Source organism: Corynebacterium sp. HMSC073B01 (assembly GCF_001838255.1).
Taxonomy (GTDB): Bacteria; Actinomycetota; Actinomycetes; order Mycobacteriales; family Mycobacteriaceae; genus Corynebacterium; species Corynebacterium jeikeium_D.
In genome coordinates, this window is record NZ_KV836153.1 from 57,672 (window position 1) to 115,342 (window position 57,671).

At 59.7% G+C, this 57,671-nt stretch carries 47 protein-coding genes (2 of these 47 cut by a window edge); 10 read left to right on the top strand and 37 right to left on the bottom strand.

The genetic code is table 11. The features are described from left to right. The 4 genes from HMPREF2849_RS04980 to gndA all read right to left on the bottom strand — a co-directional run. Positions 1-1,061, bottom strand: the 5' portion of a protein-coding gene (locus HMPREF2849_RS04980; RefSeq protein WP_070862674.1) for a hemolysin family protein. 325 nt of this gene lie to the left of the window's left edge; 1,061 of the gene's 1,386 nt are visible here — the first part of the coding sequence; the start codon lies at positions 1,059-1,061; the stop codon falls past the left edge of the window. 3 nt (positions 1,062-1,064) lie between these two features. Further along, positions 1,065-2,294, bottom strand: a complete 1,230-nt coding sequence (locus HMPREF2849_RS04985; RefSeq protein WP_246822109.1) for a DEAD/DEAH box helicase — start codon at positions 2,292-2,294, stop codon at positions 1,065-1,067. 185 nt (positions 2,295-2,479) lie between these two features. After that, the gene (locus HMPREF2849_RS04990) at positions 2,480-4,093 is read right to left on the bottom strand and encodes a bifunctional hydroxymethylpyrimidine kinase/phosphomethylpyrimidine kinase (protein WP_070437427.1); all 1,614 of its coding nucleotides are present in this window, start codon (positions 4,091-4,093) and stop codon (positions 2,480-2,482) included. A 47-nt stretch (positions 4,094-4,140) separates the two neighbouring features. Continuing rightward, entirely contained in the window at positions 4,141-5,592 is a 1,452-nt protein-coding gene (gndA, locus tag HMPREF2849_RS04995) for an NADP-dependent phosphogluconate dehydrogenase (protein WP_016422828.1), read from the bottom strand. Positions 5,593-5,697: 105 nt separating this feature from the next. Here gndA and HMPREF2849_RS05000 point away from each other — a divergent pair, with 105 nt between their 5' ends. Beyond that, entirely contained in the window at positions 5,698-6,261 is a 564-nt protein-coding gene (locus tag HMPREF2849_RS05000; RefSeq protein WP_236659468.1) for a PaaI family thioesterase, read from the top strand. A gap of 92 nt (positions 6,262-6,353) precedes the next feature. Here HMPREF2849_RS05000 and HMPREF2849_RS05005 read toward each other — a convergent pair whose 3' ends face one another. After that, positions 6,354-7,775: an NAD(P)/FAD-dependent oxidoreductase gene (locus HMPREF2849_RS05005; RefSeq protein ID WP_016422826.1), complete on the bottom strand. Its 1,422-nt coding sequence runs from the start codon at positions 7,773-7,775 to the stop codon at positions 6,354-6,356. Positions 7,776-7,962: 187 nt separating this feature from the next. Here HMPREF2849_RS05005 and HMPREF2849_RS05010 point away from each other — a divergent pair, with 187 nt between their 5' ends. Together HMPREF2849_RS05010 and HMPREF2849_RS05015 are read left to right on the top strand one after the other, a co-directional pair. Continuing rightward, the gene (locus HMPREF2849_RS05010; RefSeq protein WP_070862676.1) at positions 7,963-9,417 is read left to right on the top strand and encodes a class I SAM-dependent methyltransferase; all 1,455 of its coding nucleotides are present in this window, start codon (positions 7,963-7,965) and stop codon (positions 9,415-9,417) included. A gap of 117 nt (positions 9,418-9,534) precedes the next feature. Then, on the top strand, positions 9,535-11,244 hold the full coding sequence (locus HMPREF2849_RS05015; protein WP_070862677.1) for an FAD-binding dehydrogenase: 1,710 nt from the start codon (positions 9,535-9,537) through the stop codon (positions 11,242-11,244). Positions 11,245-11,282: 38 nt separating this feature from the next. On the opposite strand, the gene HMPREF2849_RS05020 is transcribed toward HMPREF2849_RS05015, so the two are convergent. Continuing rightward, the gene (locus HMPREF2849_RS05020) at positions 11,283-11,567 is read right to left on the bottom strand and encodes an Lrp/AsnC family transcriptional regulator (protein ID WP_005511316.1); all 285 of its coding nucleotides are present in this window, start codon (positions 11,565-11,567) and stop codon (positions 11,283-11,285) included. Between the two features lie 174 nt (positions 11,568-11,741). Between HMPREF2849_RS05020 and tpx the strand changes: the two genes are divergently transcribed. After that, positions 11,742-12,239: a thiol peroxidase gene (gene tpx / locus HMPREF2849_RS05025; RefSeq protein ID WP_016422822.1), complete on the top strand. Its 498-nt coding sequence runs from the start codon at positions 11,742-11,744 to the stop codon at positions 12,237-12,239. A gap of 64 nt (positions 12,240-12,303) precedes the next feature. Here tpx and HMPREF2849_RS05030 read toward each other — a convergent pair whose 3' ends face one another. From HMPREF2849_RS05030 to HMPREF2849_RS05050, 5 genes are all read right to left on the bottom strand, one after another. Further along, positions 12,304-13,341 carry a hemolysin family protein gene (locus tag HMPREF2849_RS05030; protein WP_070604610.1) on the bottom strand — a complete coding sequence of 346 codons (1,038 nt, stop codon included), beginning with the start codon at positions 13,339-13,341 and terminating at the stop codon, positions 12,304-12,306. Between the two features lie 3 nt (positions 13,342-13,344). Then, complete coding sequence (locus HMPREF2849_RS05035) at positions 13,345-14,781, bottom strand: hemolysin family protein (RefSeq protein WP_070862678.1); 1,437 nt, start codon at positions 14,779-14,781, stop codon at positions 13,345-13,347. 509 nt (positions 14,782-15,290) lie between these two features. Further along, positions 15,291-15,509: a hypothetical protein gene (locus HMPREF2849_RS05040; protein WP_016422819.1), complete on the bottom strand. Its 219-nt coding sequence runs from the start codon at positions 15,507-15,509 to the stop codon at positions 15,291-15,293. A 190-nt stretch (positions 15,510-15,699) separates the two neighbouring features. Beyond that, a complete protein-coding gene (locus HMPREF2849_RS05045; protein WP_070862679.1) occupies positions 15,700-16,410 on the bottom strand; it encodes a YceI family protein in 711 nt (236 codons plus the stop codon). Positions 16,411-16,427: 17 nt separating this feature from the next. After that, complete coding sequence (locus HMPREF2849_RS05050) at positions 16,428-16,820, bottom strand: hypothetical protein (RefSeq protein WP_241486342.1); 393 nt, start codon at positions 16,818-16,820, stop codon at positions 16,428-16,430. 81 nt (positions 16,821-16,901) lie between these two features. Between HMPREF2849_RS05050 and HMPREF2849_RS05055 the strand changes: the two genes are divergently transcribed. Continuing rightward, positions 16,902-17,291: an RNA polymerase-binding protein RbpA gene (locus HMPREF2849_RS05055; RefSeq protein ID WP_070862680.1), complete on the top strand. Its 390-nt coding sequence runs from the start codon at positions 16,902-16,904 to the stop codon at positions 17,289-17,291. A 322-nt stretch (positions 17,292-17,613) separates the two neighbouring features. Here the strand turns inward: HMPREF2849_RS05055 and HMPREF2849_RS05060 are convergent, their stop codons facing one another. From HMPREF2849_RS05060 to HMPREF2849_RS05080, 5 genes are all read right to left on the bottom strand, one after another. Beyond that, entirely contained in the window at positions 17,614-18,429 is an 816-nt protein-coding gene (locus HMPREF2849_RS05060) for a polyprenol monophosphomannose synthase (protein WP_070862681.1), read from the bottom strand. A 12-nt stretch (positions 18,430-18,441) separates the two neighbouring features. After that, positions 18,442-20,130, bottom strand: coding sequence for an apolipoprotein N-acyltransferase (gene lnt, locus HMPREF2849_RS05065; RefSeq protein WP_070862682.1), 1,689 nt, complete (start codon positions 20,128-20,130; stop codon positions 18,442-18,444). A 38-nt stretch (positions 20,131-20,168) separates the two neighbouring features. Then, complete coding sequence (locus HMPREF2849_RS05070) at positions 20,169-20,789, bottom strand: FxsA family protein (RefSeq protein ID WP_016422814.1); 621 nt, start codon at positions 20,787-20,789, stop codon at positions 20,169-20,171. A 76-nt stretch (positions 20,790-20,865) separates the two neighbouring features. Continuing rightward, the gene (gene cobN, locus HMPREF2849_RS05075) at positions 20,866-24,516 is read right to left on the bottom strand and encodes a cobaltochelatase subunit CobN (protein WP_070862683.1); all 3,651 of its coding nucleotides are present in this window, start codon (positions 24,514-24,516) and stop codon (positions 20,866-20,868) included. Positions 24,517-24,689: 173 nt separating this feature from the next. After that, positions 24,690-26,252, bottom strand: a complete 1,563-nt coding sequence (locus HMPREF2849_RS05080) for a lipase family protein (protein ID WP_049170527.1) — start codon at positions 26,250-26,252, stop codon at positions 24,690-24,692. 251 nt (positions 26,253-26,503) lie between these two features. Between HMPREF2849_RS05080 and cobG the strand changes: the two genes are divergently transcribed. Genes cobG through cobJ form a run of 3 tightly spaced genes read left to right on the top strand, consistent with a single transcriptional unit; the run spans position 26,504 to position 29,955 of the window. Continuing rightward, on the top strand, positions 26,504-27,679 hold the full coding sequence (cobG, locus tag HMPREF2849_RS05085) for a precorrin-3B synthase (protein ID WP_070862684.1): 1,176 nt from the start codon (positions 26,504-26,506) through the stop codon (positions 27,677-27,679). Between the two features lie 11 nt (positions 27,680-27,690). Next, on the top strand, positions 27,691-28,341 hold the full coding sequence (locus HMPREF2849_RS05090; RefSeq protein ID WP_070862685.1) for a precorrin-8X methylmutase: 651 nt from the start codon (positions 27,691-27,693) through the stop codon (positions 28,339-28,341). A gap of 3 nt (positions 28,342-28,344) precedes the next feature. Then, the gene (gene cobJ / locus HMPREF2849_RS05095) at positions 28,345-29,955 is read left to right on the top strand and encodes a precorrin-3B C(17)-methyltransferase (RefSeq protein WP_070862686.1); all 1,611 of its coding nucleotides are present in this window, start codon (positions 28,345-28,347) and stop codon (positions 29,953-29,955) included. A gap of 3 nt (positions 29,956-29,958) precedes the next feature. Here cobJ and HMPREF2849_RS05100 read toward each other — a convergent pair whose 3' ends face one another. From HMPREF2849_RS05100 to HMPREF2849_RS05170, 15 genes are all read right to left on the bottom strand, one after another. Next, the gene (locus HMPREF2849_RS05100; protein ID WP_070862687.1) at positions 29,959-30,699 is read right to left on the bottom strand and encodes a cobalt-precorrin-6A reductase; all 741 of its coding nucleotides are present in this window, start codon (positions 30,697-30,699) and stop codon (positions 29,959-29,961) included. Beyond that, complete coding sequence (cobM, locus tag HMPREF2849_RS05105; RefSeq protein WP_048734069.1) at positions 30,687-31,460, bottom strand: precorrin-4 C(11)-methyltransferase; 774 nt, start codon at positions 31,458-31,460, stop codon at positions 30,687-30,689. Before cobM ends, HMPREF2849_RS05100 begins: the two co-directional genes overlap by 13 nt. 46 nt (positions 31,461-31,506) lie before the next feature. Further along, positions 31,507-32,733 carry a bifunctional cobalt-precorrin-7 (C(5))-methyltransferase/cobalt-precorrin-6B (C(15))-methyltransferase gene (locus tag HMPREF2849_RS05110; RefSeq protein ID WP_070429699.1) on the bottom strand — a complete coding sequence of 409 codons (1,227 nt, stop codon included), beginning with the start codon at positions 32,731-32,733 and terminating at the stop codon, positions 31,507-31,509. Further along, positions 32,730-33,494, bottom strand: a complete 765-nt coding sequence (locus tag HMPREF2849_RS05115; protein ID WP_070602640.1) for an SDR family NAD(P)-dependent oxidoreductase — start codon at positions 33,492-33,494, stop codon at positions 32,730-32,732. The genes HMPREF2849_RS05110 and HMPREF2849_RS05115 overlap by 4 nt, the downstream gene beginning before the upstream one ends. Positions 33,495-33,526: 32 nt before the next feature. Next, complete coding sequence (locus HMPREF2849_RS05120) at positions 33,527-34,642, bottom strand: M24 family metallopeptidase (RefSeq protein ID WP_069359532.1); 1,116 nt, start codon at positions 34,640-34,642, stop codon at positions 33,527-33,529. Between the two features lie 89 nt (positions 34,643-34,731). Beyond that, the gene (locus HMPREF2849_RS05125; RefSeq protein WP_070862688.1) at positions 34,732-37,518 is read right to left on the bottom strand and encodes a DEAD/DEAH box helicase; all 2,787 of its coding nucleotides are present in this window, start codon (positions 37,516-37,518) and stop codon (positions 34,732-34,734) included. Between the two features lie 24 nt (positions 37,519-37,542). After that, a complete protein-coding gene (tatC, locus tag HMPREF2849_RS05130) occupies positions 37,543-38,769 on the bottom strand; it encodes a twin-arginine translocase subunit TatC (protein WP_070862689.1) in 1,227 nt (408 codons plus the stop codon). 18 nt (positions 38,770-38,787) lie between these two features. Beyond that, complete coding sequence (gene tatA, locus HMPREF2849_RS05135) at positions 38,788-39,156, bottom strand: Sec-independent protein translocase subunit TatA (protein ID WP_070862690.1); 369 nt, start codon at positions 39,154-39,156, stop codon at positions 38,788-38,790. 74 nt (positions 39,157-39,230) lie between these two features. After that, positions 39,231-40,262: a helix-turn-helix transcriptional regulator gene (locus HMPREF2849_RS05140; protein ID WP_070862691.1), complete on the bottom strand. Its 1,032-nt coding sequence runs from the start codon at positions 40,260-40,262 to the stop codon at positions 39,231-39,233. Beyond that, positions 40,262-41,290, bottom strand: coding sequence for a helix-turn-helix transcriptional regulator (locus tag HMPREF2849_RS05145; protein ID WP_070862692.1), 1,029 nt, complete (start codon positions 41,288-41,290; stop codon positions 40,262-40,264). The genes HMPREF2849_RS05140 and HMPREF2849_RS05145 overlap by 1 nt, the downstream gene beginning before the upstream one ends. Positions 41,291-41,333: 43 nt before the next feature. Continuing rightward, a complete protein-coding gene (gene pafA / locus HMPREF2849_RS05150) occupies positions 41,334-42,794 on the bottom strand; it encodes a Pup--protein ligase (RefSeq protein ID WP_070862699.1) in 1,461 nt (486 codons plus the stop codon). Positions 42,795-42,863: 69 nt separating this feature from the next. Continuing rightward, positions 42,864-43,058, bottom strand: a complete 195-nt coding sequence (locus HMPREF2849_RS05155) for a ubiquitin-like protein Pup (RefSeq protein WP_005510795.1) — start codon at positions 43,056-43,058, stop codon at positions 42,864-42,866. A gap of 61 nt (positions 43,059-43,119) precedes the next feature. Next, entirely contained in the window at positions 43,120-44,697 is a 1,578-nt protein-coding gene (dop, locus tag HMPREF2849_RS05160; protein ID WP_049170549.1) for a depupylase/deamidase Dop, read from the bottom strand. Next, a complete protein-coding gene (gene arc, locus HMPREF2849_RS05165; protein WP_126108030.1) occupies positions 44,690-46,267 on the bottom strand; it encodes a proteasome ATPase in 1,578 nt (525 codons plus the stop codon). The genes dop and arc overlap by 8 nt, the downstream gene beginning before the upstream one ends. Before the next feature lie 109 nt (positions 46,268-46,376). Then, positions 46,377-47,219: a tRNA (adenine-N1)-methyltransferase gene (locus tag HMPREF2849_RS05170; protein WP_049170556.1), complete on the bottom strand. Its 843-nt coding sequence runs from the start codon at positions 47,217-47,219 to the stop codon at positions 46,377-46,379. A gap of 85 nt (positions 47,220-47,304) precedes the next feature. Between HMPREF2849_RS05170 and HMPREF2849_RS05175 the strand changes: the two genes are divergently transcribed. Then, the gene (locus HMPREF2849_RS05175; RefSeq protein ID WP_049170646.1) at positions 47,305-48,192 is read left to right on the top strand and encodes a RecB family exonuclease; all 888 of its coding nucleotides are present in this window, start codon (positions 47,305-47,307) and stop codon (positions 48,190-48,192) included. 178 nt (positions 48,193-48,370) lie between these two features. On the opposite strand, the gene HMPREF2849_RS05180 is transcribed toward HMPREF2849_RS05175, so the two are convergent. The 5 genes from HMPREF2849_RS05180 to HMPREF2849_RS05200 all read right to left on the bottom strand — a co-directional run bounded on the left by HMPREF2849_RS05180 (position 48,371) and on the right by HMPREF2849_RS05200 (position 53,260). Further along, on the bottom strand, positions 48,371-49,684 hold the full coding sequence (locus HMPREF2849_RS05180; RefSeq protein WP_070706045.1) for an anaerobic C4-dicarboxylate transporter: 1,314 nt from the start codon (positions 49,682-49,684) through the stop codon (positions 48,371-48,373). Positions 49,685-49,723: 39 nt separating this feature from the next. Continuing rightward, complete coding sequence (aspA, locus tag HMPREF2849_RS05185) at positions 49,724-51,172, bottom strand: aspartate ammonia-lyase (RefSeq protein ID WP_070862693.1); 1,449 nt, start codon at positions 51,170-51,172, stop codon at positions 49,724-49,726. A 258-nt stretch (positions 51,173-51,430) separates the two neighbouring features. Then, the gene (gene hisG / locus HMPREF2849_RS05190; RefSeq protein ID WP_016422792.1) at positions 51,431-52,276 is read right to left on the bottom strand and encodes an ATP phosphoribosyltransferase; all 846 of its coding nucleotides are present in this window, start codon (positions 52,274-52,276) and stop codon (positions 51,431-51,433) included. Between the two features lie 14 nt (positions 52,277-52,290). Further along, a complete protein-coding gene (locus HMPREF2849_RS05195) occupies positions 52,291-52,554 on the bottom strand; it encodes a phosphoribosyl-ATP diphosphatase (protein ID WP_005510825.1) in 264 nt (87 codons plus the stop codon). Between the two features lie 22 nt (positions 52,555-52,576). Then, positions 52,577-53,260, bottom strand: a complete 684-nt coding sequence (locus HMPREF2849_RS05200; protein ID WP_080971467.1) for an HAD family hydrolase — start codon at positions 53,258-53,260, stop codon at positions 52,577-52,579. A 155-nt stretch (positions 53,261-53,415) separates the two neighbouring features. Here HMPREF2849_RS05200 and HMPREF2849_RS05205 point away from each other — a divergent pair, with 155 nt between their 5' ends. Then, the gene (locus HMPREF2849_RS05205) at positions 53,416-54,321 is read left to right on the top strand and encodes a thioesterase family protein (RefSeq protein WP_016422790.1); all 906 of its coding nucleotides are present in this window, start codon (positions 53,416-53,418) and stop codon (positions 54,319-54,321) included. A gap of 7 nt (positions 54,322-54,328) precedes the next feature. Here the strand turns inward: HMPREF2849_RS05205 and metH are convergent, their stop codons facing one another. Next, positions 54,329-57,671, bottom strand: partial view of a methionine synthase gene (gene metH, locus HMPREF2849_RS05210; protein ID WP_070429709.1) — the 3' portion only. It continues 317 nt past the right edge of the window; 3,343 of the gene's 3,660 nt are visible here — the last part of the coding sequence; the start codon falls outside the window, past its right edge; it ends in the stop codon at positions 54,329-54,331.

The window sequence follows — 57,671 nt, forward strand, 5'->3', positions numbered from 1 at the left end:
TCGGACTCCTTGTCGTCGTACTCATCCCAGACCTCGCCAAGAATTTCCTCGACGACATCCTCGATGGTGACAATGCCGGCGATGCCGCCGTACTCGTCCGCGACCAGCGCAATCTGCGAACCGGCCGAACGCACGGCCTCCAGCACGGCATCGCCGTCCAGCGACTGCGGCAGCGTCGGCACAGGCCGTGCAATCTCCCGCATGGTGGTGGTTGAACGCTTCGCCGCAGGCACCGCAAATGCGTCCTTGACGTGGACAACACCGACAGTGGCATCGAGGTCTCCGTCAGTAATGGGGAAGCGGGAATGCCCCGATTCGATAGCGACAGCCAGCAGGTCCAGCGCCGTGTCATCGACATCGAGGGAGGTAATCGTCGACCGCGGCGTCATTAGGTCCTCCGCCGTCGTTTCGCCAAAGCGTAACGACGACTCGAGCACAGCGGCCTTCGACTCATCCAATGCCCCCTGCTCCGCAGAATTGCGCACCAGTGCTTCCAGCTCCTGCGGGGAACGCGCCGAAGCCAACTCATCCGCCGGTTCAATACCGAGCTTGCGCACCAGCCAGTTCGCCGTAGCATTCAGCGAATGGATGAAGTAATGGAACACCCAGTTAAACGCCATCACCGGACGAGCCGTAACTCGCGCTACTGCCAACGGCTCTGTAATGGCGACATTCTTTGGCACCAACTCGCCATAGACCATCGACAACATCGTGGCCACAATGAGCGCAAGAATCAGTGCGGTCGGTCCCGCTGCAGACTCGCTGAGCCCCATCCAATGCAACATCGGCGTGAAGTACTGCGCCAGCACCGGTTCCGCGAGGAAACCAATTGCCAGCGTGGTCAACGTAATGCCCAGCTGTGCACCGGAGAGATGGAAGGATAGTCGATTATGTGCCTTGTGAACGGCCTCAGCAGGCGCATCCGCTGAACGGGCGCGGTCGGCGTCAATCGTAGACCGCTCCAGTCCCGTCAGCGCGAATTCAAACGCCACAAAGAGGCCGGTGCCAGCGGTTAGCGCGATAAAGCCGACAACCGCGACAATATTGAGAACAATATCCACTGATTATCTCTTCTTCTTTTTCCCTCGCTTGGGGCGGTGTACGCGACCGCCAGCACGATTCTTTCCGCTTGCCGACGGACCGCCGCGCCCGCGGTAACCGGCACCACTAGCACCGCCTGTCGATTGGCTCTGATCTTGACGAGCCCGGCGCGGACGTCGTGCGCCCAGTTCCTTGACAAATCGCGGCAGTCCCGGAGCTGCGCGCAGCTCTTCGGCTTCAACGCCGGCCCCTGCCAGCAGTTCGCGGGCCTGATCAACCTGGCGGTCACGCACAATCATCGCTACCGTGCCGGAAGCACCTGCACGAGCCGTGCGACCCGAGCGGTGAATATACGTCGCGGAATCCCTTGGCGGATCCGCGTGCACAACCAAGTCAAGAGCATCGATATCAATGCCACGAGCGGCCACATCCGTGGTGACGAGGACATTGATTTCACCGTCGGCAAAGGCCTTGAGGACTGCGCGACGAGTTGCCTGGCCGCGATCGCCGTGGAGGAAACCTAACTTGATGTCGTAGAACTGTAGAAACTTAGCCAGCTGCACGACACGCGCCTTAGAGTTGGCGAAAATGACGCACTGATCCTTGCGGGAGGCAATCCAGGCGACCACTTCGTCTGCCTCAGCGTTGTCCTCCACCCGAAGTAACAGATGCCGCATATTGCGCATGGTCAACCGGGAGGCAGTGACCTTGTGCTTCGCAACTTCAGTGCTACTTGCGCGACGATCGCGGATAAGCCCCGCGGCGTCGTCGTTAATCGTGGCGGAAAAGACCATGCGCTGTGCCGACTTCGGGCACGCACGGACCAGGCCCAGAACATCGGGCAGAAAGCCCATGTCAGCGAGCATGTCCGCTTCGTCTACGACTACGGCATGAACCTGCTCAAGGCTGAGGAGACCGCGGCGGCGCAAATCGTGTGCGCGCCCCGGAGTGACCACAGCAATATCGACTGGTGCCGCGAGCAGAGTCTGCTGCTTGGCCACGGAATCACCGCCGACCAAGCTCAAGACACGCAGACCTGCAGCGGCACCGATGTCAGCGAGGACATCAGCAATCTGATCTGCGAGTTCGCGCGTCGGCGAAATAATGAGCGCGCGCGGGTAACCGGGAAGCGCTGGAGAGGCGTTATTGAGTAACGCGACCAGCGGAATGCCGAATGCGAGCGTTTTGCCCGAGCCTGTAGGGGCCTGCGCAAGAACGTCCTTGCCAGCGAAAGCATCTGGCAAAGTCGCCACCTGCACGGCAGTAGGCGAAGTTATGTGCTGGGCACGCAGAATACTCACAATCGCTTCCGGCGTGCCCAACTGTCTGAAATCACTGGACTCAGCAGGAGGGGGCATGTTTGTTAGAATACCGCTATCCCCGGACTGCCATGCAATAGGCACGTCCGGTGAGCTTGAAAACTACCGTCCCATGAGATTTACCAACCGCGACCCGGTTGCGCATAGGCCTCGCGCTCAAGAATGGCGGCTCGACGGAAGATGTTGCGGATGGATTTGAGCTCCGCATCGCTGGCCGTGGACATATTCTCTTCAAGGACCTCGAGAGCCTGCTGAACACTGTCAACATACTCGGGGTCGGAATACACCTCCACCCAGTTCGCGATCGCGGAATCCCCATCAACCAGCGATTTTCCTTGCAGAGTCAGCTCGGTTGCAATCCACATTTCGGCGACGATACTGGTTACGGCGACCCGATATGGGTTGAAAGCGCTACAGGAAGAATGCACGTCCAGCAAAAGCTGCGTGATGGTTGTCGGCTCGATGTCCTCGAGCGCCGAAGAAGTCTCTTCCAGCGCGTTATTGCTCAATTCCAACGCACGCACCAGGGCTTCCTGTGCGAGTGACGACCACAGAACCTGTTCCTTAGCGCAGGGTGCTTTGGTTGCCAGATGCGACAGGACTGGGAAAACTTGGTGCAAGTACCAGGCCTCTTGCGCTACGAAGAAGTTGGTTTCGTCCGAGGAAAGGTCGCCGCGGAGCATCGTGGGGACGCTGAACATTCCGCCAATCTCGGCAACGATGTCCTCGATGTCCCGCCACAGCTGGGAAGTAAAGGGGCCCGCCGGCGCAATCTGGAGTGAGTGGCCGAAGAAAGATTCCAGCTCCTTCGGCGTCTGCTCAGTATCAGTGCCTTCGATGGCCGCCGGGTAAAAACTAGAGTTCAGATGCACTGGTTGCATTCGGCGAAGCGCGACCTTTTCCAGGCGACGAGCCCTGTGGCCGTGGTCAATGGGGCCGTGCCCCTGGCCGACGTTGAGGTTATCCGCGAAACGAATGGACTCGCTGAGCCAGCGCGTAGTCCAGCGCAGGGCATCATTAATCGCAGAGCCCCCACCAATCCGTGTGGCAAGAGCTGCGGACAGCGAACAACCCGTGCCATGGGTGTTCTCAGTGTGAATGCGGGGAGAAGAGCTGAAGAAAACCTGGCCATCGGGGAAGGCCACGGCATTGCCGGCTTCCTCATCACTTAAGTGACCAGTCTTTGCAATCACGATGACATCGTTCTTGCTCGCGAACTCCAGCGCCTGCTCAATCAGCTCAGTGAAGTCGCTGGCCTCCGGGGCGTCGGCAAGCAATGCCAGTTCGGGAACATTCGGCGTGATGACGGTGGCTTCCGCGACCAAGTCACGCATTGCGTCCATGGCATCTTCGTCAAGCAGACGGTCGCCAGAGGTGGCGACCATAACCGGATCGAGAACAACCACGGCTGGCTTGGTCTCCCGAACCCAGTTGGTGACGGCCTGCGTGAGTTCGCGTGAACCCAACATGCCAATCTTCACCGCGTCGATGGTGACATCCTCAGTTACAGCAGCCAGCTGCTCGACGAGGAAGTCAACAGGTGGGGTGTGGACGGCACGAACGCCCACGGTGTTCTGAGATACCAAAGCGGTGACCACGCCCATACCATAACCACCGGCGGCGGCGATTGATTTTAAATCGGCATGGAGCCCAGCGCCACCTGTTGGGTCTGTGCCGGCGATGGAAAGAACTCGTGGCACAAAATCAGGCTTTGCCTTCTTGGGAAATGGCATCTCAGACCCCTTTTAACTTCAAGAGCGTGAAGCGACAGACTTCAAGACTACGCTTCAACCTCGGAGCGGTCGCCAGACCAGAGGGTGTGGAAAGCACCCTCGCGGTCAACACGCTGGTAAGTGTGCGCACCGAAGTAGTCACGCTGCCCCTGAACCAGTGCTGCCGGCAGACGCTCCGCACGCAGGCCGTCGTAGTAAGCCAGCGAAGAGGAGAACACCGGAGCCGGGATACCCATCTGTGCTGCAGTGACGACAACGTCGCGCCACGCGTCGAGGCACTCGGTGACCTGGTCACGGAAGTACTCGTCGAGTACCAGCGCCGGCAGCTCCGGATTGCGGTCGTACGCTTCCTTGATGCGGTTCAGGAACTGTGCGCGGATGATGCAGCCACCACGCCAGATGGTCGCCAGCGCACCGCGGTCAATCTCCCAGCCGTACTCCTTGGCACCAGCGTTAATCTCATCAAAGCCCTGCGAGTAGGCAATGATCTTGGAAGCGTAGAGCGCCTTACGGACGCGCTCCACAAAAGCATCGCGATCTTCCGGTGCCTTAGCCAGGCTTCCCGACGGCAGGTTGCGGGCAGCCTCACGCTGAGCAAGGGAAGACGACAGGGCGCGAGCGAACACGGCCTCGCCAATACCAGTTACTGGAATGCCCAAGTCCAAAGCGGCCTTGACCGTCCAACGGCCGGTGCCCTTCTGACCAGCAGCATCAACGATGACATCCACCAGCGGCTTGCCTGTCTTCTCATCGACCTGAGAGAGAACCTCAGCGGTAATCTCGACCAGGTAGGAGTCCAGGTCGCCCTTATTCCACTCGCGGAAGATATCTGCAATCTCGGCAGGGGTGAGGCCAGCGGCCTCACGCAGCAGGTGGTAGGCCTCGCCAATGACCTGCATATCCGCGTACTCGATGCCGTTGTGGACCATCTTTACAAAGTGGCCAGCGCCATCGGAGGAAATGTGAGTACAGCACGGAACGCCATCAACGTGAGCGGAGATGGACTCCAGCAGCGGGCCGAGGGACTCGTAGGACTCCTTCGTTCCACCCGGCATAATGGATGGGCCAGTCAGAGCACCTTCTTCACCACCGGAAATACCAGTGCCAACGTAGTGCAGGCCACGGGCGCGAATAGCCTTCTCGCGACGGATGGTGTCCGTGTAAAGAGAGTTACCGCCATCAATGATGATGTCGCCGGGCTCCATCACGTCGGCAAGCTGATCGATGACCGCATCAGTAGCGGCACCTGCCTGAACCATGATCAGAGCGCGACGCGGGCGCTCCAGCGAAGCGACGAACTCTTCAATGGTCTCGGACGGGATGAATGAGCCTTCATCACCGTGTTCAGCGATGAGGGTGCGAGTTTTCTCCGGGCTGCGGTTGTACACGGCAACGGTGTGTCCCTTGTGGGCGAAGTTGCGTGCGATATTCGAGCCCATGACGGCGAGCCCGACGACACCAATTTGTGCGAGTTCATTGTTATCGGTCATGCCCACCATCTTAAAGCCTGGCCGGGGTTCGTTGTATCTGGGACTCAGAAATTGTTACTGCTTTTAACGTTGAAACTGCCACGAGTGATGGCGTGCGCTGGCACAATGTTTGGCATGACTGACGAGACTATTGCGAATAATGGCAGTTCACAGGACTCTAACTCTGCAGCTTCCGCCGCCGAGCAGGCGAAGAGGAAGGCGCTGCGCGATTATATGACACTGGCGACGAAGGCTAGCCAGGAAGCGCTGAGCGATGAGGAGCTGGCTGTTTTTAACAGCACCTTGGGCGATAACGGAATCGGCGGTCTAGATACCTTGCTGGGCACGAAGTTTGTCCATGTCGGGCCGGAGCGAATTCAGATGGAGCTCGAGGTCGGGCCCGACCACCTGCAACCGTGGGGCCTAGCCAATGGCGGTGTTTATTGCTCGCTAGGTGAGACTGCTGGCTCTATTGCTGGTTTCGTTGCCTGCGGTGCGAAGAAGCCGGTCGTCGGTGTGAACAACAACACCGATTTTTACCGCTCCGCCCGAGCTGGCGAGGTAATCGTTACCACGGCGGAGCCAGAGTACCTGGGGCGCACCATGCAACTGTGGCGTATTGAGCACACCCGCAAGGCAGATGAAAAACTGCTGGCCCGCACCAACCTACGAATTGCGGTACTCGACAAGCCGCTGTAGCAAATCGTTATAGGTGGTAACGGGCCTGGTAGGAAGCTCGCAGGTGGCTTGTCGTGATTAGCTGTTTTCTAATCTGGCCACCTGCAAGTTAACTACTTGTTCCTTTTTGCGCGGTGCTCGCGGCGAGTGTCGCGAACCTCCAGCGGCAGATCCTGCTCAGCCTTGTCCTTGTTGAACTCGGCCAGGCGGTCGATGGCGTTGCGTGCGTACATCTGCTGGCGGGTGGAAACCATCTGCCAACGGTTGCGGTCCAGGACGTTCAGGCCCCAGCTGACGCAGGAGACGAGGCGGTTGCGGAAGCCCACCAGGAACATCAGGTGGACGGCCAGCCACAGAATCCAGCCGATGAAGCCGGTGACCTCAACCTTGCCCATCTTCACCACTGCGGAGAAGCGGGAGACGGTTGCCATGGAGCCCTTATCGAAGTACTCGAACGGCTGACGCTCTGCGACGTCGCGGCCGTCGGCCTCAGCTGCAATGTTGGCGGCGACGTACTCGCCACCCTGAATAGCAACCTGAGCAACACCCGGCAGGTTCTCGCGGTTGGACATGTCGCCCACGACGTAGACGTTCTTGTAGTCGCCAGCTGTCATGTCCTCGTTGACAACGACACGGCCAGCGCGGTCGGTCTCGGCGCCAGTCTGCTCGGCAATCATCTTGCCCAGCGGGGAAGCGGACACGCCGGCGGACCAAATCTTGCAGAACGACGGGATGAACTCCTCGGTTCCATCCTTCATGTTCTTGTAGGTGACTCCCTCTTCATTGACGTCAGTCACCATCGCGCCCAGCTTGACGATGACGCCCATCTTTTCCAGGGACTTCTGAGCCTTGCGGCCCAGACGCTTGCCAAACGGCGGCAGAACCTGCGGTGCGCCGTCGAGCAGGACGACGCGTGCAGCGTGCGGGTTGTAGCTGCGGTAGGACGATGCGAGGGTGCGGTTAGCCAGCTCGGCCAGCTGGCCAGCAAGCTCAACACCGGTCGGACCAGCGCCGACAACGACGAAGGTCAGTAGGCGCTCGCGCTCAGCCGGATCGTTGGTCAGCTCGGCGCGCTCAAACGCGCCGATGATGCGGGCACGGATTTCGAGTGCGTCGTCGATGTTCTTCATGCCCGGAGCAAACTCGGCAAAGTGATCATTGCCGAAGTAGGACTGGCCAGCGCCAGCGGCAACCAGGAGGTGATCGTATTCCCACTTGGAAGTCTGGTGACCCAGTTCCGAAGTCACAACCTGCTTTTCGACGTCGATGTCGGTGACATCGCCCTTGACAACACGAACGTTCTGAACACCGTCGAAGATCGTACGAGTGGACGGAGCGATTTCGCCCGAGGACAGGATGCCCGTTGCTACCTGGTAGAGCAGTGGCTGGAACAGGTGGTGGTTAGTGCGGTCGATGAGAGTGACGTCGACCTCGGCGCCCTGCAACTTCTTCGCCGCGAACAAGCCACCGAAACCCGAACCGATGACGACCACGTGCGGGCGTCCGGAGTGCGGGCGGTACGGAGTCTCGGTCATGTATTTTCTCCTCACAGACTTTAAAGTTCTCGAAGTTTTAGATTCGGCTTTTAGCCGGCAAGCCACAATAGTAATCCTCTCGGTGCGCCACCGCCTATTCTGGGTCCCTGCGCGGTAGGCTTCGAGAGCAAACTCAGTTCGTTATTCGTACCTTTATGCGGCGCGATTGTTAGGAGGTTCGGGCAGGGTGAATTCGGCAAGCCGGCAGGCAATTGACGCAGAGCGATGGCCTCGGGTTGCGCGTATTCCAGAGGGGCGTTTCCTAGCGAAACGTGCCGAAATGATGGAACGCTCTTTTGAGCGGCTCTGCCAGGACAACGGCATTGAACTGGTCGAATCCGGTGAGTTTGTCGGAGAGTCCTTCATTACTCGGTCGACGGGTGACGCCGATTTGGCTATCGACGGAGTCGGTGGTGCCAGCTCTAGCGGCGGCAGTGAATCTCCCACTAGTTCTGAATCGTTTCGTCCAGTCATTTTCAGCGTCATTGATTCTGTTTTCTATTCTCGACTAGCTGATTCAGAATGGCTCGGATTGGGGGAGGCCTATCTCGCGGGCGAATGGTCCAGTGATGATTTGCCAGAGCTTCTCAGCCGACTGCTCAGCGCCGAGCTTGATATTGCTTCGTTGGGGCCGCTGGCACGTGGTCTGATGAAAGTCGCGCGTTCACGTCCGCGTCTCGATGGGCCAGATATGGCGGGAGAGTTGCCGACCTCATTGCTGGAGCTCTATTCCGGCGAATTGCTGATGGGCGGTTCCGGCCTGTTCGCCTCCGGAGTGCGTACCTCGTCGCGGGAACAGATTCAAAACTATGCCCGTGGTGCTGGCAAGGGTGGGGTTCCCTCGCACTGGTCAGTTGACGTGACTTATGTCGATGCCCCGAAATCCGTCGCGCGTGCCGATTTTCTGCATGCTCAAGTGCGCAATATTGAGCACATCCTCGATCTGGCTCGAGTGCGAGCTGGCGACCGTGTGGCCGAATGGCCGTCGGCAGGCGGAGAAATTGCCCTTCGAGCTGCAGAGAGGGGAGCGGGTGCGGAGGTTATTACCGTCTCTGATGACCACACCGAAACGGTGCTGGAACGGGTGGAAAAATCCGGATTGCGCGGCGCGGTTGATGTGATCCAGATGGATCGCAACATTCCGTCGCCACGCGAATTCGAATCCGACTTCGAGGCGGTTATCAACGTCGGGCGTCTGGAGACCTTCGGTCGTGCAGGTGCGCTGCGCTGGCTGAAGAGCGCCGAGCGTCTGCTTGTCGACCGCGGCACCATCGTCGTCCAAATGGTGGTAGCGACGGACAAATTCGATGCGCTCGCCGAGCGCAGCTTGGACCTCGTACGCGCTTACGTGTGGCCGCAGCTGCAGCTTTTCACTGTAGAAGAGCTGCGCAAGATGGTGGACCGGGAAACCGGCCTGCGCATCGCGGCGGAAGAGTACATTCCGGCGCACTTCGCGACGACCTTGCAGCTCCAGCGAGATTTCTTTGCGGCGCATGCGCGCGAAGCCGCTGGTATCGGGTACGACAGAGTGTTCCGGAGGATGTGGAATTACTATCTGTCGCTGTTTGAAGCGCTCGTGCGCGCAGAGAAAGTCACGCTCGTACAGGTCGAGCTCGTGCATGCGCCACGCAGGCCTCACTAGCAGTGGGCAGCTCCGGGCGCGTTGGAAATTCGCCAGATAAATAAAGCCTGTAAAAATAAATCACGTTTTTAGGCAAAACCACCTCAAAGGCGATGTTTAGGGTCTAAAAACGAAACTATGAACGCACAGAGCACCACACGTACTGCAGACATTGTTGTCGTCGGCGCCGGACTTGCCGGATTGGTCGCGACGTATGAGGCCACGCAGGCCGGCAAGAAGGTCATCCTTGTCGACCAGGAGAATGCCAACAACCTCGGCGGACAGGCTTTCTGGTCGCTGGGAGGAATCTTTCTCGTCGACTCGCCAGAGCAGCGCCGCCTCGGAGTCAAGGACAACCGCGAGCTCGCTGAAGCTGACTGGTTCAACTCCGCGCAGTTCGACCGCGAGGAAGACAACTGGGGACGCAAGTGGGCCAAGGCCTACCTGAACTTCGCGGCAGGGGAGAAGCGTGACTACCTCCGCAATCTCGGCGTGAAGTTCCTGCCTGTCGTCGGGTGGGCTGAGCGCGGTGAAGGGCGTGCCGACGGTCACGGCAACTCGGTACCCCGATTCCACCTCACCTGGGGCACAGGCCCCGAAATCGTCCGCGTATTCGCAGAGCCGGTCGCTGAAGCTGCGAAGAAGGGGCTGGTGGAATACTGCCATCGCCACCGCGTTGACGAGGTGATTGTGGAAGATGGCCGCGCCGCCGGCGTGCGTGGCAAGATTCTGGTTCCCTGTGAATCTTTAGAGCGAGGAGTGGCGTCGTCACGCGAGGAAACAGGGGAGGACTTTGAGATCCGCGGGTCGGCCGTGTGCATTGCGACGGGCGGTGTTGGCGGCAACCTGGAAGCCGTGCGTAAGTGCTGGCCGACCGAGCGTCTGGGCGAGATGCCGAAGGACATGGTCTGCGGTGTGCCAGAGCATGTTGACGGCCGTGGCATTGAGATTGCAGAGCAGGCCGGCGCAAACCTCGTCAACCGTGACCGCATGTGGCATTACACCGAGGGCATGAAGAACTGGAATCCCGTGTGGCCGAATCACGGTATCCGTATCATTCCGGGGCCGTCGGCCATGTGGTTTGACGCAGAAGGAAATCGCCTGCCAGCGCCATATATTCCGGGCGCGGATACTGTCGGCACGATGAAGCACATTCTGGCCACCGGACACTCGTACTCCTGGTTTGTGCTGAATAAGAACATCGTGGGCAAGGAGTTTATTTTCTCTGGCTCAGAACAGAATCCGGATCTGACCGACAAGGAGATCAAGAAGCTGATTGGCAAGGTGACCTCTGGTGTTGCCGCACCTATTCAGGCGTTTATGGATAACGGCGAAGACTGGGTGGTTGCCGACGATCTGCCAAAGCTGGTCGAGGGGATGAACGAGATTGTGGAGGCGAGCTCGGGCGGGGAGTCCGGAGCCGCAGCGCCGAAGATTGACCTGGAGAAGCTCGAGGAGCAGATTCGTCAGCGCGATATGCAGACCGGTAATCCCTTCTCCAAGGACTACCAGGTCAATTACGTCAACGTGGCCCGGAACTTCCTCGGGGACAAGATCATCCGCTCCGTGCCGCCATCACCGATTTTGGATCCGAAGAACGGCCCACTGATTGCTATTCGTCTGCGCATGCTGACCCGCAAGACGCTCGGTGGCATCGAGACCACCCTCGACGGCCAGTGCTTGCACCCGGACGGAACACCTTTTGAGGGGCTCTACGCTGCAGGCGAGGCCTCTGGCTTCGGTGGCGGTGGCGTTCACGGCAACAACGCGCTGGAAGGTGCATTCCTGGGCGGCTGTATTTTCAGTGGCCGCCAGGCAGGCCGCGCGATGGCGGAAGTGGTTAAGTAGCTCCCGCATACCGCACGGCTCGGTGGAAGAATCCGCGGCTACTCCAGCCCGATGGAGAATGCACTTTCCAGGTCGTGCTGAGAGTAGGTGCGGAAAGCCAGCTGAGTCTGAGTGCGAATAACACCGTCGACCTTGCTGATGAGATTTGGAATGATTTCCGCCAAATCATCGTGATTAGTTGCGCGCACCACGACGACCAAGTCCCAGTCACCAGTAACGGAGTAGACCTCAGTCACGCCGTCGATCTCGACGATGGTCTCGGCGGCCTCCGGAATCTTGTCAGCTTCGACATCGATGGACACAATTGCGGTAATCAAACTCATGGCTGCCTTTCCTCGGAGTTTAAACGTGGGGCCCGCTGAATAGCGTGGCCCGGACCGCAAGGTACGCAAGATTGCTCAAGATACTGCGGCCCGGAATTTCATTTCTGTCACGATTCTACTGATTTCCAGGAAACAGCCTGGAGGATCCGGACGAAAGGCGGTAAAAAGGGCGCTATGACACAAACCGCATTTCAGTCCAACCCAGTCCAGCTTTCCGGAGACCTGCCCCAGGTGGGCAACAAGGCTCCGGAGTTTACCCTCACCGGTGGTGACCTCGGGGAGGTCACCAATGAGACCTTCGCTGGTAAGAAGGTCGTCTACAACATCTTCCCGTCCGTAGATACTGGTGTTTGTGCAGCTTCGGTGCGTCACTTCAACGAGGACGCTGCTGGGCTGGACAACACCGTCGTAGTTAATGTTTCGCGTGACCTGCCGTTCGCTCTCGGCCGCTTCTGCGCTGCAGAAGGCCTGGACAACGTTGAGGTTGCCTCGGACTTCCGCCACGGCTTCGGCGAAGCCTTCGGTGTTGTCCAGCAGGATGGCCCGCTCGCTGGCCTGCTTGCTCGTGCCGTAGTCGTCACTGACGAAGAGGGCAAGGTCATTTACAACCAGCTGGTCGATGAGATCACCACGGAGCCGGACTACGACTCCGCACTGGCTGCACTGAAGTAATTAGCTAACAAGCTTTCAGCAGCAAGTAACCAGCTGGAATCGACGGGGCTCGTCGGCGCACTCGCTAGGCTGTTGCCTGGCGGACTTCGCCGACGAGCTCTTCTAGTACGTCCTCCAGCGCAACGATTCCGTTGACAGAGTTCTCCGAAGTACTATCTTCCTCCGTCACCAAGGCGAAATGAGCCTGCTCGCGCTGCATCAGCCGCATGACCGTCTGGAGCTTGGCATCCGGGCTGACGCTTGCGAAGGTGCGAATCAGATTCCGCGGGAAGGGTCGGTCGCGGTGACCGTCGTCAAGCGAGAGCAAATCCTTGACATGAAGGTAGCCGATGAAGCTGCCATCGGCATCGGTGATGGGGAAGCGGGAAAAGCGCGTGCGTGCGCTGAGCTCTTCGATGTCGGCGACAGTGGCGTCGGGGCCAATGGTGACGAGGGTGTCGAGTTGCATAGTGACATCCGCGGCGGTGAGATGCTCGAAGCCGAGAGCTTTGTGGAGGAGCGCGAGCTCGTCATTGTCGAGAAGGCCCTGACGCCCGGACTCGGCGACGAAATCCTGCACCTGACTAGCGGTGAAGGAGGAATCGACCTCGTCCTTCGGAGTGGCGCGAAGAATCTTGCGAACCACGATGTTCGCCGTCGTATTCATCGCCCAGATAACCGGATTGAGTACCCGCACAATCACATACAGCGGAATAGCCACGAACTTCGCCGTCGGGCTGGGAGCCGCAATAGCGATGTTCTTCGGCACCATTTCGCCGACAACCATGTGTAAGAAAGTGACAATCAGCAGCGCCAACGCCAGCGCAACCACGTGGGCGGTGCCCGCGGGGAGTCCCAGCGCTGTCATGTAGGGCTCGAAGAAGTGCGCAATCGCAGGCTCGCCGACGGCACCGATGAGCAGGGAACAGGCGGTAATGCCCAGCTGTGTTGCCGCCAGGGAGACCGACACGTTTTCGATACCGCGCAGCGCGTACTTTGCGCTGGTAGAGCCGCTGACGGCATCCGGTTCAATTTGATCGCGGCGAGCCGAGACCATCGCAAATTCAGCGGCGACAAACCAGGCATTGAGGGCCAACAGCAAAATAAGAGTAAGTAGTGGCATGTTCTAGCCCTCCTTTTCGCTGTTGTGCTCGACGTGGTTGTGACTGGTGCCGTCCTGGTCAGCGCCTTCATCCGTGCGCGTGACCTTGTTGCCGGCGAGGTCCACCTGGACACGAATACGGCCAACGCGGTGACGCGCCATGCGCTCGACTCGAAAAGCAACTTCAGCGGTGGTAGGCAAGTTCTCCTCATCGAGGTTTTCGTGGTCGGTGGCTTCGACCGTAATCGTGTCGCCGAAGCGAGGCATGCGATCCAAGCGTTCGGTGATAAATCCACCAATAGTGTCGGATTCTTCGCCCTCCGGCAGGACCAGGTTTAGGATCTCTCCCAACTCATCAGGGCGCATGAGACCGGAAACAATCACCGTATTGGGGCTAATCCGGCTGTAGAGCAACGAACGATCGTCCTGTTCATCGTCAATTTCACCGACGATTTCCTCGACGAGATCCTCCAACGTCACAATGCCGTCCGTGCCGCCGTACTCATCGACAACCACTGCGAACTGGTATGCATCCTCACGCAGTTGACGCATCAGCGAATCAAGTGTGGTCGAGTCATTTACCACGAGTACATCTTTGGCCAGGCTCGCAGCCGACGTCGTCAAGCGTTGTGCGTGTGGCACGCTGAGCAGATCGGTGTAGTGCACCACGCCGCGAATGTCGTCGACGCTGTTGCCGACGACGGGGAAGCGGGCGTGCCCGGAATCTGCGACGACCGTCAGCATCTCTGCGACGCTCTGATCTTCGATAAAGATGATCTGTGTGCGTGGCGTCATCACATCAGCCGCCGTGCGCTCGCCGAACTCGATCGATCGCGCCACCAACTCGGCGGTCTGCGGGTTAATCTTTCCTTCATCGCTAGAGCGCGTGACGACGGCACGGAGTTCCTCCGCCGTCCTGGCACTGGCGACCTCTTCCTCAGGGGAGAAGCCGAGCCGTTTTAGCACCCAATTAGCCGCGCTGTTGAGTAGCCAGACCAGCCAGCCGAATGCGAACATAAAGGCATTTTGTGGCCTGACCACCAGGTTTGCGACTTTAGCGGGCTCGGCGATGGCCCAGTTTTTGGGGACGAGTTCGCCAAAGACCATTTGAGTGAAAGTCGCGATAATGAAAGCGCCCGTAGTGCTGATTGCAGTGACGGTGGCGGGAGAGATGCTAGTGCCACCAAATGCGGCTTCGAGGAGCACGCCGAGGGAAGGCCCGGTAAGGAAACCAGCGACGAGGCTGGTGACCGTAATTCCCAGCTGTGCGCCGGAGAGGTTTGTAGAGGTGCGTGATAGAGCACGGTCTACTAAGTATGCGGACTTTGAGCCGGCGTTTGCGGCCTTCTTGACATCGTTCCTGTTAACCGTGAGGTAGGAAAACTCGACAGCAACGAAAATTGCGTTGGCGAAAACGAGGAATAGAAAGACCGCTAAGACGATGAGTGCGGATACAATCACGCGGCATCACCTGAAGTGTTCGCTGCGTTCGCTGGGGATGCTGCGGCGGTTGCTGCGGTGATTGCGCTTACTGCGGCTACAGAGAGCCCGCCAACGTTGGCGCGAGGCTCTGGGTCGTCGGACGAGCCAGATCTATCTGATGTGTCGGACGCATTGGGTCTGTCTGAGCTGCTGGATGTGTCTGAGAGTTCAGGCATGCGGGAAATCTTACTAAAAATTCCTGAATAGACGTGTAGCGAAAAATAGTTGTTTGCTGAGTGAGTAAAGCGGTCCGGGTTGGCGGTTCATTCTGACTGGCTGGTCGGCTGGTTAGACCTGACGGTAATGGCGCATCGGCGGTAATGGGGAGGACGGGACCCTTAGGCCAAAATGTCATAATGTATATTATCGGACAAATAATGAAAGTGGTTGGCCCTGGGGTTTTCTGAATTTCCAGGACTGTCGCCTTTTTCGCCGCCGCTTTTTCTGCTGCCGTGTTCTATCTTGGCGCTTGATCTATGCCGTCGGGATTATTGCTCATTGTCCTTGGCGTTCGCTGCAAGCTCATCCGCGTTGCGGACGGCAATCTCTTCCCGCAGCCTCTTGTTCTGCCACAGCGTCATGCCAATCAGGAGTATGCCGACAGCCACGAGCCACCACACGCCCTTGTAGGCCACGAATGCAATGAAGATAATCAGTAGTACCATTCGCACCTTTCGTGCGAGCAACATTGCTTCGTAGGTGTTCATATCGTTGTGACTCCCAACTGGTCTACCAAAATTGTTTTTGGCAGGATTTCTGTGGTGTGTGACTAAATGGCTTTATTGCGTCACAGTGACGAATCGAGGTGTATTTTCGCTGGCTATAAGCCTCTTTGGATTAGCGCTACTGCGATTTTCTTTAGATGGCGGTGCCTGCCAGCCGCGAAACCTACCCGTCCTACGCGTCCTGCTTCTCTGCGACAATGCGTAGATTGAGTTCGCCGTTTTCCTCGATGGATGCAGCTACAAACTGTGGCAGGCGCACGTTGTAATCCAGTCGGTTGATTGGCAGAGTGCCCGACAGCAAAACCAGGTTTTCGGTACGAGCGGCCTTCATCGGCACGGTGACATCATTGGTGACACCGCGGATGGTCAGGCGTCCCGGAATCTCGATATTCGCCCACTGGCCGTTATCTGGAATGTTTGAAATATCGAGCGGCTCTGCAAGCTCAAATTTAGCTTCTGGGTACTGCTCAACACTGAAAATATTGTTGCGGACATTGATGTCACGACGTTCAATATCGCTAGTCAGAGTTGCCATATCAACAACAACGGATGCGTCCTCAAGATTGTTGTCAGCAACCTTCAGCTCACCGGTGACATCGTGAGTGGAACCGGACGTCGTCCGCCTGCTGCCCGGCAGTACCTCGTTAAAAGTAAAACCAACGGAGGTGTTCTGTGAGTTATTGCCACCGACAATCTTCCAGGTGCCATTCGCATCAGTCGTTGCTGCAGGCAGCTCCGTGGCCTCGAAATCCCCAGTACGCACCCCTTCATGCGTGAAAACGCGATACAAAACTGGCCCCACAATAACAATTGCGAGCGCAACAACTGCAACGGCTATCAAAGTAATAATTGACTTACGGACACCAGAATTCATAGTGCTCATCCTATCCTTTTAATCCGCTATGGGATAAACCGTTCCACCTCACGCGTTTTCATAATCAATTCCTGCGTAATCTCCTGCAGGACGGCAGTCTCCATGCCGTCGTCAAGCGCGGTGCGCAAGTCTTCGGCGAGACAACGTACTTCGAAGAGCCCGTCCCCTATTCGCTTTACGACGTCATCGTCCGCCGGCCTGCTCGTGGCATCGGTGGCGGTCTTCAACGTGAGATCCGAATTGATTCGCTCGGCAATCGGCCTGGAAGCGCCTTTTGCTACGCCAGTGCGTTTTTCATACGCGCGCTGCCGGCAGGCTTGGCTGCAGAACTTGCGACGGCGACCGCGGATAGCGACCTCCATTTCGCGGCCACACCACTGGCAATTGGCGGTAGTTGTGCTCGGCTTTTGATCTGACACAGAAGTCAATTATGGCATGAATGCTGACTAAGGCGTTATAATGTGTGGTCTAGTATTTCTACCAAAGGGGGCACGTTCCACATGGCAGATCGAGTTCTTCGTGGCAGTCGCATGGGCGCCGTTTCGTATGAGACCGATCGCGATCATGACCTCGCGCCGCGAATGATGGTCCACTACCGCACTGAATCCGGTGAGATCTTCGAGGTCCCATTCGCGGATGACGCGGAAATTCCAGGTGAATGGCTGTGCAAGAATGGCCAAATTGGTGAGCTGGTTGAAGGCGAAGGCACTGAAGCCAAGCCGGTGAAGCCGCCGAGGACTCACTGGGACATGCTCCGTGAGCGCCGCTCCATCGAGGAGCTCGACGTGCTGCTGGATGAGCGTGTTGACTTGCTGCGCAAGCGTCGTCGTAACGCCGCTCGCCTGCTGAAGGCTCAGAAGGAAGCCGAAGAAGCAGAGAAGAACGCTTAAGGTTTGAGCTGGCTTGCGCTAGTGAGCTTTAGGGCGCTGCAGCTGTGAATTACATGCTGCAAAATGGGTCCGGATAAGGTTTTGCTCCTTATTCGGGCCCGTTTTTTGTTGGTGCCTGGCTGCGGCGGGCCGATCCGAGTTACTGACTGCGTTTATGACAAAAATGGCCTGAAAAATGGCTTGAAACTGTCATAAACTAAGACAGTTTCACATTTGCAGCCCCCATTCATACAGGCAGCCCGTATTCACATTTGCAGCCCGCAGTCATACAGGCAGCCCGTCTCCACACGGGCAGGCCGCAATCTTTGGGGCTGCCCTAGCCCTACTTGCGGAATCGCTGCTTAAACTCGTGACCAGCCAGGCGACCAATCTCCGACCCCAGGTTTTTTACCTGCTGAGAGCGGTGCTTGAATCCCCACTTGGTGACCTGCAGCAGAGACTGCTTCACAAAGCTGCCATCCATCTTGGACTCGCCGTACTCGCGCTCAGTAAAGGTGATCGGAACCTCCTCCACCAAGAAGCCAGCCTGTACAGCCTCAAAAGCGAGCTCGGTCTGGAACAGGTACGCAGCCTTGCCAATGTTGTCGAGATCGAGGGTTTCGAGAACTTCCCGTCGATAAGCACGGTAGCCAGCGGTGATATCCGAGATGCCCGCGCCGAGCGCCAGCGAGATGTAGAGGTTGCCGCCGCGGGAGAGAACCTGACGGCTCATTGGCCAGTTGACGGTCTTGCCGCCCGGAATGTAGCGGGAACCGATGACGACATCGGCACCGTCCTCGAGCTTCTCCAGCAGCAGATGGAACTGCTCTGGTGCGTGGGAGCCGTCGGCATCCATCTCGCAGAGAACCTCGTAGTCGCGCTCGAGACCCCAAGCGAAGCCCGCGCGGTACGCACCCCAGAGACCACCCTTGCCCTCGCGGTGCAGGACGTAGATGTGCTCTTCGCCGTTGTTGTCCGACTTGTCAGCGGCAGCGATTTCATCGGCGAGCTCACCGGTGCCGTCTGGTGAAGAGTCATCGACAACCAAAATGTCGACGCGAGGCTCCGCTGCGCGCAGGCGTGCAATCACGCCCGGCAGGTTTTCCCGCTCGTTGAAAGTGGGAATGACAACCAGCGTCGACTCATTTAGGGCAGTCACTCGTGATTCTCCTTAGTGCATGTTCTGCTCAGTATCCCGGCCATCAACTTCATCTGCGCCTGCCCTGGCATCTCCGCCACGGCGACGCAGGACGGCACCAACCACACAAAGAATACCGAATGCGGTCAGTAGACCTTCAATCCACGTCTCGAAGCGGGCTGCAAAAGTCAGGTGGGCGTACTGAGGCAGAGTTTCAGTGAGTACCTTCTGCTCGAAGATTTTGCTCTGCTTTACGACGTCTCCGTGCGCATCCACAATCGCGCTCACACCGCTGGTTGCGGCGACGGCCGTGGAGCGTTGGAACTCCATGGCTCGCATGCGGCTCATGGCCAGCTGTTGGTAGGTCATGTCGGTGAAACCGAAGGTGGCGTTATTTGTGGGCGTGGCCAGCATGGTTGCGCCGTGGTTGACCGCGTTGCGGAAGGCGCCATCGAAGACCACTTCGTAACAGGTGGCCACGCCTAGATTGACCTTCTTTAAACCATCTGTGCCTGGCGTTGTGACCACGGCATCGCCGTTGCCCGGAGTCATGTCTCCGGCGTGAGCGACCATGTCGGAAAAGTGGCGCAGTAGCTCGCGGAATGGCATGGTTTCGCCGAAGGGCTGGAGATAGATTTTCTCGTGCTGGTCGCCGGGGCCGGTCTGCGGATCCCAGACCACCATGGTGTTTTGCACCCCATCGGTGTAGGTAAAGGTGCCGACCACGATGGGAGCGCCAATATTCATCGCGGCGTTTTCGATAATGCGTGCCGCTTCCCCATCCGTAAACGGGCTGACATCGGAGGAGTTTTCGGGCCAGATGACGATATCCGGTTGCTGTTCCTTACCTTGGTGGACACGTCGTGCCAGCTCATTGGTGGCATCGGCGTGGTTTTGCAGGACTGCGCGGCGCTGGGCATTGAACTCTAAACCGAGGCGAGGAACATTGCCCTGGATAACCGCGACACGGGTGTTGTCAGCGGCCGTAGGCTCAGGCAGTGGTTGGGTCCACGCAGGAAGAACCCAGCCGACGAATAACGCTCCCACCAAAAGCGCAGCGGAGGTTGCATAGGAACGTAGCGTGAGCGCGACCAGTCCCGCACCAACGCAAGCAGCGAGGAAAGTGACCAATGCAGTGCTGCCGATTGCCACTGCTGGGGCCAGCGGGCCGTCGACCTGCCCCCAGGCAACGCGGAGCCAGGGGAAGCCTCCGAAAGGCCAGCGGGCTAGCAGCGCCTCCCCTGCCACGAGCGCAGCGGCCATGCCAGGGAGCTTCAGCGCGAGGGGGAAACTGGATTGGGCAATCAGCCACATCGCAAGCGCCGCCGGAATTGTCAGGAGACCCAGCACAATTGAGAGCGCCACGTAGGGGCCAATGCCGACGAAGGAGCCGATCCACGGCAGTGAGAAAAGTGCCGTCGCTGTTGCCCAGCTGAAGCCCACCACTACGCTGGATTTCCAATCGGCTGCGCAGAAGTAGGCAAAAATGAGCAGGGCGAGGCCGATCCAGGCCGTCCACCACCAGCTCATGGGCGCATAGCTTAAGAATTGCAATCCACCAGCGAGGATTGCAATGAAGGCGAGAACGAGGCGCTGCTTTAGTGGTGTGAGCGCGCGAAAGCGCGCCTGCCAGCGATTCGGATTCTCCGGAGTGTCTTTCGAAGCGTCTTTCTGAGCGACGTTCCCGTGCTCGCTGGAGCGCGCTTGGCGGTTAGTGTGCACTTGTATAAGAGAACTCTCTACGTTTGCGAGTTTTTGAGTTAGCGCTTGTCGCTGTCGTCCTGGTCATCATCCCAGGCGTTGTCCGGTGCCGGTGGGACGATTTTATCCTGTGGGAAGGCCTTGCCATCCGCACCCGGGAAACCACCAGAGAATCCAGGGAAACCCGAAAAACCGCCAGCACCAGCGCCAGTTCCTGGAGCACCGGGGTTCATGCCGTACTGAGAGACCACCATCATGCTGCGGTCACTGAAGTTGCGGAGTCCGTTGAGCAGCGCCACCGATCCGCTCTTACGAATCAGCCAGCGAGTCGGCGGTAGCACCATGAGGAAACCAACAACGGTGGTGACGACGCCCGGCAGGGCAATCAGCCAAGAGCCAACCAACAGAATTGCCGAGTCAGCCACAAAGTGTCCCGCGCCCTTTGCCGAGCGCTTGATTGCCTCCTCCGGATGCTTCTGTCCGTACTCAGTAAGAGTACGAGAAGTATCCAGCAGCAACTTCTGGTAGATGCGCTTGAACTCGATAGCGGCGAAAACCAATCCCAGAATGAATAGACCCAGAACCAGCAGGACGGTCCAGCCATAGCCAATCCATTCACCAAGTGCGATAAAGGCCGCAATCTCGGCGATGAGGTAAATAATTGTGAACCACTTGCTCATAGTTCCCCAGTGTAACCGCCACTAGATGAGCAAGTGGTTACGGCTATCGGCCGGTTAGACGACGACTAGCGGTCGCCTACCGGTCAGCGCGCTCCTCCAAGTCGCCCTCTGTATCCAGGTAGGTCTGGCGCAGCAGATCCATGCGTTCCTGGTCGGGGTTTTCCCACATACCGCGCTCGGCGGCCTCCATCAGGCGCTCGGAAATATCGTGCAAAGCCCACGGATTCGACTGTTCAAAGAACTCGCGGTTTTCCGGGTTCGCAACGTACTCGTCGGTAAGCGTTTCGTACATCCAGTCATCCATGACCTGCGCCGTCGCGTCGTAACCGAAGAGGTAGTCGACGGTTGCGGCCATTTCGAAGGCGCCCTTGTAGCCGTGGTTACGCATGGCCTGCATCCAGCGTGGGTTGACTACGCGGGCTCGGAAGACGCGTCGAGTCTCCTCGTGCAGGGTGCGGGTGCGCACGGCGTCCGGGCGCGTGGAATCTCCCACATACGCCTCTGGAGCGGAACCCGTCAGTGCACGGACCGTGGCGATCATGCCGCCGTGGAACTGGAAGTAGTCATCGGAGTCGGCGATATCGTGCTCGCGGGTATCGGCATTCTTCGCGGCAACCTGAATACGGCGGTAGGCCGTCTTCATGTCGTCAGCTGCCTCTTCCCCATCGACACCGCGGCCATAGGCGTAGCCACCCCAGGTCGTGTAGACCTTTGCCAGGTCCGCGTCATCGCGCCAGGAACCGGAATCGATCAGCTGCAGCAGGCCAGCTCCATAGGTGCCCGGCTTGGAACCGAAGATGCGACGCGGGCGCTCCTGCTGGTCGGCCTTCGCATGGGCGCGCACGTAGTTGTCCTCATCGGATTCATCAAGCTTGACGACGAGCTGAAACGCATCATCCAAAAGGTCGATAACATGTGGAAACGCATCACGGAAGAAGCCGGAAATACGGACGGTCACGTCAATGCGCGGGCGGCCCAGCTCCTCCAGCGGAATCGGCTCAAGGCCGACAATACGGCGAGATGCGTCATCCCACACCGGATGCACACCAATCAACGCGAGCACCTCGGCGATGTCATCGCCCGAGGTACGCATGGCGGAAGTGCCCCACACCGACAGACCAACCGACTTGGGGTACTCACCGTGGTCGGCGCGGTAGCGCTCAATCAGGCCATCGGCGAGGTTAACACCGGTTTCCCAAGCCAGGCGCGACGGCACCGCCTTGGGGTCAACCGAGTAGAAGTTGCGGGCAGTCGGCAGCACGTTGACCAGGCCACGCAACGGTGAGCCGGAGGGGCCAGCCGGGACGAATTCGCCATCGAGAGCAGAAAGAATGCGTGGGATCTCCTCGCTGGTAGCAGCCAGGCGCGGGAGAATTTCGTCGCGGGTGAACTGCAGCAGCTCGACGACCTGGTCGAGGCCGTTTGGTGCCGCGATATCGGCAAATTCCTCGGAGCCGAGCACATCAGCCGCGATCTGTGTCACCGGTTGGTCGGGATTCTTCACCACGGCGGTTACCAGCGCCGTAGCCAGTGCATCGATAGAGTCCACAGCGTGGCGTTCATCGGTGCCGTCCTCGGCCAGGCCGAGAGCTTCGCGCAGGCCCGGCAGGGTCTGCTTGCCGCCCCACAGCTGGCGGGCGCGCAACATGGTGGTCACAGTGCCGATTAGAGATTCGTCTTCCGGTGCCTGGCTGAGCACGTGGAGGCCACCGCGGATGGCGACGTCCTTAATCTCGCAGAGCCAGCCGTCGACATGCATGAGCATGTCATCGAAGACCTCCTCGTCCGGGCGCTCGTCCCAGCCGAGGTCGCGGTCCATCTTCGCGGCGGTCAGCAGCGTCCAAATCTCCTGGCGGATGGCCGGCAGCTTGGCCGGATCCATGGCGGAGATGTTCTGGTGCTCGTCGAGAAGCTGTTCCAGACGGGTGATGTCACCGTAGGATTCGGCGCGGGCCATTGGCGGAATGAGGTGGTCGACAAGCGTGGCGTGAGCACGGCGCTTGGCCTGTGTGCCTTCGCCCGGGTCGTTGACCAGGAAGGGGTAGATCATTGGCAGCTCGCCGATGGCAGCATCCGGGCCGCAGGAAGCGGAAAGGCCGACGGTCTTGCCCGGCAGCCACTCCAGGTTGCCGTGCTTGCCCATGTGAACCACGGCATCGGCGCCGAAACCGCCCTGCGCCTGCGGCAGCGACAGGAAGCGGTAGCAGGCCAGGTAATGGTGCGTCGGCGGCAGATCCGGGTCGTGGTAGATACCCACCGGGTTGTCACCGAAACCGCGCGGTGGCTGCACCATGACCACGACATTGCCGAAGGTCAGGCCCGCAATGTAGATGTCCTGGGTATCCGGGTGGACGTACAGGGTTCCCGGCGCGGCACCCCACTTGTCCTGCATGTCGGAGCGAAGTTCTTCCGGCAAGGTAGCGAAGAACTTCTCGTAGGTGGCAGCGGGCAGGCGAAGCTCGGCTGCCTCCATAACCTCTTCGGTCAGCCAGTCCGGGTCCTGGCCGCCGGCCTCGATGATGGCGTGCATGAACGCATCTGGTTCATCGGCACCATCCTCGGCGGTGGCATATCCGGGGATTTTGGTGGTGTCGCCGAGGTTGTATCCGGCGTCGGCAAGCGCGTGCAGCACCTTCAACGTGGATGCCGGCGTGTCCAGACCGACAGCGTTGCCGATGCGGGCGTGCTTGGTCGGGTACGCAGAGAGCATGACGGCGACGCGCTTGTCGGCGTTGTCAATATGGCGAAGTGCGGCGTAACGGGTGGCGATGCCGGCGAGGCGGTCGCAGCGCTCGAGATCCGGGACGTAGGAAATGAGCTCGTCGGAGTCGATTTCCTTAAACGAGAACGCGACCGAGATGATGCGGCCGTCGAATTCGGGGACGGCGACCTGTGTTGCGACGTCCAGCGGCGACAGACCTTCGTCGTTGTCCTCCCATGCCGCCTTGGACGAAGTCAGGGCCAAACCCTGGATGATGGGAATGTTCAGGTCTGCGAGTGCGGCGACATCCCAGCCGTCATCGTCCTGGCCGGCCTGCGCGAGTGCCGGGCGGTTGCCGCCAGCGGCGAGCACCGTGGTGATGAGCGCGTCGCAGGAAGCTAGCTCTGCCAGCAGTTCATCGCTGGCGGTGCGCAGGGACGCGGCGAAGATAGGCTTGGCGACGTAGCCGCGAGCCTCGACCGCGTCAGCAAGCGCCTCAATGTAGTGCGTATTTCCCGCCAGGTGCTGGGCGCGGTAGTAAATAATGCCGACGGTGCCGCGGGAATCTTCCGTGGCCACCTTGGAGTCGCGCTCCAGGAAACCCCAGGCCGGCATGCGAGTGGGCTCTTCAAAGCCAAGACCGGTCAGAAGCAGTGTGTCCGACAGGAAATTGTGCAGCTGTGCGAGGTTCTTTGCGCCGCCTTCCGCCAGGTAAATGTGCGTTTGCGTGGCGACGTTTGCGGGAACTGTCGAATACTCGGTGAGTTCGGCATCGGGTGCCTGCTCACCGGAGACGAGGACGGTGGGAATACCGGAGTTCACAAAGTAGTCGATGCCGGATTCCCAGGCGCGGCGGCCACCGAGAAGTCGGATGATGACGACATCGGCGCCGTCGGCAAGCGTGGGCAAATCATCGTCGAGCAGACGCGCCGGGTTTGCCCAACGGTAGGACACCTCCGGGTTGGCCTGAGCGGCCGCGCGGGCGGACAGAAGGTCGGTATCCGAGGTCGACAGCAGCATAATCACGGTGTAGTCATTCACTTCCTGGGGAGCAACGCGTCCCCGGTCGGCGGGAGTCTGCCTTCTAACCGATGACGAGGTCTGACTGTGACAGTGGCGCGACCGTGCGGATTTTCACCGAGCTTCTCGTCAGCGGCATGGCAGTGGATTTCTCCATCACTCTACTGCAGGGGCTATTGCTAGAGTTCCAGCGACTGCTCCGCCGGCTGATCTGGGAAGTGGGACCAGAGGAAGTCGGTGGCATTAGTCAGTTCCGCGAGCATCGGAACGATATGGTTAATGCCCGTCTTCGGTAGCACCGGTGAAGTCGTGTTTTCGACGTACTCCAGGTCGGTGAAGCCGAGATTCAGCCAGGAATCGCGCAGCTTGCGAACCTGGTTGATGGGGATGATGTCATCATGCTCACCCGAGTAGAGGTACACCGGCGCATTGGGGACGAAGTTGCCGACGCGCTGGCGTGCGAGTTCCTTCTGTACCGGCTCGTAGCGCTTAATCATCTCGCTGAGTGACTCACCGCTAGTCGTGTACTGGTCAGTGGTTTCAAACGAGTGATGGAAACCCAAGCCACCCGCGCAGTAGTTGCCTACGTTGTCCAGCAGTTCTTTGCCTTCGGGGCTGATTTCTTCCTTGAGGACTCGGCGCAGCTCCGGATCCTTATCCAGGACAGAATTGATTGCCAGTGCAATCGCGGCGGTCAGCGTAGTGCCATCAATCTGGTCGAGGACGTTTGCGAGATCGGACGGCGGGCCGCCGGCGGCAGATGCGGCGACGTTGAGCTCTGGAGCGTAGACACCTGCACGCTCAGCGGCTGCAGCGGCTGCGGAGCCACCCTGGGAGTAGCCATAAATTCCCACGGGCGCATTTTTGTCCACGCCGAGCTCGTGTGAGGCAGACACGGCATCAAACAGTGACTGTGCCGAGGCGATGTTGTCGACGTAGTCCTGGTTACCCTGGGAATTGCGGTGGTGGTCGATCATCACCACAGTCGCGCCTCGCTTCAAGTTCGCGACCATCGGGATCGTCTCGTATGGAGCAATAATGTCCAACGGACCGAACTCAATCTTTAGGCCGGTCTGCGAGGATACCGAGGGGTCGCACTTTTCCGCGCCACCCTGCGTGCCCGGCGCGATTGCGACGACCGGACGCGGACCGCTGCCCTTCCACTCCGTCTTCGGCGTCACCACAAGGGCTGTGTCCACACTGGGATTTCCGAGGGAATCCGTGGAGTTGTAGTGAATACGCTTGGCATCCACATTCCACAGCTTGTCGTTCACCATCATCTCGGCATCCTCACTGCTGACCAGCATGCCGGCATTTGCCGTGCGCGACGGGGTCAGCGGCAGAGAATTCAGCGGAGAGGCTGCGGCCACGCGAGCCTGTTCCGGGGTCAGCTGCCTGCCTGCGCCCTCGCTACCAGACTCCTCATCGTCTTTCTCGATGCCGAGTAGCCTCTCCATATTCGGGTTCGGTACATGGCCGAAACCAGGCAGTTCGCGGTTTGCGCTTGACGACGACACCTTATCCGCCAGCCCACTATCCGATAGGCCCGGGATGTTTAGTGGCTGTGCGTTTGCAGGTGTAGCCAGGCCGATGGTCATAAGACCTGCTAGCGCTACCCCGATTCCCGTTCGGATTGTGCGACGGTTTCGTCGTGAAGCAGAGCGTGTCTGTGTCGAGGCACGGCCGGTGCCGACGGTGTCGTGTGCCTCGTGCGTGAGTGCTTCAGCGTCGTGATGTGGCATGAAATCTCCTGAATAACCCCAGATTGAAAACCCAATGAAAACTTCCCTTAATTCAGAGGAAGTTAGGTTATAAAAACAATAAGGTTTTAAAAAGGTAGATCGGTGGATTTTCAGTGAAGAATTTGTATGTTTTTGCGGAGGGGTATGAAAACTCCACTTCAGGATGGTTTCGTTGGGCTGGAAAGGGGCTGGATAATGTGCCCCTGTTTTCGGGGGCTCAGCTCTGTGTGTGTTTGCGTATTCTTGAGAGTATGACTGCATCTGATCAAGGAACCCGCACTCGTCAGGACGGCTGCCCCGGCACCCGAAAGGTTCATATCGCAGCTGATGGCGCAATTGGTCGCCTTCGCTTCCCCGGAGGTTTTCTCCCCGCGCCGGGCTTTGCCGTACTCGCCGATCTGGCCGAAAACTTCGGTGATGGCGATATTCACTTCACTTCCCGCGGCAATGTTCAGATTCGTGGCATCACCAACACCGGCGCATTCGCCGATGCCGCAGAAGAAGAGAAGCTGGTTCCCTCCACGAGCCACGACCGCGTACGCAACGTTCTTCAGTCGCCGCTGTCCGGTCGCGTCGGCGGTAAAGCTGATGTTCGTGACCTGGTTCAAGAGTTCGACAAGGCTCTCATCGCGGAGCCGTCGCTGGCAACACTGCCAGGTCGCACACTCATGGCTTTCGACGACGGCCGCGGTGACGTGCTCGGTGAGCGCCCCGACTTCGGCGTTGTCGCCCACGATGAGAGCACGTTCGAACTCATCATTGGTGGCGCGACCTCGGGGCTTGTCGTCTCGCGTGACGACGTCGTGGAGGCTCTCATCACCACAGCGAAGGTGTGGAATGACAGCCGTGGTTCAGCCTGGCGCATCGCGGAAGCCAATGCGGCCGAGCGCATTGTCGATGCCGTAATCGAGGAATTGGGCGCCCGAGTCCGTCGCCAGGAGCCGACCCCGGCTGAGAGCTTCGATGCCACCGCCGGGCTGTCCCGCCAGATCGGTTGGATAGACCAGCCGGATGGCCTGGTTAGCCTGGCCGCTGGCCTGCGCTTTGGCGTCCTCCCAGCGCGTCTGGCCCGTGCGATTTCGCACACTCAGGTGCCGGTGCACATCACTCCGTGGTACTCGCTGATTCTGCACGATTTGGAAGAGGAAGTTGCCGAACAGGTCGTCAAGGTATTGGCGCCCAATGGCCTGATCTTCGACCGGAAGTCCACCTGGCTGCGCGTCAGCGCCTGCACCGGACGCCCCGGCTGCAAAAAGTCTCTGGCTGACACCCGCGGCGATGCTTCTCACGCAATTGCCGATGGCCGACTGCCCGAGGGGCGCGTGCACTTCTCCGGTTGTGAGCGTCGCTGCGGCAAGCCCAAGGGCGGTTACTTCGACTATCTCGCCACCGGGGACGGAGAATACGAAGTCACTGCTGTGGACTAGGCTTTAAGCCTATGAAGCGCTTTGAGTACAACACCGACGGTGCGGATATTTACCGCAACTCGTTTGCCATCATTCGCGAAGAAAGCGATCTTTCCCGCTTCGATGCCGATGAGGAAACCGTCGCTGTCAGAATGATTCACGCAGCAGGTCAGACCGACCTGGCCAAGGACATCGTCTTTTCCACGGGAGCTGTGCGCGCAGCTCGCCAGGCTCTCGAGGAAGGCGCTCCTATCTTCACCGATGTCAACATGATCGCCTCGGGTATTACCCGCAAGCGCTTACCTGCTGACAACGAGGTCATCTGCCTGCTGCGTGATGAGCGCGTCCCCGAACTGGCTCAAGAACTCGGCACCACGCGCACTGCTGCCGCCGTGGAGCTGTGGAAGCCACGCCTAGAGGGCGCGGTCGTCGCCATCGGCAACGCTCCTACCGCTCTCTTCCACTTGCTTAACCGTATCAATGAAGGCTCCTTCCCCATGCCCGCTGCCATTTTGTCCATGCCAGTGGGCTTCGTCGGTGCCGCGGAATCAAAGCAGGCCACTATCGACTCCGGTGCCGAAAACCCAGAGCTGAAGTACATCACCGTCACCGGCCGTCGCGGTGGCTCGGCTATCACCTGTGCTGCCCTCAATGCCATTGCCACCGCAAAGGAGATCATCTAAACCATGTCCGGCTCCTACAGTGCTCAGCCTGGTCATCTCTACGGCGTCGGACTCGGTCCCGGCGACGCAGGTCTCATTACACTCCGCGGTGCCGACATCATCCGCACAGCCGATGTCATCGCCTACCATGCCGGCACTCACGGACGTTCCACGGCGCGCTCAATCGCCGCCGAACTGATTGACGCGCGTGACGACGCTGCCGTGGAAGAACAATTGCAATACCCGGTGACCACCGGGCGCCCAGCCGACTATCGCGAGCAGCTCGCCGGTTTCTATGCAGAGGCCACTGCTCGCCTGCACAAGCACTTGGCCGAGGGACGAAGTGTTGCAGTTCTTTCGCTCGGTGACCCGATGCTCTATAGCTCGTACCAGCATCTGCATCACGCCCTCAGCGAGGACTTTCCCACTGAGATTGTCCCTGGAGTGGCCAGCATTACTGCGGCGGCAGCAGAGATTGGTCAGCCGCTCGGCGAGGCTACCGAAATCGTCAGCGTTGTTCCCGCCACCGCTGATTCCGAGCGCATCGCTGCGGTTCTTGACGCCTCAGACTGTGTAGTCATTATGAAGCTGGGGAAAAACGTTGAGAAGGTTCGTACAGCGTTGCAGTCCGCAGGCATGCTCGAGCGCGCCTACGTTGTCGAGCGAGCAACCATGAATGAGCACACCAGCTACCCGCTGGCCGATGCAGGCCCGGAGAAAGTTCCGTACTTCGCAGTAGCCGTCGTGCCTTCCGCTGTCTACGGAACTGAACGGAGTGTTTCTGGGGCGCCTGAGCCAGCTAATGATGCGGCGAGCGATACAGTCACCGATACGGCGACTGAGTCGGCTGCCCCAGCAGTTGGTGAAGTCGTCGTTGTCGGCCTAGGCCCGGGTGCGGAGCGCTGGACCACCCCAGAAGTCACCGAGGAACTGGCCCGAGCCACGGATCTGGTGGGCTACTCCACCTACATCAACCGGGTTCCTGAGCGCGCCGGGCAACGCCGCCACCTCTCAGACAACCGCGTAGAGGCAGAGCGAGCCACTATGGCGCTGGATATCGCCAAGCGTGGAGGTCGAGTTGCGGTGGTCAGTTCCGGTGACCCGGGGGTCTTCGCTATGGCGGCCGCAGTGCTGGAAGTCGCTGATGACGATATGTGGCGAGACATTCCAGTTCGAGTCGTGCCAGGCATGACTGCGGCTCAGGCTGTCGCAAGTCGAGTGGGCGCTCCCCTTGGCCATGACTTTGCGATGCTCAGTCTCTCCGACAGGTTGAAGCCCTGGGAGGTCGTCGTTAAGCGAGTGCGTGCCGTAGCCGGAGCAGACATGGCATTTGCTGTTTACAACCCGGCATCCAAGTCGCGGAGATGGCAGATCCGAGAGCTACGAGCCTTGGCTTTGGAATACCGCGAGCCGACAACGCCTGTGATTGTGGCACGGGCAGTTGGCTCGGAGCAGGAAAACGTTACCGTGACCACGTTGGCGGAGTTCGATCCGGATGTCGTCGATATGCGAACCATGGTGATTATCGGTTCGTCGTCGACGAAGGCGTATCGTGCCGGCAAGACCACTCGGGTCTACACCGCACGTCACTACGGGGAGGGCGGCACCAGCGGAACTGGCGAGTTGCTGCGTTAGCCGCTACGCCCGGCGGATGACGGCGTTGTACGCCTCATCCACCGTTGTGGCGACGGTGGCGATATCCGCGCCGGGCAGCTGCGGACGCTGCACGATAACGACCGGCTTCTTTAGGTCGCGGGCTGCCTCAATCTTTGCGTAGGTAGCAGCACCACCGGAGTTTTTGGTCACCACGCAGTCCACGGCGTAATCCCGCATGAGCTTGCGCTCCGCTGCGACTTCGTAGGGCCCACGGCTGAGAATAATCTTCCGATTCTTCGGCAGCGGCGGCGCGGGCTGTTCCACACAGCGAATGAGGTAACGGCCGTTGGAGTCACCGGTAAATGGAGCAAGCTGCTGACGGCCAATAGTGAGAAACGGGCTGTAGAAACGGTCGGCAACAACGTCCGCGGCCTCCTGCATGGAGGACACCTCAATCCAGTTGTCTCCTGGCTGCTTCTCCCACGCAGGGCGATGCAGCGCAACGAGCGGAATACCGGTGGCGCGGGCAGCTTCAGCAGCAGATTCGCTGATCTGTTCTGCATACGGATGCGTGGCATCGATGATGACTTCAGTGGCATCGGAGATTAGCCATCGAGTCAGTCCTGCGGGACCGCCAAAACCGCCGATACGGACATTGCCGACGGGCAGCTTGGGGTTGGAAACGCGACCGGCCAGTGACGAGGTGACAAACCAGCCCTCGCCCACTAGGCGCTTGGCCAGGGCGCGGGCTTCAGCAGTTCCACCCAGTATTAGTGCACGCATGGGATGGTCCGTCCGTATTCATCGCGTGGGCGATCATCGCTGTAGAGGTAGCTATCCGGGAACGCCTCGGCGGTGAGCACCTTGCCGACAATGATGACAGCCGTACGAGTCACACCTGCATCCTTGACCTGCTGCGCAATATCAGCCAGCGTACCGCGGAGAATAACCTGTTCCGGACGGGATGCGAAAGCTACCACTGCCACCGGGCCGTGCTCACCATAATGCGGGGTGAGCTCCTCAACCACACGGTCAATATCGTGGGCGGCCAAGTGAATGCACAGGGTCGCGCCCGTGCGACCGAAGTTCTCCAAGGTTTCGCCCTCCGGCATCTTGGAAGCGCGCCCGGAGATACGAGTCAGCACCACTGACTGACCAACGGTTGGCACCGTGAGCTCGTGGCCCAGAGCGGCCGCCGCCGCGGAAAATGCCGGCACACCCGGAACGATTTCGTAGTCAATGCCGAGCTCGCTGAGACGACGAACCTGCTCTGCCAGCGCCGACCACACCGACGGGTCACCGGACTGCAGGCGTGCGACATCCTTGCCCGCCGCATGTGCCGCCTGAATGGTCTCGATGATGGTATCCAGCGGCATACGCGCGGTATTGATAATCTCTGCGCCCTCGGGGCAGTTTTCCAGCACCTCAGGCGGGACAATCGATCCCGCGTAAAGACACACTGGGCAGGAACGAATAAGCCGGTCCGCGCGCAGCGTCAGCAAATCCGCTGCCCCCGGGCCTGCACCGATGAAATACACAGTCATTGTGAGTTACAGAGTCCTCAATATTTTCTAGACAGAGATATTACGTCTATGGTAGCGCAGGCGCTACTGGCTTCTCCGCCACCCACTGCACCACCGGCAACGCAGGGCGCCACGCAGTGAAACTGCCGACTGCACCTGCGCGCTCCACGGAAAGCCGGGTGACATCCCCGCCATAGTCGCGACGCGCCTGCCACAGCAAAGCCTCCGACTCCAGCGTCACGGTGTTTGCGACGATGATGCCACCCGGGGCAAGGCGTTGCCAACAGGTTTCAATCATTCCGTCAGCAGTGAGACCTCCGCCGATGAAAATGGCATCTGGGCGAAGATTCGAGTCAGCCAAAACCCCCGGCGCTGCGCCGTGGTGGACGGTCACATTGCCAGACAGAGCCGCCACATTCTTAGCAATTCGCTCTGCACGAACAGCATCGCGCTCGAAAATTTCCGCACGTCCGCCGTGCCGAGCCCACTCAATGCCAATCGACCCCGTGCCACCGCCGACATCCCACAGCAGAGCTCCCGGCCGCGGATCCAATGCAGCGACCGTCATTTGGCGAATCGGCGCCTTCGTCAGCTGACCATCCGAATCAAAGTCACCGTCGCGCAGCCAGCCGCGCGCGCTTCCCGACGGCTCCACCGCCAGCACCGTGAGGTTGCCAGCTGGAACTGGTGGGTTCGCCACCGTGCCTGCGGCAACGGACTCCGGCAGCCCTGTAGCTTCCGTGCCGCCGAGATTGGTCAGCGCGGTGAGCTTGGTGTCTGGGCGGTCGGCTAAAACCGTAGCGACCTCTTTCACTGAGTCCGCGTTTCGGCACAGCACCAGGAAGGGCCGTAGTGAATCCGCTACCGGTACCACACGCGCGGCTCCAGGTAGCCCCGGCTCCCCTGTCACCAGCGAAATCACCGGAGTGTCATGCAAGGGCCAGCCGAGGTAGGCGCAGGCCAATGAGGCTGACGATGGCGCTGGAATAACCTCCACGGCGCCACGGCCGAGCTCCCGAACCAGGGACGCGCCGACACCGTGGAACATGGGGTCGCCACTGGCGAGGATGACATCGACTGCGGGGTCAATATCTGCCAGGGTGGCCTGCCAGTCCTTCCAGAAGCCACCTGGCCAAGGTGAGAGGTCGGCGTCCAGGTTGACGTCGGCAAGCAAATGGAGCTGACGGGGAGAGCCAATGATGCGGCGAGCCGACGACAACGCCTCGACAGCGCGGGCGGATAGGCCAGGGTACCCGTCGCAGCCGATGCCGACGACGCGAAGCTTTGGGCTCATCGGGGCATCTTCCGCCAAATCCAGCGCGGAGTCAGATGTGTGGCGCGGGCGAGCAATGCCAATTTGCGCGGAACCCAGACGTGGGGCTTCCGACCGTCGAAAGCGGTGACGGCGGCCTCAGCGACCTCGGCGGGGCGCGAGGACATCGGTGCCGGCTTCATGCCTTCGGTCATGCGGCCGATGACGAAGCCAGGCCGGACAATCGTCAGCTGAATATGGCTGCCGTGCAGGCGGTCCTGCATGCCCTGGAGGAAACCGTCGAGGCCGGCCTTCGCCGAACCGTAGACGTAGTTGGCGCGGCGCACGCGGGCACCTGCGATAGAGGAAAAGGCCATGATGCGGCCCGCGACCTTATCTCGCACAGGCAGCGTGCCGGCGGCGATGTCGGACTCCATGCGCGCGACAATCTCAGTGAGAATCGACGCCTGTGCCGTGAAGTCGGTATGAATGACTGCCGCAGCAGCCTCGCCGGACTCCTCACACTTCCGTTGATCACCGAGGATACCGAACGCGACAATCACCGTGTCGATGGGACCGTGCTGCCAGGCGTGCTCGACGAACTGGCGGTGTGCCGCGATGTCATCGGCATCAAAGTGGATGCGGTGCACCGCGACGGCACCGGAGTCGATGAGCCGACCGGCAATGCCGTCGAGCGCCTCAGTGCGGCGCGCAGCGAGCGTGAAGGTGTTGTGGTTGGCCAGTCGCGCGGCAACTTCCCCGCCGATCTCGCTGGTGGCACCAAGAACGAGTACGTGTCCCATGCGCTAGAAAATACCTTTCCTCTAGACCTCGATTAGACGGTAATTAAATCGTGCGGACCATTATTGACCGATTCTCCGCCGTCTTCGGTGACAACGATGATGTCTTCCAGCCGCATACCGAACTCACCCGGCAGGTACACACCCGGCTCCACCGAAAACGCCATGCCAGGCTCGAGCTTGAGCTCATTGCCAGCCATAATGAACGGCTCTTCATGCGTGGACAGGCCAATGCCATGACCAGTGCGGTGAATGAAGTACTCGCCGTAGCCCGCAGCGGTGAGGCTATTACGCGCAATCGCATCGATCTCTGCAGCCGTCACACCGGGGCGCACCGCCGCCACGGCAGCTTCCTGCGCCTTGCGCAGAGCCGCCCACGCTGCAGCTTCCTTCTCCCCCGGCTTGCCGACGACATAGGTGCGCGTGCAATCGGAGTGGTAGCCAAGCGGCAAGGTGCCTCCGATATCGACGACCACCACGTCGCCTTCCTCGATGACGCGGTCGGAGAAATCGTGGTGCGGATTCGCACCATTTTCAGCGGAGCCGACAATGACGAAGTCAATGGCGACGTGCCCCTCCTCCAGGATGGCAGCCGAAATCTCATCGGCGACCTCGCGCTCAGTGCGACCTGCGCGCAGCATACCCGGCACACGAGCGTGAACGCGGTCAATAGCGGCGCCGGCCTCGCGCAGCTGATCAATCTCAGCGGCGTCCTTGCGCATGAACAGTTCCTTCAGAAGGTCTCCGGCCAATACAGTCTTGGCTCCAGTGAGATCCTGAATGGGAATCAAGTGGTCAGCGGTCAACGAAGCGCCCACTGCGAGGGTGCCCACGTGGCCCACCAAGTCGGCGACAATGCGGTGCGGATTCTCTCCGTCTTCCCACAACACCACATCGGCGTTGAGATCACCGATAGCGCACAGCGGCAGATCCCCGCGCTCCACGGCGGGCAGTACCAGTGTGGTAGTGCCGGATGCAGTGACCACCAGCGCCGTCAGGCGTTCATGCGAAGTGACCGCAGAACCAATGAGATACTGCAGGTCAGCGCCGGTTCCAAAGACTGCAGCGTCCGCATCGCGGCTGCGGAGTAGCTCCGCAGTGCGATCCAGACGCTGCTGATAGATGCCAAAGCTAAAGATACCGTTGCTCATAGTTGCCAACTGTACCCGTCGGCCTGTGCCCGTCGCCGGTTGAGTGGCCTCGGGGCGACGAGGCTTCGGCTGACCAACGTAACCGGCAACTAATTGTTCAGCGCCACTACGCCCCTGCGAATTGCCTGAATAGCCTCGGCGGACTTGTCGCGAATGTCCGTGGAGTAGCCCGTCTTCTTGATCTGCTGCAGCAGGTCAATGACCTGACGGCACCAGCGGACAAAGTCGCCCGGGGTCAGCTCCGCGCCACTCTCGGCGGCGGCTTGCAGGCAGTACCCCAGCGGTGCACCCGCAGTCCACTGATGAATTGCCGTAGCAAAAGCCATATCCGGCAAGTCCGTTACCGGCAGCCGGTAACGGCGCTCATCCTCCGACAGTTCCTCCCAGATGCGGTAGGTGTTCCCCAGCGCCTTGGCCAGCGGCTCGGTAGGCACCTCATCACTGCCTTGACTGGCCTTGCGGTTTTCAAAGACCAAGCTCGACACCGCACCGGCCAGTTCCGCGGGGTCCAGGTCATCCCAAATACCGCGGCGCAGACACGTGGCCACCAGCAAATCCGAGCCGTTGTGAATCTGCGCCAGCCGAAGGCCTTCCTCGGTAATTGTCGGCTCCGCGCCCTCCGGCCATTCGACGTAGTCCATCTGTGTTAGCAACTGCAGCATGCGGTCGAATGTGCGCGCCAATGTATCCGAGGCGGAATCGACGCGCTTCTGCAGCTTGGCCACATGCGCCTCGGCCTGCCGCAGCGTATCGGCGTGACGAGCCATCGTCTCCACCGCAGGATCGCCATGTAGCGGATGCTCGCGCAGCTCCTGGCGCAACTTCCTCACCGCCGGCGAGTTGCCACCAGTGCGACGCTTCAGCCTCTTTGGTCCCTTTAGCCCCTTGCGGCCAATCTCTGCGCGCACAATTCCGAGCGCACGTCGCGGATGCCGGTCCGCATCCCGAGGCAGCTTAATCGCGCCGACCGTCTGCGGCGCCGCTGGGAAGATATGCGGCTCTACACGCCCCACGAACCCGCCGACACTGATGACACCGGGACGTGGATTCGACTTCGAATGGTCCTCTCGGTACACCACCGCCAGCTGCACCTTCTTACCCTTCGGCAGCGGAATAACCTCGCCTCGACGGAGTCTGCGCAGCGCGGTCACTGTTTCCGTGTGGCGGTCTTCAATATTGCGGCGCTTGGCGTTCTTCTCCTCCTGGGTCAGCTTCGCGCGCAGATCCAGGTATTCAAGCATCTGGGTTAGGCGCTCGTCGTCACGCGAACTGCCTTCCTCGCTTGACGACGACCCCTCAGCCTCCGCCCCTTCAGCGTGCGCATCGGCTCCCCTGCCGAGCAATTCCGCACGCAGGGCCGCGGCTTCCTGCTTTGCCTTGGACAGTTCGGCGGCGACTCCGACAATGTCGCCATCCGCCTGGAACTGGGCGAATGAGCGCTCCATGACGCGCTTCGAGCCTTCGTAGCCGAGCGTCTGCAGGAGGTTGACGCTCATGTTGTAGCTCGGCGCGAAGGTGGAAATCAGCGGATATGTGCGCGTAGATGCCAGCCCTGCGATAGCCTTCGGATCCATTGCCGGGGCCCACTGCACCACTGCATTGCCGACAGTGTCGATACCGCGGCGGCCAGCGCGACCGGTCATCTGCGTGTACTGACCCGGCGTGAGATCCACATGTGCTTCGCCGTTGAACTTGACCAGCTTCTCCAGCACGACCGTGCGGGCAGGCATGTTGATGCCCAGCGCAAGCGTCTCGGTGGCGAAGACAACCTTGACCAGGCCTTCGTTAAAGAGCTCTTCCACAATGTGCCGGAACGCCGGCAGCATGCCCGCATGGTGCGCCGCAAAACCACGGATGAGAATGCGGCGCCAGCGCAGGAAACCGAGAACCTGCAGATCTTCCTTCGGAATGTGTGCAACACCGTCATCGATAATCTTGGCGATGCGCTCCTGCTCATCCCGGTCAGTGAGCTCTGCGCGCGTAGCACCGACCTGCGCCAGCGCGCCTTCGCAGCCCGCGCGGGAGAAGATGAAAACAATCGCGGGCAGCATGTTCATGGAGCCGAGCATGCGGATAACATCGCCGCGCTTCGGCGGACGGAACTTGCGCTGCCCCTTATCGCCCCAGCTATACGAGCGCCCACCGCCCTTGTGCTTCTTGTACTGGTAGCGCTCCCTGGCCCCAGCGTCGCCGTAGCCGAACTCGGCACGACGGCACGCCTCCAACAGGTCCTGATTGACCTTGTCCGACTTTGCCTCGAAGAGTGGATAGAGACGGTTTCCCACCAGCATGTGCTGATGCAGCGGAACCGGGCGCAGATCCGTGACAATGACGTCCGTGTGCCCGCGCACCGTGGACAGCCAGCGGCCGAACTCCTCGGAGTTGGACACCGTCGCGGACAAACCGATGACGGCCACGGACTGGTCGAGGTTCAAAATAACCTCTTCCCAGACAGCGCCGCGCTCGCGGTCTGCGAGGTAGTGAATCTCGTCCATCACCACATGCGTGAGTTTCTTCAGCGTCGGTGAGTTCGCGTAAATCATATTGCGCAGCACCTCGGTGGTCATCACCACGATGTCCGCGTCGCCATTAATAGAAGTGTCGCCAGTGAGCAGGCCTACGCGGTCCTCGCCGTAGTCCTCGACTAGGTCGTGGTACTTCTGGTTGCTCAACGCCTTGATAGGTGTGGTGTAAAAGCACTTGCCACCGCGCTCAAGAGCTGCATAAATAGCGAATTCGCCAACAATGGTCTTGCCCGCACCGGTGGGTGCACAGACGACAACGCCCCGCCCTGCCTCAATTGATTGGCAGGCGCGGAGCTGAAAGTCGTCAAGATCGAAATCCTGTTGGCTGACGAAATCGCCGAGAAGAGTCATGCCTCTAGAGTGTCATAAACCGCGCTAGAGAACATCATCAAAGTCGCTCGTCGGACGATTTCGCAAGTCCTGCGTCGGCATCGGAGTCTCCGGAATCATGCCCTGTGGCCGTGGTGGACGCGAATTGCGAGTAGGACGCATCTGGGATGCCCGCGTCGGCGTCGGCGCGTTCACTGGCGTGGGGCCAGAGACCGGAGAGGTCGTCGGGGCCGCTGATGCCGTCGGCATGCCGCCCGGCTGAATCGACGTCGGCGCACTTACTGAAGTCGGGGCGTCGATGCCGCCCACGTCACCGATACCGCCGGCGGAGCCAATCGGACCGGAAGCCGTAATCGGTCCGGAGCCTTGCTCGTCATCGACGTCCAACCACTCCGGTCGCTCATTTGCTTTACGACGGTCATGGAGACGACAAATCTGGATTGCGATTTCTACCAACAATGTCAGTGACGTCGCCATTGCGACCATGGATATTGGTTCCTGCCCCGGAGTCATGAAGGCCGCAAAGATGAACAGCGACATAATGATGATGCTGCGCTTGTCCTTGATGCTCTCGTAGGTAACGACACCGGCCATGTTCAACATGACCAGGAAAAGCGGAACCTCAAAGCTCACGCCAAAGCAGACGATGAGCGCCAAGAGGAAACCGAAGTATTGCGAACCGGTGAGTGCAGAAATTTGCGTCTCTTCACCAATCTGGAGCAAGAACTCCAGACCGATGGCGACAACGTAGTAGGCCAGGACGGAACCCATGACAAACAGCAGCGCGGCGGCAGTCACAACTCTGCGCGTGGTGCGGCGTTCCTTCCGAACCAAGCCGGGAGTGATGTAGGCCCAAATCTGGTAGAGCCACCATGGCGACGACATCACCAGACCGGCCAGCGCACCGACCTTCAGCCGCAGCATGAACATTTCAAACGGACTGGTCGCCAGCAGACGACACTCCGCGCCCTCACCGCCGCCGAGACGCATCTCGGGTGGAAGCTGACAGTACGGATCCTTGAGCAACTCACCCAGGGACTTAAAGTGCACAGGGCCAACATTGACCGAGGTAAACGGTATGCGGAACTGACCAATGGTAAAGGCGGTCTGATACCAGATAAAGCCCACAACAGTGCCGACGGCAATACCAGCGAGGGCGAGAACGAGGCGACGCCGGAGCTCTTGAATGTGCTCGACAATAGTCATCACGCCCTCGGGATTGCGCTTACGCTGGCGCTTCCGAGGACGTGATGTGGATGTAGCTGAAGTCACGCTTCAACCGGCCTTCTACTACTGCTGCGGCTGGCCAGGGTTGTTCTGGCCAGGCTGCGGCTGGTACGGCTGCTGCGGCTGAGCCTGCGGTGCCGGCTGCTGGTACTGCTGCTGCGGCTGGTACGGCTGCTGCGGCTGAGCCTGCGGTGCCGGCTGCTGGTACTGCTGCTGCGGCTGGTACGGCTGCTGTGGCTGGGCCTGCGGAGCCTGCTGAATTGCAGTCTGCTCCTGCTGCTCGTCATCGTTGCGCATTTCCTTGACCTCGGACTTGAAGATGCGCATGGAGCGGCCGAGCGAACGTGCGGCATCCGGCAGCTTCTTTGCACCAAAGAGCAAGACAAGAACGACCAGGATAATGATGATTTCCCAGGGACCAAGGTTCGGCATCCGCTTAGAGACCTTTCAAATGAAAATAAATACAAGTGGCAAGTTGCCACATCGTGTGCGATTAAAGCTTTGATTTAAGCCTTGTCGTTTCGACCATACTCTGCCAAAGCTTCGCGGGCTCGCGCAACAACGGCGTTTTTCAATTTTAAGGGCTCAGCGACCGTTACGCTCGGTGAACGGCGGAGCACAAAGGAGGCTGTTGCGGCCAAGTCGGACATCGGCACGTCAGCGACAAACTCCGACTGCCCTAAGCCTTGGTCAGAGACCAGTTCGGTATCCTCTTCTTCTCCCTCATCTTCAGTAAAGAAGACCGGTTCATAGTCTGCGATCCAGGTGGCGTCGGCGTCGATAAGCACACTTGCCCATTCGGACGTTCCCGTTTCCGCACCAAAGGCGTGGGGATCACGGATATCGACAGGCTCTGGGCGGTGGAAACCGGCGGGAGTGTCGAGGACCTCGGCGGCCTCCAGACGGTCGACGCGGAAGCTCTTCTGGCGACGGTCTTCCTGCGCACGGTCCACAGCGCGGAGGTACGTCGTGGATTCAACTGTATAAACGTTGACACAGTCAAGCTCACGGGCTGTAATCTGCCCTGAGGCATTCCGGTAGCGCACCTTCAACACCTTGCGCTGATGCAGCGCGGAATAAATCTGCTCAGAAAAGGAAAAGGCCTTGCCATTTTCCGCAGCGGTCGAGTCAATGATGGGGACGTTTATTCCCAGAGCACTGCGTAGTTTTGTCGCGGCCGTCTGCGCGGCCTCGGAGGAAGTGGTGGCTGCGGAGTCCTCGATGGTTTCCAGGATGAGCAGCAAGGTCGCGGTTTCTTCGGCTGTGAGCGCACGTGGCTGGCTGAGCACCGTTGCCTGAGGGCGAATACGGACATCAAAGCTGTTGCGGTAATCAACTTCAAAAGCCCGCACTCCGAGGAGTCCCGGCTGGTCGATGTCGGCAATCTGCTCCACGATTGCCCGAATTCGGGCAAAAGGTATGGCCAGCTCGGTAGCGGCCTCTGTCATTGAACGGTGCTGCGAAAAGTACGGTACGACCGCCAACAACTCGTCGACACTGACATTCGCGTCAAGTTCCCGGGCTGCATGCACTGTCATTAGTTGCCCTCCAAAGCGTTCTTCGCACCATTCGATCCGCCATGGCGAGCGAGTACCTGCTCCAACCGAGCAATAATCTCCGACCGTGCCTCTTCAGGTGATTCCACAATCAAATCCGGTGCGTAACTCAAACCTGTGGACACAATCTCACTCACAGGTGCCGCTGGCAGCTCGTAGCGCCCATCCCCCAACGCGGTCGCTTTCATCACCACATCAGCGCAGGTATTCGGAGCGATACGAACAACCGCCTGATAGGTCTTGCCACCGCGGTGCAACATGTTTTCCGCAATCTGTTGCAAGTCACCATCGGGCATTGGCTGGGTCGCCGACTTCCCTGTATCCGACACATCGCGGATACGGCTGAGCCGGAACATACGCGCCGCCTCACGCTGCGGATCAAAGCCCAACACATAAAAGCGCCCGCGCAGGTTAATCAGACCCCACGGCTCCAGCACGCGCAGTTCATCATCCACGCCGTACTGGCGGGAGTACCACATCTCCACTGTCCGGCGCGGCGAGGTCATTGCAGTCAGCAGTGTGCTGAAATCCACTCGACTCATATCCACCGCATCGGCCACCACCACCGACTCATCCGGCTTCGCAATGGCGCTGCGCTGCGCAAACGATGCGAGCTTCCGCCACGCCGCCACAGCCGTCGAGCTCAGCTCCTCCGAACCAAACGCCGCATTCGCCGCCTGGAAAACCACCGAAGCCTCCGCTTCAGTGAACTCGGGGTCGTGCTGGGGCCACCGTAGTCTATTCAGTCGCAGACGCTTGACCTTATCGCCCGCGCTTGACGACGAAACCTCCACCGGGACCCCGGCTGCCAGGAGCGCCGCGGTGTCCGCACGTAAATAACGAGCCCGGGAATCCTCGGAAACACGGGAGTAACCCTCGACATGTTTGGAGATCCACGACTCGCTGACCCACCCGGTGTCGTCGGCAAGCGCCAACAGCAGCTGAACCTGGCGTTGGGTCTCACTGATCGCAGCGGATCCGGGGCTTTCCGATACCGGTGGGACAGACACGACTGTGGGGCTCCTTTTCCTGGGGCAGTTTCCGGGGGCGGAACTAGTTTTCCGGATCCGTATCCGAGGTCTTCTTCGCGGCCGTCAGAATCTCGATCATCTCATTGACCTCATTGTTTTCCGTGGCAAACGGGTCGCCGAGCATGGTGGAGATGGGATCGTCACCGGAAATCTTCAGGTGTGTCCAGTCCACTACGGTCTTCAAACTGGAGTCTTCAGCTGCAACGAGGAAATCACCGCGCAGCTTCGCACGAGTAGTTGGCGGTGCGATGCGGACTGCCTCAGCGACCTGCTCATCGGTGATCCACCGCGAGGCAATGCCACGGGCTTCCAGCGCACGGAAGATGCCTCGGCCGGGACGGATGTCGTGGTAGGCCAAGTCGATTTGATGAAGCTTGGGGTCCTCCAGCGTTAGACCGCGATCCAGGTAGCGTTTCATGAGCGAGTACTTAATGGCCCAGTCAATGTCGTGCTCAATGAGAGACCAGTCACCGGTTTCCACGGCATCCAGCGCGCGACCCCACAGCTCGACGATGCGGCCCATTTCCTCGTTGGACGTGCCGGCCCCGGCAATGCCCTTGTCTTCATTGACCATGTTTTCTTCGCGGACCTTCAGCCACTCCGTCGCAGCGTCCAGGAACTCGCGTTGAATCTGCAGTGAGGTGGCAGTTTCGCCACTGCGCAGTGGAATCTCGGCCTTGCCGGTCATATCGCGGCTCACCGCACGGATGGACTTGATTTCGTTGGCGACTTCGAAGTCCGGCAACTTCACGCCGGCTTCAATCATCTCCAGTACCAGCTGAGTGGAGCCAATTTTGAGCGCAGTCGTCGTCTCACTCATGTTGGAGTCGCCCACGATGACGTGCAAGCGGCGGAATCGGTTGGAGTCCGCGTGTGGCTCATCGCGAGTGTTAATAATCGGCCGGGAGCGCGTCGTTGCACTGGAGACGCCCTCCCACACATGATCCGCGCGCTGCGAGAAGCAGTACTGAATCGGATCGTTGTGATACGGCGAGGTTGGGTACGGCAGGAAAATCTTCCCCGCGCCACAGATGAGCTGTCGCGTAACCAAGAAAGGTAGCAGCAGCTTGGACAGGGACTTCAGTCCCAGTTCACGTCCAACCAGGTAGTTTTCGTGACAACCGTAGGAGTTACCGACGGTATCAACGTTGTTCTTCAGCAGGTAGACCTTGCCACCGATGCCCTCGTCGGCAAGCTCTGCTTCAGCCTTTTCAGCGAGTTCATTCAAGATGACCTCGCCCGAGCGGTCGTACGCTACCAGCTGCGAGACCGAATCGCACTCAGCGGTAGCGTACTCCGGGTGGCTTCCGACATCGAGGTACATACGACCAGCATTGGGGGTGAAAATGTTGGTTGCCCCGTACTTAGCGATCACCGGGCGGAACATGTAGCGGGCAATCTCATCCGGTCCCAGACGGCGCGAGCCATCCAGCGTCAGAGTGATGCCGAACTCGGTCTCAATACCGGTGATGCGTCGGGTCAACGCCTGTGCCGGTACCGGTGTCGGCGTTGCTTCCGGCTCCTGCTGCCCTACCTGCTGGTCAGTCACTTTTTACTGGCCACCCTTCTGGACATACGAACGCACGAACTCCTCGGCGTTGTTCTCCAGCAGACCATCAATTTCATCCAGCAGGTCGTCAGCAGCTGCAACGTGCTCCTGAGCCTGACCGCCGCCAGCGACCTCGCCGAACTCTTCCTCGTCGCCTCCGCCGGAACCGCCGCCGAAAACCTGAGTGTTACCAGCCATGATATTGCTCCTTAAAAATGAACTTTTGAGTATTACTGCTCTATTACTGCACTATGTGTGCCTATTGTTCGCGGATAGCCCCGAGAGTACGCAGATGCTCAACCACCTTGGCCACTGTCTCCGCAGACTCCAACACGTCACCGCATTCTGCGGCAGTGAAACGGTCAACTTCATCCAGCGTAATGTAGGCCAGCGTAATTCCAGGCGACTCCACGTCACGAGTGCTCCGATACACCCCCGCGGTGTCCACCACCAAGCTGGTCCAACTGCCCGCGACGACATCCTTGCCAAAGCGGCGCAGAATGCCACCGCGTACATACGCACGCGTAGACTCCGGTGCGTATTCAACCGCTCGGTCGACTTCTTCCTCGGTCACGAGTGTGCGCATCGAACCGCGGCGCACCAGCGCATGGTACAGCCCACGAGCAGGGTCAATATCCGAGTACTGAATATCAATCAACGCCAACTTCGGGTGGTCCCAGCCCGCGCCCAGGCGGGTACGCAGGCCCTCCATGAGGTTGTATTTCGCCACCCAATCCAGCAGATGGGCTGCCTTGCGGGGGTCGTCGGAAAGCACGTCGAGCACTTCACGCCAGAGCTTGACGACGTCGCCCTGCTGGTCGTAGCTCTCCACGCGACGCAGGTACTCGTACTGCATTTCCACTGCGGACATCCACGTGACATGGTCTGCCAGCTGCAGCTTCTCGGTGCAAGTCAAGTCTCGGGAGACCTTATGGACGGCCTCGACGGGGTTGCGGAGCTGCAGGTCGTCGAAACGCACGCCGTCCTCGATGGCGTCGATGACCAAACCTGTGGTGCCCAGCTTGAGGAAGGTGGCGACCTCGCTCATGTTGGCATCACCGATGATGACGTGCAGGCGGCGGAAGCGATCGGAGTCTGCGTGTGGTTCATCGCGGGTGTTGATGATGCCGCGGTTCAAAGTGGTCTCCAGCGAGACCTCAGTCTCGATGTAGTCCGCGCGCTGCGAAATCTGGAAACCCGACTCCTGCCCCGTCTGCCCCAGACCCACGCGACCAGCGCCCGTGAACACCTGGCGGGTGACGAAAAACGGCGTCAGACCGGCGACGATGTCATCGAACTCGGTTTCTCGGGAGAAAAGGTAGTTCTCGTGGGCACCATACGAGGCGCCCTTGCCATCGACATTGTTGCGGTAGAGCTTCAGCATCGGACCTGGATTGCCCTCAGCATCGGTGGCTTCGGCGGCAAGCTGAGCTGCGCGCAGCATAATCTTGTCACCTGCGCGGTCAGCGATAACCGCCTCGCGGGCGGTTGCCGTCTCCGGTGAGGAGTACTCCGGGTGCGCGTGATCGACGTAGAAACGGGCACCATTTTGCACCAGCAGGTTTGCAGCGCCGACGGCATTCGGGTCAACAATCGGTGGCTGGTGGTAACGGCGCAGGTCGAAACCACGGCTGTCGCGCAGTGGCGACTCTGGTGCGTAATCCCAGCGGATGCGCCCCGACAGGCCCTCCTCCTGCTCATGCGCGAAAGCGAGCACGGCCTGCGTGGAGGTGAGAATTGGGCTGACATCCGGGTTGTCCGGGCTGGAAATGCCGTACTCAATCTCCGTGCCGAAGAAGCGGTTCGACTGTGCAGAACTGGCGGCGGATTTAGCCATGGCGAATCACCTCGACCGAGGCAACGCGCGCCGCTGGACGACCGGAGATGCGAGCCCACTCATCCGGGTTCGAGGTGTTTGGCAGGTCCTCGTTCTGCGCGAACTCCTCCGCCACTGCAGACAGCAGGTGATCCAAGCTAATACCAGCCTCGCCGCCAGCGATAACCGACTTGATGGCGGACTTCTTCGCACGGTCGACGATGTTGGAAATCATCGCGCCGGAGTTGAAATCGCGGTAGTACATAACTTCGCTGGTGCCATCGGCATAGCGAATCCGCACGTACTCGTTTTCTTCCGTCTTGGCGTACATCCGCTCAACAACCTGGTCAATGAGGTGTGCGACATTCTGCTCCACCCCACCGCGCGCTTCCACCTCGGCTGCTTTATACGGCAGCTCTGGAGTCAAGTACTTGCGGAAGATATCCTTCGCCGCAGCCTCATTCGGGCGCTCAATGCGGATTTTCACATCCAAGCGTCCTGGGCGCAGAATTGCCGGGTCAATCATCTCCTCGCGGTTGGTGGCACCAATCACGATGACGTTTTCCAGCCCCTCCACACCGTCAAGTTCACTGAGCAGCTGCGGGACCACTGTGTTTTCCATATCCGAGGAGATGCCCGAACCACGAGTGCGGAAAATCGAGTCCATCTCATCGAAGAAGACAATTACCGGCTTGCCATCCTCGGCAATGTCGCGAGCGCGGTCAAAAATCAGGCGAATCTGACGCTCGGTCTCACCCACGAACTTGTTCAGCAGCTCCGGGCCCTTGACATTCAAGAAGTACGATTGCGCCCGCTGCGCCTCCGCCTCGCTCTTGCCTCGGGATAGCGCAATCTTGCGTGCCAACGAATTAGCCACAGCCTTGGCAATCAGCGTCTTACCATTGCCGGGAGGGCCGTAGAGCAGCACACCCTTCGGCGGACGCAGGTTGTACTGTTCAAACAGTTCTGGCTGCAGGAACGGCATCTCCACGGCATCGTGAATCTGCTCAATCTGACTGTCCAAACCACCGATATCCGTGTAGGTGACATCCGGTACCTCTTCCAGCACCAGGTTTTCCACCTCGGACTTCGGAATGACCTCAAACGCATAGCCCGACTTGCGGTCAATCATCACCGAGTCCCCCGGCTTCGGCGACAAATCCCCCGCCAGAGACACCACGAATTCCTCACCGTGAGTATCCGAGGCCAAAATGCGCTCCCGATCCGGCAGCACCTCACGAACATTGGCGATGTCGCCGCTTTCCGGATAACCGCAGTCCTCCACGATTATCGAGCCCTCATTCAGACGCACCTGCGCACCCGGCCGAAGCGCCCGCTCATTAATCTCCGGCTGCACCCGCAGGCGCATCCGTCGATTTCCGGTAAAAACCTCTGCGGTGCCTTTCTCCGGCCCCGGCTTAAGGAAAATACCGTACGTGCTAGGCGGCTCCAGCATGTCCTCCATGTCTTGGCGCAGTAGCTCTAGCTTGTTACGGGAGTCCCGCAACAGCTCAACCAGGCGATTATTACGAATGCCGAGGTTGTAGTTCTTCTGCTCAAGATCACGGATTTTGTCAGACGGCGTTGTCATGTATCCCAGATTACCCATAGGGCCAGATGCCGTTGTTGCTTGGTCGATTTAGACCGTGTGTCGCATCACGCTTTACGACGGCTACACCTCCCAGCGCGAAGCGGCGGGTCTAGAGCTTCTTTTGATTTCGTCGCTGTGGGCGCGGAGGCACCGTGCCGTCGGCAAGCCTGCGTGCCCACACCAGGAATGCGGTATGCGCCTGCATACGGTGCGCCGGGCGGACGGAGAGATCCTGAACATTCCAGTCGCGGACCAGGGATTCCCAGGCGCGTGGTTCGGTGAAGCACTTCTGCGCGCGGATGCCCTCCATGACTTTCATTAGCTGCGGAACAGTGGCGACATAGACCATGAGCACGCCGCCAGGCTGAAGCACCTTCGAAACGGTGTCCAGGCATTCCCATGGAGCGAGCATGTCCAGAATGACTCGGTCGACCGGGCCGCCGAGCGACTCGACGGAGGCCTCGTTGAGATCGCCCAGGCGCAAGTCCCAGTTGTCGGGCTTGTGACCCATGAAGTCGACAACGTTGCGTTCCGCGTGCTCGATGTGATCCTCGCGGACCTCGTAGGAAATAAGCTGCCCGTCAGCGCCGATGGCGCGGAGCAGGTTGAGGCTGAGCGCGCCGGAGCCAGCGCCGGCCTCCAACACGCGCGCACCTGGGAAGATGTCGCCCTCGACGATGATCTGTGCAGCATCCTTCGGGTAAATCACCGCAGCACCGCGCGGCATGGACAGGACGTAATCGACCAGCAAGTGACGCATGGCCAGGTAGACGGTGCCTTCGCTGGAGGTGACGGTGGTGCCTTCCTTGGCGCCGATGAGGTCGTCGTGGAGGATGGTGCCGCGGTGAGTGAAGAACTTGCCACCCTCCTCGAGGATGACGGTGAAGTGGCGATTCTTCGAGTCAGTCAGCTGGACTCGGTCGCCGACTTGGAATGGTCCGCTCAATGCCATAGGTGTGTGGGCTCCTTTTGGGGTTTGGTTGGGTCGGGTCATGTCGGGTGCAGCCAAATCCGGGCGGTACTCTAACCTGGCTAGTATGCCCGACAATGCCCAAAGTTCTAAGTCAGCAGTTCAACCTTCCCGCCGCTCTAAGTTGGCGCTGTCGCCGTCGAGAGCTAATGACTACCGCCAGTGCCCGCTGAAGTACCGGTTCCGTGCGATTGACAAGATTCCGGAGCCGTCGACTGTCGCGCAGGTCAAGGGCACGTTGGTGCATGCTGTGCTCGAACAGATGCATGCCTGGCCCCGTGAAGAACGCACTTACCCCGCAGCGGTGAAACGGCTGAAGCCGACCTGGGAGGACATGCGTGCAAAGGACGAGGAACTGATTGAGCTAGTTCCGGAGGATGATTACTACGACTTCCTGGTCGAATGCCGCGGCCTGCTCAAGGGGTATTTCATGATGGAAAACCCCATGGGCTTCGATGCGGCCGAGATGGAAAAGTTCGTTCAGCTGGTTATCGATCCGGATGCGGATCAGACTGTGCCATTGTCAGTGCCACTTCGTGGTTTTATCGACCGCGTCGATATTGCCCCGACCGGTGAGGTCCGGATTGTCGACTACAAGACGGGCAAGAAGCCCTCTCCTCGCTTCCAGGATGAGGCGCTCTTCCAGATGCGGTTTTACGCGCTGGTGTGGTGGCGGCTCACCGGTCGTATCCCGGAACAGCTGCGGTTGATGTACCTGAAGGTTGCCGATGACCTGGTGCTGAGTCCCAACGCGACAGAATTAGAGGCCTTCCAAGCGGAGATTGCCGACTTGTGGTCGGCGATCGTGCGCGACGGTGAAAACGGTGACTTTGTACCGAAGAAGTCCAAGCTCTGCGGGTGGTGTTCTTTCCAGGAGATGTGCCCTGCCTATGGCGGGGTCACACCGGAGTACCCCGGTTGGCCGGGTGCTGTCGGCGATGGCGGCACTGAGTAAAAGCTGCGGATGGGGTGGCTCTCGCGGCGAACTTAGCTTTCGCGGGGTGCCACCGTCGGCGGTAACGGTGTCAGTACAAGTTACTGACTAGGTTTATGACAGGTGAATGGACTTAACCGCTTCGATTTTGTCATAAACCTAGTCAGTTTCTCTATGCGGTGTTCTAGGTAGCCCCCCACTACAGCAGTGCGCTGCCGAAGGCGAAACCGAACGCGACGGACAGGGCAATACATAAGGTGCCTGGGATGATGAACGAGTGGTTAAACACGTATTTGCCAATTCGGGTTGTGCCAGTGTCGTCCATCTCCACCGCGGCAAGGAGCGTCGGGTAAGTAGGCAGTACGAATAGCGCGGAAGTCGCTGCGAAGGAAGCAATCGCAGTGATGGGAGAAACTCCCACCGCGAGTGCAGCGGGCATGATGGCCTTTGCCGTGGCCGCCTGCGAGTACAGCAATGCGGCCGCAAAGAATAGCACGATTGCCAGCATCCACGGCATTGTGGTCAGTAGGCTGCCGGACGCGGCCTTAATGTCGTCGATGTAGTGGTTGATAATTGTGGTTCCCAGCCACGCCACACCGAGAACGCAGACGCTGGCGGACATGCCCGATTTGAACACCGGTGTGTTCAAAATGGTTGCCGCGTCCAACTTGCAGGCCAGCACGATAACAGTGGCGGCGGTCAACATGATTGACATGATCGCCTCGTTTCGTGGGAGCGTGGGGTCAGCGATGAGGCCGACCTGTTCAGTGCTGATGGTCGCGTAGACCATCACCGCGAGAATCGAGAGTAGGAAAATCGCCACGGACCACTTGGCCGACTTGGTTGGCACGTATTCGCTCATCTGGCCACGTGGCTTGGAGACTAACCCCTTTTCCAAGCGGCTTTGATACTCCGGATCGTCGTCAAGCTCTTTGCCTAGGTGATTCGTGACAAAGGCGGTCGGAAGGATGGCGAGGAACGTCGAAGGAATGACAATCGCCAGGAGTGTGAGATAACCAACGCCGCGGGGTTCCATGAGCGAAGCCATCAGCACCACAGCCGCTGAAATGGGTGATGCCGTAATCGCCAACTGAGATGCGATGACCGCCACGGACAGCGGGCGGGACGGGCGAACGCCTCCCTCCTTGGATACTTCGGCGATAACTGGGAGGGTGGAAAATGCGGTGTGGCCGGTGCCGGCGAGCAGTGTCATCAGGTAGGTGACAACCGGGGCCCAGTAGGTGATGTGTCGCGGATTCTTGCGCAGCAACCGTTCGGCAATGTGGACGAGATAGTCCATGCCTCCGGCCTTCTGCATAGCGGCAATTGCCGCGATTACCGACATAATGATGCCGATGACATCGAACGGAATGTCGTCTTTGGTGACCGGAACCCCGGTGATGCCCAGCGCCAAAACGCCCAGCCCACCGGCGAACCCGATAGCAATTGAACCAAGACGCGCGCCAAGGACAATCGCTGCTAGAACGATAAAGATTTGGACGGCAACTAACATGTGTATCTCCGAAAAGTCACTCGTTAGACTTGTTGCCGCTTAGGACAAATCGTCGAGGCGAGACTCCCCTGCCACGTAGCGCTTCCCCCGGTATTCCGGGTGCATGAGGTTCTCGGTGTTCAGGACCTGGTTGAGCTCCTTCTCGTCCATCAGCCCGCGTTCGAGGACAATGTCCCGGACGGAGCGGCCAGTGCGAGCGGCTTCCTTGCCAACCATATCGCCCTCGTGGTGGCCAATGACCGGATTCAGGTAGGTCACGATACCGATGGAGTTTTCCACATAGCCGCGGCAGACTTCCGGGTTAGCGGTGATGCCGGTAATGCACTTGTCGCGCAGAGTATCGGTAGCGTTGCGCAGCAGTTCAATCGATTCGAAGAGGCATGCGCCGATGACAGGCTCCATCACGTTTAGCTGCAACTGACCGGCCTCGGCTGCCCAGGTCAGGGTCACGTCGTTGCCAAAGACCTTGAAGCAGGCCTGGTTCGCGACCTCCGGGATTACCGGGTTAACTTTTGCCGGCATAATCGAAGACCCAGCGGCGCGCTCCGGCAGGTTGATTTCATTCAGTCCTGCTCGTGGACCCGATGCCAGCAGGCGCAGGTCGTTGCACATCTTGGAAATCTTCATGGCCGCACGCTTCAGGGATGCATGCACGCTGACGTAGGCGCCGGTATCGCTGGTGGCTTCGATCAGGTCCTTAGCAGAGGTCACCTTAAAGCCACTGACCTCACGTAGCGCCTGGGTCACGGCCTCGCGGTAGCCTGCCGGCGCATTCACGCCGGTACCGATAGCGGTTGCTCCCAGGTTGATTTGCAGCAGGCGTGCCGACGCAGTTGCGATGGACTCCTGCTCTTCCTCAAGGTTGTGGGCAAATGCGTGGAAAGCCTGTCCCAGGGTCATGGGAACGGCATCCTGCAGCTGCGTGCGGCCCATTGTGATGATGTCGTTGAATTCATCACCCTTGGCGTGTAGGGCCTCAACCAGGGAGTCGAAGTGCTTCTGCAAGCTCAGTAGCGACATGTGGATAGCAAGACGGAAACCTGTTGGGTAGGCGTCGTTGGTTGACTGGCACTGGTTGACATCATCGTTGGGGTGAATGACGTCGTATCGGCCCTTTTCCAGGCCGAGCAGTTCTAGAGCGAGGTTAGCGATGACCTCGTTGGTGTTCATGTTGAGACTGGTGCCAGCTCCACCCTGGAAGACATCGATTGGAAACTGATCCATGCAGCGTCCCTTTTCCAGGATTTCATCACATGCGGCGACGATGATGTCTGCAACATCGCTGGGCAGCGTGTGGACGCGCTGGTTGGCAATGGCCGTGGCCTTCTTCACCATCACCATGCCACGAATGAATTCGGGCACGTCGTTGATGGTCTTGGCTGAGATTTGGTAGTTGTCGATTGCGCGCAGGGTGTGGATGCCGTAGTAAGCCTCTGCCGGGACCTCCATAGAGCCAAGCAGGTCGACCTCGGTACGTGTTGCGGACATGTGGAAGCAATCCCTTCTAGCCTTTTAGCAGACCTAGTAGACGCAGCCTTGTGGGCCACATTTAGTGGCGATGATTGGTTACACCGCCAAAACTACAGTGCTGGCGTATGTGCCGCATGTACAGGCATAAAGTTACTGCTTCGGTCCGGCTAACGCCGTGCGCACTCTTAGTGTCAATATTACTACCTACGCTAGCGTAGGTAAAGGGTGGATTCAGCTAGGAAGCTCCCACTGGATAGCGTGTAAGGTTCGCGTGACTTAAATACGCGCGATACGGATATTCGAAGCCAAGATCGCCTCGGCACCAATCTTTGCCAGTGCGTCCATGAGCGGGTTGGCCTCTGCCTTCGGAACTAGCGCGCGAACTGCTACCCAATCCTCGTTAGCCAGCGGCGACACGGTCGGGCCGGACAGCCCCGGGGTGAGCTTGGATGCCTCTTCCAGCGCGGACGCACGGATGTTGTAGTCAATCATCAAGTACGTCTTGGCATGCAGAATGCCGGTCATGCGACGCAGGAACACCTGCTGCTCCTCGGTGACCTCTACACCCTTGCGTCCGACAACAACTGCCTCAGAGCTGACCAAAACATCGCCGAATGGCTTCAATCCCTGCTTGCGCAGGGTGCGACCGGTGGAGACAACATCGGCGATAACGTCGGCAACTCCCAAGCGGATGGAAATCTCCACTGCACCATCAAGGCGAATGACGGTGGCGTTAATGCCACGAGCCTTCAGATCCTCGCGCACCAGATTCGGGTACGAGGTGGCAATGCGCTTGCCCTCCAGAGCTTCTACGGTCCACTCCTCATCGGCCGGAGCGGCGTAGCGGAAGGTCGAGGCGCCGAAGCCCAGATTCAGAACCTCATCGACCGGAGCCAGCGAGTCAGCGGCCAGGTCGCGGCCGGTGATGCCCAAATCCAGATGGCCGTTGCCAACGTAGATAGGAATATCCTTCGGGCGGAGGAAGAAAAACTCAATGTCGTTGGCTTCGTCGTGGATGGTCAGGCTCTTGGAGTCGCCTCGACCCGGGTAGCCAGCTTCCTTCAGGATTTCGACTGCCGCCTCGGACAGCGATCCCTTGTTGGGCACGGCAATACGCAGCATGGTGTTGATTTCTCCTACAGGTACTTGTAAACATCCTCGGGGCTCAGCCCGCGACCGACCATGACCACCTGCAGCCAGTACAACAGCTGCGAAATCTCCTCTGCGAGGGCTTCGTCAGATTCGTGCTCAGCTGCAAGCCAGACCTCACCGGCCTCTTCGACAATTTTCTTGCCCTGGAAATGCACACCAGCGTCCAGCGCCTTGACTGTGCCCGATCCCTCGGGGCGCGACTGTGCTTTTTCCTTCAGCTCTGCAAACAGGTCATCAAAGTTCTTCACCCGGTCTATTGTTCCATGTCGTCTACTCGCCCGCGAAAGCAGCCCGCAATAAGCCCAAATTCGAGGTATCCAAATTGCCCGAAATGAAGCGCGCCGGGGGTACTAACGTCCCCACATCAGCCTGCGAAACGCTCACATCCGGCATTGGATTCCACACCACCGTGCATCCCGCAGCGAGTGCAGAGCGCACCCCCGTTGAGGAATCTTCGATAGCCAGGCAGTCCTCTGGCGCAAATCCGGCTAGCTCTGCGCCACGCAAGTACGGATCCGGTGCCGGTTTGCCGTTGGCCACCTCATCGCTACACACTGTTGCGGCGAAGTGCTGCTCCCCCATGACATCAATGCAGGGTTGCGCCACGTGCCGACGGGTATTGGTCACCAACACCACCGGAATGTCACCAGCTCGGGCCTGGTCCAAAATCTCCGGCACACCCGGGCGCCACTCCACCCCATGTTCTAGAACCAATTCTGTGAAGCGACCTTCGACGAATTGGGAGCCCGAGGCAAACAGCTCGTCGTCAAGCGTGCGTCCCGCATGATCAGCACAAATCGACAGCGTGTCCCAGAGCGTGTTGCCGACGCACTGCATGCGCAACTCCGGAGTCAGGCGACGGCCTACGAATTCCGAGAGGTCGTACGTGGCAATCTCCCACAGAGGTTCCGTGTTGATGAGGCTGCCGTCCATGTCCCACAAAATTGCTTTCACACCATGCGACTATGCCAGGCAATCAAGCATTTAGCGATTATGTCAGCAAAACCGTCGGATGAAGGTTTAGAGTTTCAGGAAGGAAAGTATGTTGCGGTGCTGCATGAAACCACCGCATGAACGTGTTCCGCGTGAATGAAAGGCATCGACTCGCTATGACAACCACTGAAGATTCGCTCGCCCAGGCTATCGACCAACCCGAGGCATACTTCATTCCGCTAGGGACGGTCACCGAAGGCGAGCTCAGCTACGAGCGCTTCATGCCCACTAGCTTCACTTATGGGGCGTGGGGGCCGTTTCAGCACGGTGCGCCGCCGTCGGCGCTGCTGACGCGCATGTTGGAGCGCCGCCGTCTGGAAAGCGAGGGGATGCGTATTACTCGCATCGCCGTGGATCTGTTGTCGGCTGTACCGTACACGGAGCTCCGCGCGCGCTCATGGGTCTCGCGCCCGGGGCGGCAAATCGCCAAGGTCGAAGCCGAATTGCTTGCCGACGTCAAGGGTGCCTGGCGGCCAGTTGCCACGGCGTCCGCATGGATGATGGCCACTGCGGATACGCGGGATATTGAGCGTGCATTCGACAAGCAGGTGCCCGGGCCCGAGGAATGCAGCGCCGAGTACATTCCGCTTACCGACGATTGGAGTGGCGGCTACATCGAATCAATTGAAGCCCGCGCCGGCGCGACGGAAGAGCTGGCCGAGACGCAAATTCACTGGGTTCGCGCGCAGTACCCAATCGTGCTCGGGGAGGAGCCGACTGCGGTGGAGCGAGTCATGCAGGTAGCTGATACCGCCAACGGTATCGGGGCCACGCTGAGCCCGCACCAGTGGGCGTTTATGAATACCGACTTAGTGGTTCACCTGCACCGACTCCCCCAGCTCGGCGCCTCGGAGAAGTCGGCGGAATCGGAGTTGCAGTCGGAAGACGGCGGCTGGGTGGGCATCGCCGCCCGCGGTTCCATTGGGCCGGACGGAATCGGCATGACCGCGGGCGAGCTCTACGATGTGCACGGCCCCATCGGCCGCAGCATGCAGACCTTGCTGGTGCGACCGCAGGGATAACGCGAAGCTACACGTTAAAGTACTTCGCTTCCGGGTGGTAGAGCACGAACGCATCGGTGGACTGCTCTGGGTGCAGCTGGAGCTCCTCAGAGAGCTCCACGCCGATGCGCTCCGGCTGCAGCAGGTCAATCATGCCCTGACGGAAGGTCAGATCCGGGCAGGAACCATAGCCGAAGGAGTAACGAGCGCCACGGTACTTCAGGTCAAAGAAGTCCTGGGTATCGTCGGAGTCTTCCGCGCCAACACTTGTGCCGTCGGAGAACGCGAGCTCGGAGCGAATGCGCTGGTGCCAGTACTCGGCCAGCGCCTCGGTGAGCTGCACGCCGATACCGTGAACCTCCAGGTAGTCGCGGTATTCGTTCTTGGCGTAAATATCGTTGGCGAAGTCAGCGATGGGCTGTCCCATGGTCACCAGCTGGAACGGCATGACGTCGGACTGTCCTGCGGCGATGGCATCTTCGCGCGAGCGAATGAAGTCAGCAATGCATAGGAAGCGACCACGCTGCTGGCGCGGGAAGGTCCAGGACACCACTGGCTCTGCCGCGGGGTCGGGCTGCTCCCCTTCCGCAGGTAGCGGCAGTACGTGTACGGTATCGCCCTCAGAAACTGCTGGGAAGTAGCCATAGACGACAGCCGCATGCTGGAGGATGTTCTCGGCGCGCAGGCGCTGCAGCCATGCGCGCAGGCGTGGACGACCATCGGATTCGACCAGTTCCTCGTAACTCGGTCCCTCGTCGCCGCGGGTGCCGCGCAGACCCCACTGCCCCATGAACAGAGCGCGTTCGTCGAGGGTGGTCAGGTAGTCGTCGAGGGGCAGGCCCTTGACAATGCGGGTTCCCCAGAACGGCGGTGTCGCAACGGGGACATCAGCGGCGACATCGGAACGCTCCGGCACCTCGGGGGCTTCAGCAGCAGCCTTGGCGGCGCGCTGCGCGGCGATGCGCTTGGAGCGCTCACGGCGGGCGCGGCGAGCTTCCTTCTTCTCGCGGGCAGCAATGGCCTCTGGCGAATTCTCGTCTGGGCCGAGGCCCTTCTTAGCTGCCATCAGCTCGTCCATGATGCGCAGTCCTTCGAAGGCATCCCTGCCGTAGTAGACATCGCCGTGGTAGAGCTCGGACAGGTCGTCTTCCACGTAGCTACGCGTCAGCGCGGCGCCGCCGAGCAGTACTGGGAAGCGGGTGGCATCGCCGGCGGAGTTGATCTCCAGCAGGTTGTCCTTCATCACCACAGTGGACTTCACCAGCAGGCCGGACATGCCGATGGCGTCGACATCCAGTTCCTTGGCGGCGGACAGAATCGTAGCGATCGGCTGCTTAATGCCCAGGTTATGCACGGTGTAGCCGTTGTTGGAGAGAATAATCTCCACCAGGTTCTTGCCGATGTCGTGGACATCGCCCTTCACCGTGGCCAGCACAATCGAACCCTTGGAGCCCGTGGCATCCTCGGCATCCATAAAGCCCTCGAGGTAGCCCACCGCGGCCTTCATCGTCTCGGCCGACTGCAGCACGAATGGCAGCTGCATCTGGCCGGAACCGAACAGGTCACCAACGGTCTGCATGCCACGCAGCAGGTCCTCGTTAACAATCGCCAGCGGTTCCTTTTCCTTCATGCCCTCATCGAGGTCAGCCTCGATACCCGTGCGCTCACCGTCGATGATGCGCTGCGCCAGGCGGTCGAACAGCGGCATGGCGGCAAGCTTTTCGGCCCGGGCGTCCTTCGCGTCAGCGGCGGAGACTCCTTCAAAGAGCTCCATGAATACCTGCAGTGGGTCGTACTCCCCGTCGGGGTGTCCCGCTTCACGACGGCGGTCGTACACCATATCGAGAGCGACTTCGCGCTGCTTGTTGTCAATCTTGTTCATCGGCAAGATCTTGGAGCTGTGGGCAATGGCGGAGTCCAGGCCGGCCTCGATGCACTCGTTGAGGAACACCGAGTTGAGTACCTGGCGAGCCGCCGGGTTCAGACCGAAGGAAATGTTGGACAGACCGAGCGTGGTGTGCACGTTCGGGTGGCGACGCTTAAGTTCGCGGATGGCTTCGATGGTTTCGATGCCGTCGCGGCGAGTTTCCTCCTGGCCAGTGGAAATCGGGAAAGTCAGACAGTCGACAATAATGTCCTGCTCGCGCAGTCCCCACGTGCCGGTGATGTCGGCGATGAGACGCTCGGCGATCTCAATCTTCTTGTCCTTTGTACGCGCCTGACCTTCTTCGTCGATAGTCAAAGCGACCACGGCAGCACCGTGCTCAACAACCTGGCGCATAATGCGCTGGTAACGCGAGTCCGGGCCATCGCCGTCTTCAAAGTTCACAGAGTTGACCGCGCAGCGACCACCGAGGTGCTCCAGGCCAGTCTTCAAAACCTCCGGTTCCGTGGAGTCCAGCATGACCGGCAACGTCACCGAGGTGGCGATCTGCGATGCCAGGGTTGCCATGTCATCGCGACCGTCGCGCCCCACGTAGTCCACACACAGGTCAATCATGTGTGCGCCATCGGTGACCTGACCGCGGGCGGTGTTAAGGCACTTCTCCCAATCGCCGGCCAGCATGGCCTCGCGGAAAGCCTTGGAACCGTTGGCGTTGGTGCGCTCACCAATCATGGTGATGCCGGTTGTCTGCGTCAGCGGGGCTGCCGAGTACAGAGAAGCGACCTCATCGATTGGCTTTGCATCCGGATCCGTCGATGGGCGTGCTGCCTGAACAGCAGGGCCCTGCTCAGCGTAAGCGCCTGCACCGGTAATAGCATCGCGAACAGCGGAAACATGCTCCGGTGTGGTACCACAGCAGCCACCGACCATCGCCAGGCCAAACTCTTCAACAAAGCCGCGCAGCGCTGTGGCCAGCTCTGGGGCGGTCAGCGGGTAGGTCGCACCGTTCTTACCCAGCACTGGCAGACCCGCATTCGGCATTACCGATACCGGAATGGAGGCGAAGTTGGACAGGTAGCGTAGGTGCTCGCTCATCTCGTCCGGGCCGGTCGCACAGTTTAGGCCAATCATGTCGATACCCAGCGGCTGCAGCGCTGCCAGGGCTGCACCAATCTCCGAGCCCATCAGCATGGTGCCTGTGGTCTCGACAGTCACGTGGACGACAATCGGAATCTTCTTCTCAGCCTGTCGCATGGCGGCCTTGACGCCATTGACTGCTGCCTTGACCTGCAGCAAGTCTTGACAGGTCTCAATCAAAAACGCATCCGCGCCACCGGAAATCATGCCGAGTCCGGCCTCCGTGTAAGCGTCGCGAAGCTGAGCGTACGGAGCGTGCCCCAAAGACGGCAGCTTCGTGCCCGGGCCCAGCGAACCAAGGACAAAGCGTCGCATACCCTCGCGCCCCGGCCCCATTTCGTCAGCGACC

Excerpts from the sequence above, each read along its gene's own strand:
- aspA (WP_070862693.1), bottom strand. The coding sequence starts at position 51,172 with ATGTCCGCAACACGTACCGAGGTCGACCTGCTTGGCTCTATGGAGGTC.
- HMPREF2849_RS04990 (WP_070437427.1), bottom strand. The coding sequence starts at position 4,093 with ATGCCATTTCCCAAGAAGGCAAAGCCTGATTTTGTGCCACGAGTTCTT.
- arc (WP_126108030.1), bottom strand. The coding sequence starts at position 46,267 with ATGACAACGCCGTCTGACAAAATCCGTGATCTTGAGCAGAAGAACTAC.
- HMPREF2849_RS05175 (WP_049170646.1), top strand. The coding sequence starts at position 47,305 with ATGCCCGACAATGCCCAAAGTTCTAAGTCAGCAGTTCAACCTTCCCGC.
- HMPREF2849_RS05180 (WP_070706045.1), bottom strand. The coding sequence starts at position 49,684 with ATGTTAGTTGCCGTCCAAATCTTTATCGTTCTAGCAGCGATTGTCCTT.
- HMPREF2849_RS05170 (WP_049170556.1), bottom strand. The coding sequence starts at position 47,219 with ATGGCATTGAGCGGACCATTCCAAGTCGGCGACCGAGTCCAGCTGACT.
- HMPREF2849_RS05090 (WP_070862685.1), top strand. The coding sequence starts at position 27,691 with ATGAAGCGCTTTGAGTACAACACCGACGGTGCGGATATTTACCGCAAC.
- HMPREF2849_RS05070 (WP_016422814.1), bottom strand. The coding sequence starts at position 20,789 with ATGAGCAAGTGGTTCACAATTATTTACCTCATCGCCGAGATTGCGGCC.
- HMPREF2849_RS05100 (WP_070862687.1), bottom strand. The coding sequence starts at position 30,699 with ATGCGTGCACTAATACTGGGTGGAACTGCTGAAGCCCGCGCCCTGGCC.
- HMPREF2849_RS05140 (WP_070862691.1), bottom strand. The coding sequence starts at position 40,262 with ATGACAGTGCATGCAGCCCGGGAACTTGACGCGAATGTCAGTGTCGAC.
- cobM (WP_048734069.1), bottom strand. The coding sequence starts at position 31,460 with ATGACTGTGTATTTCATCGGTGCAGGCCCGGGGGCAGCGGATTTGCTG.
- HMPREF2849_RS05120 (WP_069359532.1), bottom strand. The coding sequence starts at position 34,642 with ATGAGCAACGGTATCTTTAGCTTTGGCATCTATCAGCAGCGTCTGGAT.
- gndA (WP_016422828.1), bottom strand. The coding sequence starts at position 5,592 with ATGGTGGGCATGACCGATAACAATGAACTCGCACAAATTGGTGTCGTC.
- HMPREF2849_RS05030 (WP_070604610.1), bottom strand. The coding sequence starts at position 13,341 with ATGCCACTACTTACTCTTATTTTGCTGTTGGCCCTCAATGCCTGGTTT.
- HMPREF2849_RS05020 (WP_005511316.1), bottom strand. The coding sequence starts at position 11,567 with ATGAGTTTGATTACCGCAATTGTGTCCATCGATGTCGAAGCTGACAAG.
- cobG (WP_070862684.1), top strand. The coding sequence starts at position 26,504 with ATGACTGCATCTGATCAAGGAACCCGCACTCGTCAGGACGGCTGCCCC.
- HMPREF2849_RS05005 (WP_016422826.1), bottom strand. The coding sequence starts at position 7,775 with ATGACCGAGACTCCGTACCGCCCGCACTCCGGACGCCCGCACGTGGTC.
- cobJ (WP_070862686.1), top strand. The coding sequence starts at position 28,345 with ATGTCCGGCTCCTACAGTGCTCAGCCTGGTCATCTCTACGGCGTCGGA.
- HMPREF2849_RS05125 (WP_070862688.1), bottom strand. The coding sequence starts at position 37,518 with ATGACTCTTCTCGGCGATTTCGTCAGCCAACAGGATTTCGATCTTGAC.
- HMPREF2849_RS05080 (WP_049170527.1), bottom strand. The coding sequence starts at position 26,252 with ATGCCACATCACGACGCTGAAGCACTCACGCACGAGGCACACGACACC.
- HMPREF2849_RS05055 (WP_070862680.1), top strand. The coding sequence starts at position 16,902 with ATGGCAGATCGAGTTCTTCGTGGCAGTCGCATGGGCGCCGTTTCGTAT.
- tatA (WP_070862690.1), bottom strand. The coding sequence starts at position 39,156 with ATGCCGAACCTTGGTCCCTGGGAAATCATCATTATCCTGGTCGTTCTT.
- HMPREF2849_RS05110 (WP_070429699.1), bottom strand. The coding sequence starts at position 32,733 with ATGAGCCCAAAGCTTCGCGTCGTCGGCATCGGCTGCGACGGGTACCCT.
- HMPREF2849_RS05205 (WP_016422790.1), top strand. The coding sequence starts at position 53,416 with ATGACAACCACTGAAGATTCGCTCGCCCAGGCTATCGACCAACCCGAG.
- HMPREF2849_RS05115 (WP_070602640.1), bottom strand. The coding sequence starts at position 33,494 with ATGGGACACGTACTCGTTCTTGGTGCCACCAGCGAGATCGGCGGGGAA.
- dop (WP_049170549.1), bottom strand. The coding sequence starts at position 44,697 with ATGGCTAAATCCGCCGCCAGTTCTGCACAGTCGAACCGCTTCTTCGGC.
- HMPREF2849_RS05015 (WP_070862677.1), top strand. The coding sequence starts at position 9,535 with ATGAACGCACAGAGCACCACACGTACTGCAGACATTGTTGTCGTCGGC.
- HMPREF2849_RS05000 (WP_236659468.1), top strand. The coding sequence starts at position 5,698 with ATGACTGACGAGACTATTGCGAATAATGGCAGTTCACAGGACTCTAAC.
- tpx (WP_016422822.1), top strand. The coding sequence starts at position 11,742 with ATGACACAAACCGCATTTCAGTCCAACCCAGTCCAGCTTTCCGGAGAC.
- HMPREF2849_RS05040 (WP_016422819.1), bottom strand. The coding sequence starts at position 15,509 with ATGAACACCTACGAAGCAATGTTGCTCGCACGAAAGGTGCGAATGGTA.
- HMPREF2849_RS05155 (WP_005510795.1), bottom strand. The coding sequence starts at position 43,058 with ATGGCTGGTAACACTCAGGTTTTCGGCGGCGGTTCCGGCGGAGGCGAC.
- HMPREF2849_RS05045 (WP_070862679.1), bottom strand. The coding sequence starts at position 16,410 with ATGAGCACTATGAATTCTGGTGTCCGTAAGTCAATTATTACTTTGATA.
- hisG (WP_016422792.1), bottom strand. The coding sequence starts at position 52,276 with ATGCTGCGTATTGCCGTGCCCAACAAGGGATCGCTGTCCGAGGCGGCA.